Annotated in this window: 58 protein-coding genes (2 of these 58 cut by a window edge); 35 read left to right on the top strand and 23 right to left on the bottom strand. The window is 68.5% G+C overall.

Annotation, left to right across the window (positions count from 1 at the left end):
* From Pth03_RS13710 to Pth03_RS13665, 10 genes are all read left to right on the top strand, one after another.
* On the top strand, positions 1-2,879 hold the 3' portion of the coding sequence (locus tag Pth03_RS13710) for a type I polyketide synthase (RefSeq protein WP_203944613.1). It extends 2,632 nt beyond the left edge of the window; the window shows 2,879 of its 5,511 coding nt (coding positions 2,633-5,511); the start codon falls outside the window, past its left edge; the stop codon is at positions 2,877-2,879.
* A 43-nt stretch (positions 2,880-2,922) separates the two neighbouring features.
* On the top strand, positions 2,923-3,801 hold the full coding sequence (locus Pth03_RS13705) for a 3-hydroxyacyl-CoA dehydrogenase family protein (RefSeq protein ID WP_203944612.1): 879 nt from the start codon (positions 2,923-2,925) through the stop codon (positions 3,799-3,801).
* Between the two features lie 12 nt (positions 3,802-3,813).
* Positions 3,814-4,065 carry an acyl carrier protein gene (locus Pth03_RS13700; RefSeq protein WP_203944611.1) on the top strand — a complete coding sequence of 84 codons (252 nt, stop codon included), beginning with the start codon at positions 3,814-3,816 and terminating at the stop codon, positions 4,063-4,065.
* A gap of 22 nt (positions 4,066-4,087) precedes the next feature.
* Complete coding sequence (locus tag Pth03_RS13695; RefSeq protein WP_239119010.1) at positions 4,088-5,227, top strand: acyl-CoA dehydrogenase family protein; 1,140 nt, start codon at positions 4,088-4,090, stop codon at positions 5,225-5,227.
* Positions 5,224-6,273, top strand: a complete 1,050-nt coding sequence (locus Pth03_RS13690) for an HAD-IIIC family phosphatase (protein WP_203944609.1) — start codon at positions 5,224-5,226, stop codon at positions 6,271-6,273. Before Pth03_RS13695 ends, Pth03_RS13690 begins: the two co-directional genes overlap by 4 nt.
* A complete protein-coding gene (locus tag Pth03_RS13685) occupies positions 6,270-7,589 on the top strand; it encodes an aspartate aminotransferase family protein (RefSeq protein WP_203944608.1) in 1,320 nt (439 codons plus the stop codon). Before Pth03_RS13690 ends, Pth03_RS13685 begins: the two co-directional genes overlap by 4 nt.
* 20 nt (positions 7,590-7,609) lie before the next feature.
* Positions 7,610-9,481: an AMP-binding protein gene (locus Pth03_RS13680; RefSeq protein ID WP_203944607.1), complete on the top strand. Its 1,872-nt coding sequence runs from the start codon at positions 7,610-7,612 to the stop codon at positions 9,479-9,481.
* Positions 9,482-9,484: 3 nt separating this feature from the next.
* Complete coding sequence (locus Pth03_RS13675; protein WP_203944606.1) at positions 9,485-11,176, top strand: class I adenylate-forming enzyme family protein; 1,692 nt, start codon at positions 9,485-9,487, stop codon at positions 11,174-11,176.
* A 172-nt stretch (positions 11,177-11,348) separates the two neighbouring features.
* Positions 11,349-12,161: a 4'-phosphopantetheinyl transferase family protein gene (locus tag Pth03_RS13670; RefSeq protein ID WP_203944605.1), complete on the top strand. Its 813-nt coding sequence runs from the start codon at positions 11,349-11,351 to the stop codon at positions 12,159-12,161.
* Positions 12,154-13,041 (top strand): shikimate dehydrogenase, encoded by an 888-nt coding sequence (locus tag Pth03_RS13665; RefSeq protein ID WP_203944604.1) that lies wholly within the window; start codon positions 12,154-12,156, stop codon positions 13,039-13,041. The genes Pth03_RS13670 and Pth03_RS13665 overlap by 8 nt, the downstream gene beginning before the upstream one ends.
* Before the next feature lie 100 nt (positions 13,042-13,141).
* On the opposite strand, the gene Pth03_RS13660 is transcribed toward Pth03_RS13665, so the two are convergent.
* From Pth03_RS13660 to Pth03_RS13650, 3 genes are read right to left on the bottom strand one after another with little or no spacing between them, the layout of a single operon-like run.
* Positions 13,142-14,353 carry an ATP-grasp domain-containing protein gene (locus Pth03_RS13660; protein ID WP_203944603.1) on the bottom strand — a complete coding sequence of 404 codons (1,212 nt, stop codon included), beginning with the start codon at positions 14,351-14,353 and terminating at the stop codon, positions 13,142-13,144.
* A complete protein-coding gene (locus Pth03_RS13655) occupies positions 14,350-15,606 on the bottom strand; it encodes an MFS transporter (protein WP_203944602.1) in 1,257 nt (418 codons plus the stop codon). Before Pth03_RS13655 ends, Pth03_RS13660 begins: the two co-directional genes overlap by 4 nt.
* Positions 15,603-17,057, bottom strand: coding sequence for an ATP-grasp domain-containing protein (locus Pth03_RS13650; RefSeq protein ID WP_203944601.1), 1,455 nt, complete (start codon positions 17,055-17,057; stop codon positions 15,603-15,605). The genes Pth03_RS13655 and Pth03_RS13650 overlap by 4 nt, the downstream gene beginning before the upstream one ends.
* Before the next feature lie 396 nt (positions 17,058-17,453).
* Between Pth03_RS13650 and Pth03_RS13645 the strand changes: the two genes are divergently transcribed.
* From Pth03_RS13645 to Pth03_RS13620, 6 genes are all read left to right on the top strand, one after another.
* Complete coding sequence (locus tag Pth03_RS13645; protein WP_203944600.1) at positions 17,454-18,260, top strand: helix-turn-helix transcriptional regulator; 807 nt, start codon at positions 17,454-17,456, stop codon at positions 18,258-18,260.
* A 267-nt stretch (positions 18,261-18,527) separates the two neighbouring features.
* On the top strand, positions 18,528-19,505 hold the full coding sequence (locus Pth03_RS13640; protein ID WP_203944599.1) for an ABC transporter ATP-binding protein: 978 nt from the start codon (positions 18,528-18,530) through the stop codon (positions 19,503-19,505).
* Between the two features lie 8 nt (positions 19,506-19,513).
* On the top strand, positions 19,514-20,230 hold the full coding sequence (locus Pth03_RS13635; RefSeq protein ID WP_203944598.1) for an ABC transporter permease: 717 nt from the start codon (positions 19,514-19,516) through the stop codon (positions 20,228-20,230).
* Positions 20,231-20,590: 360 nt separating this feature from the next.
* Complete coding sequence (locus tag Pth03_RS13630; protein ID WP_203944597.1) at positions 20,591-20,797, top strand: nuclear transport factor 2 family protein; 207 nt, start codon at positions 20,591-20,593, stop codon at positions 20,795-20,797.
* 12 nt (positions 20,798-20,809) lie between these two features.
* Positions 20,810-21,073: a nuclear transport factor 2 family protein gene (locus tag Pth03_RS13625; protein WP_239119020.1), complete on the top strand. Its 264-nt coding sequence runs from the start codon at positions 20,810-20,812 to the stop codon at positions 21,071-21,073.
* Positions 21,074-21,367: 294 nt separating this feature from the next.
* Positions 21,368-22,768: a sensor histidine kinase gene (locus tag Pth03_RS13620; RefSeq protein WP_239119009.1), complete on the top strand. Its 1,401-nt coding sequence runs from the start codon at positions 21,368-21,370 to the stop codon at positions 22,766-22,768.
* Here the strand turns inward: Pth03_RS13620 and Pth03_RS42500 are convergent.
* On the bottom strand, positions 22,680-22,973 hold the full coding sequence (locus Pth03_RS42500) for a TetR/AcrR family transcriptional regulator (protein ID WP_373318539.1): 294 nt from the start codon (positions 22,971-22,973) through the stop codon (positions 22,680-22,682). The genes Pth03_RS13620 and Pth03_RS42500 overlap by 89 nt on opposite strands.
* A 212-nt stretch (positions 22,974-23,185) precedes the next feature.
* Here Pth03_RS42500 and Pth03_RS42070 point away from each other — a divergent pair, with 212 nt between their 5' ends.
* The 5 genes from Pth03_RS42070 to Pth03_RS13595 are packed head-to-tail and all read left to right on the top strand — an operon-like array spanning position 23,186 to position 28,723.
* A complete protein-coding gene (locus tag Pth03_RS42070; RefSeq protein WP_275413099.1) occupies positions 23,186-23,311 on the top strand; it encodes a hypothetical protein in 126 nt (41 codons plus the stop codon).
* 15 nt (positions 23,312-23,326) lie between these two features.
* A complete protein-coding gene (gene dnaK / locus Pth03_RS13610) occupies positions 23,327-25,204 on the top strand; it encodes a molecular chaperone DnaK (RefSeq protein ID WP_203944594.1) in 1,878 nt (625 codons plus the stop codon).
* 5 nt (positions 25,205-25,209) lie between these two features.
* Entirely contained in the window at positions 25,210-25,812 is a 603-nt protein-coding gene (gene grpE, locus Pth03_RS13605; RefSeq protein WP_203944593.1) for a nucleotide exchange factor GrpE, read from the top strand.
* Positions 25,813-25,858: 46 nt separating this feature from the next.
* On the top strand, positions 25,859-27,295 hold the full coding sequence (locus Pth03_RS13600; protein WP_203944592.1) for a phytoene desaturase family protein: 1,437 nt from the start codon (positions 25,859-25,861) through the stop codon (positions 27,293-27,295).
* A 3-nt stretch (positions 27,296-27,298) separates the two neighbouring features.
* Positions 27,299-28,723 (top strand): lipase maturation factor family protein, encoded by a 1,425-nt coding sequence (locus Pth03_RS13595; RefSeq protein ID WP_203944591.1) that lies wholly within the window; start codon positions 27,299-27,301, stop codon positions 28,721-28,723.
* Between the two features lie 30 nt (positions 28,724-28,753).
* Here the strand turns inward: Pth03_RS13595 and Pth03_RS13590 are convergent, their stop codons facing one another.
* A complete protein-coding gene (locus Pth03_RS13590; protein WP_203944590.1) occupies positions 28,754-29,380 on the bottom strand; it encodes an HAD family hydrolase in 627 nt (208 codons plus the stop codon).
* A gap of 11 nt (positions 29,381-29,391) precedes the next feature.
* A complete protein-coding gene (locus tag Pth03_RS13585) occupies positions 29,392-30,000 on the bottom strand; it encodes a nucleotidyltransferase domain-containing protein (RefSeq protein WP_203944589.1) in 609 nt (202 codons plus the stop codon).
* A gap of 174 nt (positions 30,001-30,174) precedes the next feature.
* Between Pth03_RS13585 and Pth03_RS13580 the strand changes: the two genes are divergently transcribed.
* Entirely contained in the window at positions 30,175-30,768 is a 594-nt protein-coding gene (locus Pth03_RS13580; protein ID WP_203944588.1) for a class I SAM-dependent methyltransferase, read from the top strand.
* A 28-nt stretch (positions 30,769-30,796) separates the two neighbouring features.
* Here the strand turns inward: Pth03_RS13580 and Pth03_RS13575 are convergent, their stop codons facing one another.
* On the bottom strand, positions 30,797-31,396 hold the full coding sequence (locus Pth03_RS13575; protein ID WP_203944587.1) for a TetR/AcrR family transcriptional regulator: 600 nt from the start codon (positions 31,394-31,396) through the stop codon (positions 30,797-30,799).
* A 76-nt stretch (positions 31,397-31,472) separates the two neighbouring features.
* Between Pth03_RS13575 and Pth03_RS13570 the strand changes: the two genes are divergently transcribed.
* Positions 31,473-32,855 (top strand): MFS transporter, encoded by a 1,383-nt coding sequence (locus Pth03_RS13570; protein WP_203944586.1) that lies wholly within the window; start codon positions 31,473-31,475, stop codon positions 32,853-32,855.
* A 35-nt stretch (positions 32,856-32,890) separates the two neighbouring features.
* Here the strand turns inward: Pth03_RS13570 and Pth03_RS13565 are convergent, their stop codons facing one another.
* On the bottom strand, positions 32,891-33,655 hold the full coding sequence (locus Pth03_RS13565) for a group II truncated hemoglobin (protein WP_203944585.1): 765 nt from the start codon (positions 33,653-33,655) through the stop codon (positions 32,891-32,893).
* 73 nt (positions 33,656-33,728) lie between these two features.
* On the opposite strand from Pth03_RS13565, the gene Pth03_RS13560 reads away from it, so the two are divergent.
* A complete protein-coding gene (locus Pth03_RS13560) occupies positions 33,729-34,112 on the top strand; it encodes a winged helix-turn-helix transcriptional regulator (RefSeq protein WP_203944584.1) in 384 nt (127 codons plus the stop codon).
* A 144-nt stretch (positions 34,113-34,256) separates the two neighbouring features.
* Here Pth03_RS13560 and Pth03_RS13555 read toward each other — a convergent pair whose 3' ends face one another.
* Together Pth03_RS13555 and Pth03_RS13550 are read right to left on the bottom strand one after the other, a co-directional pair.
* Complete coding sequence (locus tag Pth03_RS13555) at positions 34,257-34,718, bottom strand: acyl-CoA thioesterase (RefSeq protein ID WP_203944583.1); 462 nt, start codon at positions 34,716-34,718, stop codon at positions 34,257-34,259.
* A 3-nt stretch (positions 34,719-34,721) separates the two neighbouring features.
* A complete protein-coding gene (locus tag Pth03_RS13550) occupies positions 34,722-36,176 on the bottom strand; it encodes an MFS transporter (protein WP_203944582.1) in 1,455 nt (484 codons plus the stop codon).
* A 120-nt stretch (positions 36,177-36,296) separates the two neighbouring features.
* Here Pth03_RS13550 and Pth03_RS13545 point away from each other — a divergent pair, with 120 nt between their 5' ends.
* Positions 36,297-37,007 (top strand): TetR/AcrR family transcriptional regulator, encoded by a 711-nt coding sequence (locus tag Pth03_RS13545; protein ID WP_203944581.1) that lies wholly within the window; start codon positions 36,297-36,299, stop codon positions 37,005-37,007.
* An 84-nt stretch (positions 37,008-37,091) separates the two neighbouring features.
* Here Pth03_RS13545 and Pth03_RS13540 read toward each other — a convergent pair whose 3' ends face one another.
* The 3 genes from Pth03_RS13540 to Pth03_RS13535 form a co-directional block, all read right to left on the bottom strand.
* Positions 37,092-38,381 (bottom strand): dicarboxylate/amino acid:cation symporter, encoded by a 1,290-nt coding sequence (locus Pth03_RS13540; RefSeq protein ID WP_239119008.1) that lies wholly within the window; start codon positions 38,379-38,381, stop codon positions 37,092-37,094.
* An 88-nt stretch (positions 38,382-38,469) separates the two neighbouring features.
* Positions 38,470-38,541 carry a putative leader peptide gene (locus Pth03_RS42495; protein ID WP_373318538.1) on the bottom strand — a complete coding sequence of 24 codons (72 nt, stop codon included), beginning with the start codon at positions 38,539-38,541 and terminating at the stop codon, positions 38,470-38,472.
* 158 nt (positions 38,542-38,699) lie between these two features.
* Positions 38,700-39,662, bottom strand: coding sequence for a glycoside hydrolase 5 family protein (locus Pth03_RS13535; protein ID WP_203944579.1), 963 nt, complete (start codon positions 39,660-39,662; stop codon positions 38,700-38,702).
* A 772-nt stretch (positions 39,663-40,434) separates the two neighbouring features.
* On the opposite strand from Pth03_RS13535, the gene Pth03_RS13530 reads away from it, so the two are divergent.
* From Pth03_RS13530 to Pth03_RS13520, 3 genes are all read left to right on the top strand, one after another.
* Positions 40,435-40,905, top strand: coding sequence for an SMI1/KNR4 family protein (locus Pth03_RS13530; RefSeq protein WP_203944578.1), 471 nt, complete (start codon positions 40,435-40,437; stop codon positions 40,903-40,905).
* Between the two features lie 158 nt (positions 40,906-41,063).
* Positions 41,064-42,125 (top strand): hypothetical protein, encoded by a 1,062-nt coding sequence (locus Pth03_RS13525; protein WP_203944577.1) that lies wholly within the window; start codon positions 41,064-41,066, stop codon positions 42,123-42,125.
* The gene (locus Pth03_RS13520) at positions 42,122-42,604 is read left to right on the top strand and encodes a hypothetical protein (RefSeq protein ID WP_203944576.1); all 483 of its coding nucleotides are present in this window, start codon (positions 42,122-42,124) and stop codon (positions 42,602-42,604) included. Before Pth03_RS13525 ends, Pth03_RS13520 begins: the two co-directional genes overlap by 4 nt.
* Before the next feature lie 19 nt (positions 42,605-42,623).
* On the opposite strand, the gene Pth03_RS13515 is transcribed toward Pth03_RS13520, so the two are convergent.
* Positions 42,624-43,469 (bottom strand): helix-turn-helix domain-containing protein, encoded by an 846-nt coding sequence (locus tag Pth03_RS13515; protein WP_203944575.1) that lies wholly within the window; start codon positions 43,467-43,469, stop codon positions 42,624-42,626.
* Here Pth03_RS13515 and Pth03_RS13510 point away from each other — a divergent pair.
* Positions 43,407-43,721, top strand: coding sequence for an MmyB family transcriptional regulator (locus Pth03_RS13510; protein WP_239119007.1), 315 nt, complete (start codon positions 43,407-43,409; stop codon positions 43,719-43,721). The genes Pth03_RS13515 and Pth03_RS13510 overlap by 63 nt on opposite strands.
* 52 nt (positions 43,722-43,773) lie before the next feature.
* On the opposite strand, the gene Pth03_RS13505 is transcribed toward Pth03_RS13510, so the two are convergent.
* On the bottom strand, positions 43,774-44,214 hold the full coding sequence (locus Pth03_RS13505; RefSeq protein ID WP_203944573.1) for a winged helix-turn-helix transcriptional regulator: 441 nt from the start codon (positions 44,212-44,214) through the stop codon (positions 43,774-43,776).
* Positions 44,215-44,506: 292 nt separating this feature from the next.
* On the opposite strand from Pth03_RS13505, the gene Pth03_RS13500 reads away from it, so the two are divergent.
* The 4 genes from Pth03_RS13500 (at position 44,507) to Pth03_RS13485 (ending at position 46,251) form a co-directional block, all read left to right on the top strand.
* Positions 44,507-45,343: an alpha/beta fold hydrolase gene (locus tag Pth03_RS13500; RefSeq protein ID WP_203944572.1), complete on the top strand. Its 837-nt coding sequence runs from the start codon at positions 44,507-44,509 to the stop codon at positions 45,341-45,343.
* Positions 45,285-45,461: a GMC oxidoreductase gene (locus tag Pth03_RS13495; protein WP_239119006.1), complete on the top strand. Its 177-nt coding sequence runs from the start codon at positions 45,285-45,287 to the stop codon at positions 45,459-45,461. The genes Pth03_RS13500 and Pth03_RS13495 overlap by 59 nt, the downstream gene beginning before the upstream one ends.
* A gap of 83 nt (positions 45,462-45,544) precedes the next feature.
* Positions 45,545-45,838 (top strand): ribbon-helix-helix domain-containing protein, encoded by a 294-nt coding sequence (locus Pth03_RS13490; RefSeq protein WP_203944571.1) that lies wholly within the window; start codon positions 45,545-45,547, stop codon positions 45,836-45,838.
* A 23-nt stretch (positions 45,839-45,861) separates the two neighbouring features.
* The gene (locus Pth03_RS13485) at positions 45,862-46,251 is read left to right on the top strand and encodes a hypothetical protein (RefSeq protein WP_203944570.1); all 390 of its coding nucleotides are present in this window, start codon (positions 45,862-45,864) and stop codon (positions 46,249-46,251) included.
* A 90-nt stretch (positions 46,252-46,341) separates the two neighbouring features.
* On the opposite strand, the gene Pth03_RS13480 is transcribed toward Pth03_RS13485, so the two are convergent.
* From Pth03_RS13480 to Pth03_RS13460, 5 genes are all read right to left on the bottom strand, one after another.
* Entirely contained in the window at positions 46,342-47,115 is a 774-nt protein-coding gene (locus tag Pth03_RS13480) for a MerR family transcriptional regulator (protein WP_203944569.1), read from the bottom strand.
* Between the two features lie 44 nt (positions 47,116-47,159).
* Positions 47,160-47,921 (bottom strand): ABC transporter permease, encoded by a 762-nt coding sequence (locus tag Pth03_RS13475; RefSeq protein ID WP_203944568.1) that lies wholly within the window; start codon positions 47,919-47,921, stop codon positions 47,160-47,162.
* A 9-nt stretch (positions 47,922-47,930) separates the two neighbouring features.
* On the bottom strand, positions 47,931-48,770 hold the full coding sequence (locus Pth03_RS13470; protein WP_203944567.1) for an ABC transporter ATP-binding protein: 840 nt from the start codon (positions 48,768-48,770) through the stop codon (positions 47,931-47,933).
* A gap of 76 nt (positions 48,771-48,846) precedes the next feature.
* A complete protein-coding gene (locus tag Pth03_RS13465; protein ID WP_203944566.1) occupies positions 48,847-49,563 on the bottom strand; it encodes an SDR family oxidoreductase in 717 nt (238 codons plus the stop codon).
* Positions 49,564-49,648: 85 nt separating this feature from the next.
* On the bottom strand, positions 49,649-50,710 hold the full coding sequence (locus Pth03_RS13460) for a DUF427 domain-containing protein (protein WP_203944565.1): 1,062 nt from the start codon (positions 50,708-50,710) through the stop codon (positions 49,649-49,651).
* A 29-nt stretch (positions 50,711-50,739) separates the two neighbouring features.
* Between Pth03_RS13460 and Pth03_RS13455 the strand changes: the two genes are divergently transcribed.
* A complete protein-coding gene (locus tag Pth03_RS13455) occupies positions 50,740-51,249 on the top strand; it encodes a VOC family protein (protein WP_239119005.1) in 510 nt (169 codons plus the stop codon).
* A gap of 27 nt (positions 51,250-51,276) precedes the next feature.
* Here the strand turns inward: Pth03_RS13455 and Pth03_RS13450 are convergent, their stop codons facing one another.
* Both Pth03_RS13450 and Pth03_RS13445 read right to left on the bottom strand, forming a co-directional pair.
* Positions 51,277-52,251, bottom strand: a complete 975-nt coding sequence (locus tag Pth03_RS13450) for a zinc-binding alcohol dehydrogenase family protein (RefSeq protein ID WP_203944564.1) — start codon at positions 52,249-52,251, stop codon at positions 51,277-51,279.
* Positions 52,252-52,267: 16 nt separating this feature from the next.
* Positions 52,268-54,010 carry an MOSC and FAD-binding oxidoreductase domain-containing protein gene (locus Pth03_RS13445; RefSeq protein WP_203944563.1) on the bottom strand — a complete coding sequence of 581 codons (1,743 nt, stop codon included), beginning with the start codon at positions 54,008-54,010 and terminating at the stop codon, positions 52,268-52,270.
* Positions 54,011-54,153: 143 nt separating this feature from the next.
* On the opposite strand from Pth03_RS13445, the gene Pth03_RS13440 reads away from it, so the two are divergent.
* The gene (locus tag Pth03_RS13440) at positions 54,154-55,038 is read left to right on the top strand and encodes a LysR family transcriptional regulator (RefSeq protein ID WP_203944562.1); all 885 of its coding nucleotides are present in this window, start codon (positions 54,154-54,156) and stop codon (positions 55,036-55,038) included.
* Positions 55,039-55,045: 7 nt separating this feature from the next.
* Here Pth03_RS13440 and Pth03_RS13435 read toward each other — a convergent pair whose 3' ends face one another.
* Positions 55,046-55,328: the 3' portion of a CGNR zinc finger domain-containing protein gene (locus tag Pth03_RS13435; RefSeq protein WP_239119004.1), read on the bottom strand. 233 nt of this gene lie beyond the right edge of the window; only the last 283 of its 516 coding nucleotides appear in the window; its start codon lies off the right edge, out of view; it ends in the stop codon at positions 55,046-55,048.

The raw sequence follows: 55,328 nt of genomic DNA, 5'->3' as shown, positions 1-55,328 counted from the left end.
TGCAGCCCGAACGGCGCAGGGCCGCCCTGCCCGCCTACCCGTTCCAGCGCCGCCGCTACCGGCCTTCCGGCGGCGTCGCGGCCCCGGAACGGCCGCGGGAGGAGAGCGGGCAGCGTGACCTGGCGGACTGGTTCCACATCCCGCACTGGGAGTCGCTGCCGCCAACACCCGCCCAGGTCACGGAGGGGGAGACCTGGCTGCTGTTCGCCGACGAGGCGGGGGTCGCCGACAGGCTCGCCCGCCTGCTGGCCGAGCGCGGCGCCGCCCCGGTGACCGTACGGCGGGGCGACGGCTTCGCCGTCAAGCCCGACGGCACCTACACGGTGAACCCGGCCGACGCCGGCGACTACGCGGCGCTGCTCCGCGAGCTCACGGCGGCAGGCAGGTTCCCCGCCAGGATCGTGCACCTGTGGCTGGTGTCCGAACGCCCCGGCGACGCGCTGGCCGCCCAGACGGTGGCGGACGCCACCCGCGACGGCTTCGCCGGCCTGCTCGCACTCGCGCAGGCCCATGGCCGGGAGGCCGCGCCGGTGGAGGTTCCGGTGGAGGTGGCCGTGGTCTCCAGCGAGATGCACGCCATCGTCGAGGGCGACAGGTCGCAACCCGCCAAGTCGCTCGCGCTCGGCCCCGTCCGGGTCTGGCCGCTGGAGAACCCGCAGGTGATCTGCCGCAGCATCGACCTGGCCGACCCCAGCCCGGCGAGCGCCGATCGGCTCCTCGACGAACTGGGCCGCGGCGTCGAGGCGCGCACCGGCGCCGACGTCATGGCGATCAGAGGAGGGCTGCACCTGCGTCAGACCTTCCGGCCCGTGCACCTGGTGCAACCCGCAGGCACCCGGCGGTTCCGCCGCGGCGGCACCTATCTGATCACCGGCGGGCTGGGCGGCATCGGCTTGTCCGTCGCCGCCTACCTGGCCGAGCACGTCCAGGCGAACCTCGTGCTGACAGGCCGTACCGCGCTGCCGCCCCGAGCGGAGTGGGATCAGTGGGCCGGCCGCGACGGCGAGACCGCCGAGCGGATCAGGTCCGTGCTGCGGCTGGAGGAACTCGGCGCCGGTGTCATGGTCGCGGCCGCGGACGTCACCGACGCCGGGCAGGTCGGTGAGGTGGTACGGCAGGCGGTCGAGCGGTTCGGCGCGCTCCACGGCGTCGTCCACGCCGCCGGTGTGCCGGGCGGGGGGCTCATCCAGCTGAAGGACGCAGGGTCGGCGGCCGCGGTGCTCGCACCCAAGGTCGCCGGCGCGCTGGCGCTCCGCCACGCCTGCGCGGGCATGCAGCTGGACTTCGTGCTGCAATGCTCCTCCGGCATCGCGGTCACCGGCGGCATCGGCCAGGTGGACTACGCCTCGGCCAACTCCTTCCTGGACGCCCTCGCCCACCACGAGCCCGGCATGGTCTCGGTGAACTGGGACGCCTGGAAGAACGTCGGCATGGCCGCGAAGTCCATCACGCCTGCCAGGGAGCCCGTTCGGCACCCCTTCCTGGAGCGGCGGCTCGCCGAGGGCAGGTTCTCCGTCTACGTGACGCACTTCGACGCCGAGCAGTCCTGGCTGGTCGACGAGCACCGCATGCTCGGCCGGCCGGTGGTGCCCGGCGTGGGACACCTGGAGCTGGTCAGAGCGGCCTTCTGCGACGACCACGGCCGTGGCGACCAGGTTGGCGAGCAGGGCGTCGAGCTGACGGACGTGACGTTCCACACCCCGATCGTGATCCCCGACGACGGGCGCAGACAGGTCCGCGTCGTCCTGGAGAAGGACGCGGAGGGTGCGGCCTTCGCGGTCGTCAGCGCCCACCGGGACGGCTCGGGCGCCGAGCGCTGGCAACTGCACTCCACCGGCCGGATCGGCGAGCTCACGGCTGAACGGCCGGCCCCGCTGGACATCGCGGCCACGACGGCGGATCTGCGGGACATCGGCCGGCCGGACGGCGGCGGCCCGATGGGCTTCGGCGCCCGGTCGAAGTGCCTGACCCGCATGCACGTCGGAGACGACCGGTTCCTGGCCAGGCTGGACCTGGCCGAGCAGTTTCGGGGCGAGGTGAGCGGGCTGCCGCTGCACCCGGCCCTCATGGACATCGCAACCGCGTTCGTGGGCGTGCACCACGCCAAGGAGTTCCGGATCCCGATCTCGTACGGCAGGCTGCGCGTGTTCGCGCCGCTCACCGCGTCGGTCTACAGCCACCTCGAGTACGGCGACGGCGACCGGGCCGGCAAGGAGACCGTGACGTCCGACGTCACGATCACCGACCTGGACGGCCGGGTATTGGTGCGTGCGGAGCGGTTCGTCCTGAAGCGGGTCCACGACCTGGACGAGCGGCTGCGGGTGGCGCACGACGCCACGGCGGGCAAGGTCACGTTCTACGACCTGCCGGCGATGCACGACGGGGACCGGCCGGAGTCGGCGGGATTCCTGCAGACCGCGCTCGGCCACGGGATGACTCCGACCGAGGGCACCGAGGCGTTCGCCAGGATCCTGTCTTCGGGCACGGGCCCGCAGGTGCTGGTCAGCACCCGGTCCCTGGCCGCGGTGACGGAGCAGGTGGCGCAGGCTCGTGCCGTACCTGCGGCGGCCGGTGGGATCCGGGAGAGCGCACCTGCCGTGCTGCACCCGCGGCCCGGCCTGCTGACCCCGTACGAGGCGCCGCGCGACGGCGTCGAGGAGCGCCTGGCCGTGGTCTGGCAGGAGCTGCTCGGCGTGGAGAAGGTCGGCGTCCACGACAACTTCTTCGAGCTGGGCGGCCACTCCCTGCTGGGGCTGCAGCTGGTGCCGAAGCTGCGCGAGGCCTTCGGCGTGGAACTCGCCATCGGCACGATCTTCGATGCGCTGACCGTCGCCGGGCTGGCGGCCGCGGTGCGCGCCGCCGGTGTGGCCGACCTCTGACCGAACCGACCGAACCGACTGAACCGACCGAAATGGAGAGAGCATGCCTGATATCGCAATCCGTACGATCGGTGTGATCGGTGCCGGCGTGATGGGCAGCGAGGTGGCGCAGGTCTTCGCCCAGTCCGGGTTCGAGGTCGTCCTCGTGGACGTCACCGACGAGGCGCTGGAACGGGCCCGGAAGACCGTCGAGCGGAACCTGCGCTTCCAGCGGATGCTGGGCTCGCGGCGCGGTCTGGCCGAGCCCCCCACCGCCGACCGTGGCGAGGTGCTGTCGCGCATCCGCTTCACCACCGACCTGGCCGACGTCTCCGCCGCCGACTTCGTGGTGGAGAACATCACCGAGGACTGGGACCTCAAGCGCCCTGCGTACGAGGAGCTGGACCGGGTGTGCAAGCCGCACGTGGTCTTCGCGGTGAACACCTCGTGCATCCCGATCACCCGGGTGGGTGGGGTGACTCAGCGCCCGGACAAGATCGTCGGCGCCCACTTCATGAACCCCGTGTCGCTCAAGCCCATGGTGGAGGTCATCAGAGGCTTCCACACCTCTGACGAGACCGTGCAGACCATGCTCGACCTGCTCGCCGAGATCGGCAAGGAGGGCGTCGTGGTCGCCGACTCGCCGGGCTTCGTCTCCAACCGTGTGCTGATGCTCACCGTCAACGAGGCCGCCTACCTCGTGCACGAGCACGTCGCCGACGCCACCCAGGTCGACCGGATCTTCAAGGGCTGCTTCGGCCACGCGATGGGCCCGCTGGAGACCGCCGACCTGATCGGGCTGGACACCATCCTGCTGTCGATCGAAGGCCTCTACGAGGCGTTCGGCGACAGCAAGTACCGGCCGTGCCCACTGCTGAAGCAACTCGTCGATGCCGGCCTGCACGGACGCAAGAGCGGCCGTGGCTTCCACGTCTACCAGTAGGAGAGCAGATCAATGGAAACGGTCAAGGCGAAGGTCAGGGAGTTTCTCCGCGGCTACATCGCCGACCACGATTTCGCCGACGACGAGGACATCTTCGCCTCGGGCTACGCGAACTCGTTGTTCGTGATGCAGCTGATCTACATGGTGGAGCGGGAATTCGGGGTCACCGTGGCGGACGACGACCTGGAGTTCGCCAACTTCCAGTCGATCGACGCCGTCGCCGCGTTCATCACGTCCAAGACGGCCACGCCCGTCGGCGCCTGAGCGGACAGCCATGATCGCCGGCGTGCACTCACTTACCGACGTGCAGGGCAAGATCCTGCGGAACCATCGGCGCTTCAGCGAGACCGAGATCGCGCCTCACGCCAACGAGTGGGACCGTGCGGGCCGCGTGCCCCGCGAGGTCGTCACCGCGATGGCCCAGGCGGGACACATGGGCGCGCTGATCCCGGCCGAGTACGGCGGCGCCGAGCTCAACATGATCGAATTCGGCCTGCTCAACGAGGCGATCGGCTTCGGCTGCTCCTCGGTGCGCAGCGTGCTGACCGTGCACAGCATGGTCAGCCAGGCCGTCACCCGCTGGGGCAGCGTGGAGCAGCGCCACGCCTGGCTGCCCCGTCTGGCGGGCGGCGAGTGGATCGGCGCGTTCGCGCTGAGCGAGGCCGAGGCCGGCAGCGACGTCGCACAGATCACCACCACCGCCACGCCGGAAGGGGACGGCTATGTCCTCGACGGCGCCAAGCGGTGGATCACCTACGGCCAGGGAGCCGATGTCTTCCTGGTGTTCGCGGGCTACCAGGGCCGCTACAGCGCGTTCGTGATCGAGCGGGACACCCCCGGGCTGAGCGTGGTGCCGATCGACGGCATGCTGGGCACCCGCGCCTCGATGCTTGCGGAGTTGCGGTTCGACGGCTGCCGCGTGCCGCGCTCCGGGCTGCTCGGCCGGCCCGGGTTCGGGCTGGCCCCGGTGGCGAGCGCGGCACTGGACATCGGCCGGTACAGCGTGGCCTGGGGGTCGGTCGGCCTGGCCCAGGCCTGCCTGGAGTCGTCCCTCGGCTACGCACGGGAGCGCAGGGCGTTCGGCGTCCCGGTCTTCGACCACCAGCTGGTGCAGCGGCTGATCACCGACATGGCGACGACCGTCTCGGCGGCGCGCCTCCTCGGCCTCCAGGCCGGGGAGATGATGCAGGCCGGTGCCCCGGGCGCGATCGCCGCGGTGTGGATGGCCAAGTACTTCGCCTCCACCGGCGCCTTCCGTGCCGCCTCCGACACCGTGCAGATCCACGGGGCATATGGCTGCGACCCGGCCGGCGCGCCCCAGCGGTTGTTCCGGGACGCGAAGGTCATGGAGATCATCGAGGGCAGCACTCAGATCCAGCAGACCATGATCGCCCGCCTGGTGCCGTACGAGGAGAGGCGGACATGACGAAGCACAAGACCGTGAAGTGCCTGGTCTGGGACCTGGACAACACCCTGTGGGACGGCGTGCTGCTGGAGGGCGACGACGTCAAGCCGTTCCCGCACGCCCTGGCCACGCTCAAGGCCCTGGACGAGCGGGGCATCCTCCACTCCGTCGCCAGCCGCAACGATCCCGAGGCGGCGCTGGCCAAGCTGCGCGAGTTCGGGCTTGAGGACTACTTCCTCTACCCGCAGATCGGCTGGCAGGCCAAGTCGATGTCGCTGAAGGCCATCGCGTCGGACATCAACATCGGCGTCGACGCCCTGGCCTTCGTGGACGATCAGCCCTTCGAGCGCGAGGAGGTCGCCTTCGCGCTGCCGGACGTGCTCTGCATCGACGCCACCGAGGTCGCCACGATGCTCGACATGCCGGAGTTCACCCCCAGGTTCGTGACCGAGGACTCCAGGCGGCGGCGCCAGATGTACCGGGCCGACCAGCACAGGAAGGTCGTGGAGGCCGATTTCGAGGGGGCGCAGGAGGCGTTCCTGGAGAGCCTTCGGATGCGCTTCACGATCAAGGAGGCGACGCAGGAGGACCTGCAGCGGGCGGAGGAGCTCACGCTGCGCACCAACCAGCTCAACACCACCGGCTACACCTACTCCTACCGCGAGCTGGAGGCCGTGCTGGCCTCGGACCGCCATCTGCTCCTCACCGCCGCGCTGGAGGACCGATACGGCCCCTACGGCACCATCGGCCTGGCGCTGGTCGAGAAGGCCGACACCTCGTGGACCATCAAGCTCCTGCTCATGTCGTGCAGGGTGATGTCCCGCGGCGTCGGCACCATCCTGATCAGCCACATCAAACGGCTGGCCCGCGACAGGGGAGTGCGGCTGCTCGGTGAGTTCGTCCCCACCGGCAGGAACCGCCAGATGCTGATCACCTACAAGTTCAACCGGTTCTCCGAAGTGGAGCGCCGGGGCGAGTTGGCCGTCTTCGAGGCCGACCTCACCACGATCCCACCGGATCCCCGGTACGTGCACGTCGTCACCCCGTTGAGGAGTTCGAACCAATGACGCAGGCTCCCCTTGAGACGCGAATCACGAGCGAACAGCTGCTGGACGCCACCCGGGCGGTCATCGCCGGCGGCGGCAGCAGCAACATGCGCAACCTGGGCGTCACGACCCCGCTGGTGCTCGACCGGTCCGCGGGCTGCCGCCTCTGGGACGTCGAAGGCAACGAGCTGATCGACGTCAACATGGGCTACGGCCCGCATCTGTTCGGCTACGCCGACCCCGACGTGCTGGGCGTGGTGGCGCAGCAGCTCCGGCTGGGCGCCATCACCGGCATCCCGCACCGGCTCGACCATCAGGCGGGCGAGCTGATCGCCGCCACCGTGCCGACGATCGAACAGGTCAGGTTCGCCAACTCCGGCACCGAGGCGATCACCTCGGCCCTGCGCCTGGCCCGCCACCTGACCGGCCGCAGCGGGGTGGTGACGTTCGAGGGGCACTATCACGGGTGGAGCGAGACCGTGCTGCGCAAGATGGCGATCACCAGCAACGGTGAGGACCCGCAGGGCGCCGTCCCCGGCGCCCCCGGCATGATCCCCTCGGCCCTGTCCCACACGTTCCAGCTGCCCTGGAACGACGTCGCCGCGCTGGAGCGGCTCTTCACCGAGCACGGCACCGAGATCGCGGCCGTGATCCTGGAGCCGATCTGCGGCAACGCCGGCGTCGTGCAGCCGCTCCCCGGCTTCGTGAAGCAGATCGCCGAGCTCACCGCCCGTCACGGCGCGCTGCTGGTCTTCGACGAGGTCATCACCGGCTATCGCGTCGCGCTCGGCGGCGCGCAGGAGCTACTGGGTGTGCGGCCCGATCTCACGATCTTGTCGAAGGTGATGGGTGGAGGCTTCCCCGTCGCGGCGTTCGGCGGCAGCAAGGAGATCCTGGCGCCGCTGGCACGTAACGAGGCCTTCCACGCCGGTGTGTTCGCCGGCAATCATGCGGCGATGGCGGCCGTGGTGGCGATGGTGAGCAAGCTGAGCCGCGACCCCTCGGTGTACGACACGCTCAATGTGCTCTCGTCCTACCTGGAACAGCGCCTGGCCGCCGCCTTCGCCGACGCCGGCAGGCACGTGCGGATCACCCGCGCCGGTTCGGTGATGTCCATCGCGCTGCTGACCGGTCCGCAGAAGACGGAGTCCGACTACGACGCGGCCGTGCCGTTGATCGACTTCACCGCACACCGCCGGTTCCAGATCCTGTGCCAGGAGGCCGGCGTCTACTTCCACCCCAACCCGCTGGAGCCGTGGTTCCTGAGCACCGCGCACACGCCCGACGTGCTCGACGCGGTGGTCGACGCCGTCCAGAAGTCCCTGGTCCGGCTGTAACCGACCGGGGGCGAACTGACATGCGCATCGACGTCCTCAGCGACGTGCTTCTCCACCTGGGTGTGACCCCTGAGGAGGTCACACCCGACGCCAGGCTGCGGGCCGACCTCGCGCTCAGCTCGGTCGAGACGACCGAGCTGGAGCTGGAGCTGGAGCGCCGGTTCGGGATCCGGGTCGACCTGTGGGACGCCAGGGACTACGCGCTCGGCGAGCTGGCCGCGTTGATCCCGGAGCCCCAGGGACGTCCCGTGCTCGACATTCCGAGGGTTCAGGGCGCCGAGCTCTACCGCGAGCTCGGCCTCTGGAGGCCCGAGACGCTGGACGCCGTCATCCTCCGGCAGGCGGCCGCCCGCCCCGGCGCGGTGGCGCTCGTTCAGGGCGACCGCCGCATCACCTACGGCGAGCTGGCCGCCCGCGTCGACGGCTGCGCCGCCCGGCTGCGGGCGCTCGGCGTGACCGGCCCGGATCCCTTCGTCGTACAACTGCCCAACAGCATCGAATACGTCGTGCTCGTGCTCGCGCTCATGCGGCTCGGCGTGCCGCCGGTGCTGACGCTGCCGACCCTGCGCGAGTACGAGCTGGACCGGATCTTCGAGCTCACCCGGGCGACCGCGATCGCGGTGCCCGGCCGGCAGCGCCGTTCCAGCCATCTCGCCATGGTGGCCGGATTGCGCGAGCGGCACCCGGACCTCACCACGGTGCTGGTCGCCGGCGGCGACGACCCCGAATACGACCTGGTACGGCTCTGTGACCCCGACCTGGCCCCCGATATGGCGGCACCTGGTTCCGAGCCGTCCGGCCCGGCGCTGATGCTGCTGTCCAGCGGCACCACCGGCCCGCCCAAGGTGATGGCCCGCACCCATGAGGACTACGGCTACGTCGTCCGGGCCACCTCGGAGGTCGCGGGCGTCAGCGCGGACACGGTCTATCTGGCCGTGCTGCCCGCCACGCACACGTTCGTGCTCGCCTACCCCGGCGTGCTCGGCACACTCTCGGCCGGCGGCACGGTCGTCCTCGCCAGTGCGGAGGATCCGCGGTCGGCGCTGGAGCTGATCCAGCGCGAGCGGGTCACCCACACCGCCGCCGTGCCGGGGCTGGTCAGGCAGTGGCTCGGCGTGCTGCGCACCGAGCACTACGACCTGTCCGGCCTGAAGGTCCTCCAGGTCGGCGGCGCCCGGATCGACCCCGACCTGGCCGAGCAGGTCGTCGAACTGCTGCCCTGCACGCTCCAGCAGGTGTACGGCATGAGCGAGGGCCTGGCCAACTTCACCCGGCTCGACGATCCGGCTCCGGCCGTGCTCACCACGCAGGGCAGGCCGGCCTCGCCGTACGACGAGATCCGCATCGTGGACGACGACGAGCAGCCCGTGCCTCCGGGGGAGGTGGGCCAGCTCCTCACCCGCGGTCCCTCCACGATCGGCGGGTACTACCGCGACCAGGCGGCCACGGCACGGGCCTTCACGCGTGAAGGCTTCTACCGCACAGGAGACCTGGCCCGGCTGCTCCCCGACGGCAACCTCCAGATCGCCGGACGGATCAAGAACCTCGTCAACCGCGGCGGGGAGAAGGTCTGTGCGGAGGAACTGGAGGAGTTCGTCAGGCAGATGCCGCAGGTGGCGGCCGCGGGCGTGGCGCCGATGCCGCACCCGGTGTACGGCGAGACCGTCTGCCTCTTCGTGGTGGCGACAGGCGCGGAGCCGCCGGGGCTCGTCGACGTGCGCAGGCACCTGACCTCCAGCGGCCTGGCCGGTTACAAGCTGCCGGAGCGGCTGGAGGTCCTCGACGCGTTACCGGAGATCGGCGTCGGCAAGCTCGACCGGACCGCGCTGCGCGAGCGTGCCCGCTCGCTGGTGGCGGCCGGTGAATCCCCTCGTTCCAGTACAGGAAGGTGAACCATGAAGCTATCGGACAAGGCGCTGCTGACGACCGAACAGCGGCGGCAGTTCGCCGAGAAGCCCGGTGTCGGCGGCGGCAACCTGCTCACCTCGGCCATCGAGTTCAACCCGGACCCGGAAGCCAGGTTCATCCGCTCGGCCCGCCCGCTGACCACCACCGACGGCACCCAGCAGAGCGACTTCAACCTCCTGGAGCTGGACCAGCTCGCGCAGAGTTGGGCGGTCTGGTACCTCAACAAGGGCGTCAAGCCCCGTGACCGCGTCGCCGTCTACATGAAGGACTTCTTCGCCTACTCCATCCACTACTACGCGCTGGCCTCGATCGGCGCCATCGCCGTGCTCGTGAACAGCAAGGCCCCGCAGGAGATCGCCGCCTCCCTCATCGGCAAGACCACCCCGGTCGGCCTCTACACCGACCGTGAGCACCTGGCCAGGCTCGGCGACGAGATCGACAAGCTCGCCGGCATCCGCTGGATCCAGCTGGAGGAGGAGCTGCCCGCCCCGCCCGCCGCCGTGCTGCCCAAGGAGGCCCGCTGGCGGCACGCGCCCGAGGACCCGGTGTCGATCATGCACTCCTCCGGCACCACGGGACTGCCCAAACCGGTCACCCAGACCCACCAGTCCAGCGTGGCCGGGCCGCGCTTCCGGCTCACCATCGAGGACCCGACGCTGGTGCCCGGCGGCGTGATGCTGGCCGCGATGCCGCAGTCGCACCTCGGAAACGTCCACTACATGACCTACGCCATCTTCGGCGGCACCCCGATCGTCCCCGCCTTCGACCCCACGCCCGAGGAACTGGTCGCGGCCATCGCCGAGTACCAGCCGACCTCGGTCATGGCGTTCGGCCACACCTGCGTCGACCTCGCCGGTCTGGACCTCGCGCCGGGCGTGCTGGACTCGGTCGGCCACTGGGTCACCACCGCCGACGCCGTCCACTACGAGCACATCCGCAAGGTGCTCTCCCAGCGCAGCCCGCACCTGCCCTCGGCCACGTGGCTGGACCGGCTCGGCACGACGGAGCTGGGCTGGGCGGTGCTGCTCAAGCCCACGACGCTCGAGTCCGAGCGCAACGACCGCTGTGTCGGCAAGCTCGTGGGCGTGTCGGAGGTGGCGGTGCTGCGTAAGGACGGCTCGCACGCGGACGTCGGCGAGGTCGGCCTCCTCGGCGCCCGCGGCCCGGCGATCACGGCGGGCTACTGGAACGACTCCGACACCACCTACCGGAGCAGGCTCGGCGGCTACTGGTGCCCCGGCGACATGGTCTACCGCGACAAGGACGACAACTTCTACCACGTCGACCGTGCCGTGGACACCATCGAGACCGCCGGCGGTCCCGCCTACTCGGTGCTCCTGGAGGAGACCCTGCTCAGCGACGTACCTGACATCCTCGACGTCGCCGTCGTCGCCGGCCGGCTGGGCGAGGATAACGTGGTCGTGGGCGTCGTCACCTCCGAAGCCGGCGAAGTCGACGCGCAGAGGCTGCTGAAAGAGGCCAACGAGGCCCTGGCGGCCGCCGGCCACCCCGCGCTCTCCGTCGTCGAGATCGTCGACACGCTGCCCGTGGGTGTCACGGGGAAGGTCCTCAAGCGGCAGCTCAGGGAGAGGTACGTAGCGCTGGAGAAGATCGCGAAGCAGTCCGACTCCAGCGTGGTCGCGGTCACCGGCACGGTCAAGGAGACCCTCGCCGCGTGAGTCCGCTCCACGGCGCCACCCCACCGTCACGTGACACGGGGTGGCGCCGCCCCCTTTCCCGCCGACCGGCTTGCCGCCGGGTTTCGCGCCGCCCGTTCTGGCTCTCGCGCCACCCGTGCTGAGTTTCACGCCGCCCGTCCTGGGCCTTGCGCCGCACGCCACGGAGGAACCGATGACCGCATCCGCGCCCTCCACCGCGACGGCCCCGTCTCCAAGCCGACGGGGGACACGCAGACCGGCCGAGGGAGAGGTGTGGGTGTGGTGGTCGTCGGCCTCGGGGGACATCGCCTCCCTCGGAGCCCTGGCCGGCTTCATGAACGATGATGAGCGCCGGCGGTTCGAGGCGATGCGCCGCCCCCAGGCCCGTGACCAATTCGCGCTGGGGTGCGCGCTGATGCGGGTGGCCGCCGGGCACCACCTCGGCGCCGCCCCCGGCGACGTGCTCGTCGAGCGGCGCTGCGTCTCCTGCGGCGGGCCGCACGGAAAGCCGCGAATCCTCGGCGACTCGGGGCTGGAGATCTCGCTGTCGCACACCGACGGCCACGTCGTCTGCGCCGTCGCCCGTGGCACACCCGTCGGCGTCGACGTGGAGGACGGCGCCACGCTGATGAACGGCGACCTGCTCGCCGGCGACATCCTCGCCCCCCGCGAGGCCGAGGTCTACCGGCAGTTGCGTCCGGAGCACCGCCGATCGGCGCTGCTCACCTACTGGACCAGGAAAGAAGCCGTGCTCAAGGCCACCGGCCACGGCCTGCGCGTGCCCATGCGCAGACTGGAGTTGTCCGGCCCGGCCGAGGAGCCACGGCTGCTGCGCTGGTCCGGCCGGCCCGAGCCTCCGCGCGTCACCCTGCGCACTCTGTACGGCCCCGCGTCGTCGTATCTCGGCCACGCGGCCGCGGCGCTGGCCGTACTCGGCGAGCCCCCACAACTGATCGAGCTCGACGCGGAACCCGCATTCGCACCTTGGAGAGACCACGATGGCTGAGCGCACCTCCTCGTTTCTGGCCGGGCTGATCGGCGCCGGCATCGGAGCCTCTCTGAGCCCTCCTCTGCATGAGCGAGAAGGTGAGGAGAACGGGCTGAGGATCGTCTACCGGCTCATCGACATCGACGACATCAAGCTCGATGTGTCCCGGACCGCGACTCTGCTGACCGAAGCCCTGCACATGGGGTACTCGGGGCTCAACATCACGCACCCATGCAAGCAAGTCGTGTTCGACCACCTCGACGAGCTGTCACCTGAGGCCGCGACCATCGGCGCGGTCAACACGGTGGTGTTCAACGGCACCTGGTCGGTCGGCCACAACACCGACTGGATCGGGTTCTCCCGCGCCTTGGACCGCGGCGTCCCCGGCGGCCGGGTCCGCGACGTCGTGCTGGTCGGGGCGGGCGGAGCGGGTTCAGCCGTGGCGTACGCCCTGCTCCGGCGTGGCGTCCACCACCTGACCGTGGTGGACGTGGCCCGGACGCCCGCGGAAGCGCTGGTGAGCCGGATGGCCGATCACTTCGGCGGGTCCCGCGTCTCCATCGCCCATCCCGACGAGCTCGAGTCCCGGTTGGCACGGGCCGACGGAGTGATCAACGCGACGCCGATCGGCATGCTCGCCCATCCGGGGCTGCCCTTCCCCTCGCAGCTGCTCACGGCACGACATTGGGTGGCCGACCTGATCTACGCGCCGTTCGAGACCGAGCTCCTCCATCACGCCCGGGGCATCGGCTGCCGCGCGCTCGGCGGTGGCGGCATGCTCGTCTTCCAGGCGGCCGAGGCGTTCCGCCTCTTCACCGGAACCCAGCCGGACGCCGAGCGCATGCTTCGCCACTACCGGACGCTCACCGCTCCCGAATCGACTCCCATGGCCTCCTGACGCCCATCTCTCACGGCCACGCCGCTGTCAGGCGTGGCCGTTTTTCCTTTTGTGAGACGTGGGAGCTTGATGCCGGGCGCCGATCGAGCCGGGCGGCGGCCTACTGCTGGTCGGGGACCGTGGTGATTCTCAGCTGCTCGCGGACGAACTTCAGGGCGTCTTCTCGTGCGGCCGGCCATGCCGCGTCGACCAGGACGTGCCCCAGGCGCTGCGAGGACGAGGTGAGCGGCTGGACACGATCGCCCACCCCCTTGCGCAGCCGCACTCTGACCACGTCCGGGTGGGCGCCGACCTCCTCCACCCCCTCGATCCGGGAGATCGTGCCGGGCGCACAGGTGACAAAGGAGATCGCCGCGTACGAGACGGGTTCGGCCCGGAGCATGCTGTCCAGCGGCATGCCGAGCGCGAGCCTGACCAGGGCTTCGTACAGGTCGAAACCGTAGGTCAGCCTGATGGCGTCGGGGATGAAGTCCCCCGGCGTGCGGACGGCGACCTCCATCAGCACGGGTCCGTCGGGCCCGATCTTGAACTCGAGGTGGACGAGCCCGGTGCGCATGCCGATGCCGTCGAGCACCCCGCGGGTCAGCGCGGTGACCTGCCCGGCGAGCACGGGATCGGTGAATCGGTGCCCGCATCGGTGTGCGAGCTCCACGAAATAGGGCGGTGGGGTGGTGTCTTTCTGGGTGATGTTCTCGAACAGCACCTCACCCTCGCGGACCAGCGCCTCCCAGCTGAACTCAGGCCCCTCGACGGCCTCTTCGACCAGGACCTTTCCCTCGGCGGCCCGGCGTTCGACGAGTTCGTGGGCGGACGCCGCATCCGTGACGAGTTCGACGCCCTGGCTGCCGCTCAGCGTGAGCGGCTTCACCACCACAGGCAGCCGCTCCAGCATCCACTCCCGGGCTTCCCGGGTGTCCGAGGCGAGGAGGAACCCGGGCTGCGGGATTCCCCGGGCGGCGAAGCAGGCGCGCTGGAGCGCCTTGTTGCGGGAGATGACCGCCGCGTGCAGCGAGGGGCCGGGACAGCCGAGCCTGTCCTGGGCCAGCGCCGCGGCGATGACGTGCGGCTCGGCGAAGGCGATGATCCCGTCGGGGGACCGTTCCGCGACCGCCTGTGCCACGCCCTGCATCCAGACCTCTTCCATGGCGCCGCCGACCTGGTAGAAGCGGGCGTCCATGTCCTTCGGCAGGCTGTCGTAGGCGGCCGCCGACTCCACGGCGCGGATCCGGCAGCCGAGCCGTGCCGCGGCGTCCAGGTAGGGCCTGCCCATCGTGCCGACGCCGACCACCAGAAGATCCCTCGGATCGTTCATGAACTGTGCCCTTCCACGGGGACGGGGGAGCCGGGCACGGCGTGCTCCAGCAGCCGCACGACCGGTGCGGCGAGCAGTCCTGCGGTGCAGAACACCACCGCGAGAACGGCCCAGCCGGCCGGGCCCGCGGCGATCACCACACCGGTGATCAGGGCCGGGCCCGCGATCCGCTGCCCGGTGTTGCCCAGGCTGAAAACGGACAGGTACACACTCTTGCGGTCGTCGGGGGCGTAGGCGTAGCTCAGATCCCATCCGCCGACGGCCTGCCACATCTCGCCGAAGGTGAGCAGGACGCAGCCGCACAGCAGCAGGACGCCCGCGGGCAGGGCCGACGACGGTCCGTCGGCCGCGGCGAGCGCGAGGCAGCTGGCGGCCAGCGCGAAACCTGCGAGCCGCAGCGCCCGGAGCGCACCGCCCTGCCGTTCCGCCCCCTTGGAGACGGGCACCTGCAGCACGATGGACATCACGGTGTTGACGAGGATCAGCAGCGGCACGAAGCCCTCGGCGACCGGTGTGGCCTGCAGAACCCAGAGCGGGATGCCGACGGACAGGATGGTGACGTGCAGGTTGAGGACGCCGTTGAGTCCGGTCAGCAGGAGGTAGCGCCAGTCCCGGAAGCCCTTGATGGCGGTCAGCGGATCGACCTTGCGTTGCACCGTGGTCGTACCCGTCAGGCGCAACCGGGCGAGCATCGCGGCGGTCAGCACGTACGCGAGGGCAGTGGCCAGGACCAGACCGCGGTACGTCCACACGCTGTCGGTGGCGAGCAGCGGCGCCGCGAGCAGCGCGCCCGCGGAGAAGCCGATGTTGCGGACGCTACGGAGGATCGCCATCGTGCGGGTCCGGTCGGACTCCTCGGTGGTGGCCGAGGCCACGGCCTGGGTCAGCGGCTGGGTGGCGGCCTCCGCGGCGGCCAGGCACGAGGACACCAGGGTGAAGGCCACGGGGCCGTGCGCGAAGGAGAGCGCGACGAACCATGCGCCCCGCCACACTTGCAGGTAGGTCAGCGTGCGCTTCGCGCCGATATGGTCGGCCACCGCCCCGATCGGCACGATGGCGACAAAGCCGACCACGCCCGAGACCGCGAGCCCAAGGCCCACCTCGGCCGTGGTGAGCCCGACGGAGCGGACGAAGAACACCGCCGAGCCCGCAAGGTACAACCCCGTTCCCACCGAGTTGATCAGCGAGATGAGGACGAAGATGCGGCCTTCGCGGGTGGCGGGCACATAATCCCGCAGGGATATCCGAGTCACGGCCTGTCTCCTGCGCTGTCTTCCGCGGTGTCTCCGGTGGTGCTTTCTGTTGGGCCTTCTGTGGTGCTTTCTGTGGTGCGGATGTCGACCAGCGCGGCTCCACGTTCGGCGTTCCGGGCAGCAGCCGCGGCGTCGGTGCCGGTGGCGATCACCATGCCCGCGCGATCCCAGGAGCTGGTGGTGACATCGACCACCGCCCCTGGCGCGATGAGGAGCTGCACGAGCTGGACGCCGTCGGCGGCACCGGCCGCCTCCACGCCCGAGATCGCTTCGACGGTCCCTTGGGCCGCGACGAGCAGCCGTACGGCCGCCCCCTGGACGGCGGCGCGTGGCTCGACGGGCTCGCCTTGCAGCACGGTCAGCATGCCCTGGAGCAGGTCCGTCTCGTAGGCGAGGTCGATCAGCACCCTGATGCCCCCGCCGGGGAGACGGCCCTGGCACTCGATGAAATAGGGACGGTCGCCGGCCAGGATCCACTCCGAATGCAGGCAGCCGGAGCGGAAGCCGGTCGCGGTCACCAGCGACTCGGTGCCCTCGCGGAGCGCGGCCACCGTCGCCTCCGGCAGGGCGGCGGGCAGGCGGTGACCTATCGCCACCGGGTAGGCGGCATCCTGGAGGCTTTTCGCGGTGATGTTGAGGAACCCGACGACGCCCTCGTGTACCAGCGCCTCGACGCTCACCTCCGGGCCGCGCACCCGCTCTTCGACCAGGAAACGGCTGTCGGTGTGGTAGCGGGCGCGCAGCTGCGGCTCGTCCGAGGTGACGACGTGATCCCAGGCGGCTCGGACGTCGGTGTCCGGCCCGAGCATCTGGACACCGAGGCTGGCCTGCCGGTTGGCGGGCTTCAACACGCATTCACCGCCGTGCAGCTCACGGAAGTCCGCGACGTCCTGCGCGGTGTCGGCGAGTGACCACGCAGGCTGCCCGACACCCGTACTCGCCAGGGCCGTGCGCAGCAACGCCTTGTCGCGCAACTGCACGGCCGCCTTCAGCCCCGCTCCGGGTAGCCCCCACGCCTCCGCCAGGACGGCGGCCCCCACGACGCCGTACTCCACCACGGGCACGACCACCTGCACGCGGGGCGGGCGGGAAACCGCGTCGACAAGCCGGTGCGGGTTTTTCTCGTCCTGGCTGGGAGCGGGGAGCAGCGCGGCGACACACCGATGCCGATCCGAGAGATCCGCTATCACCCTGGCCTCGATGACATCCGGCTCCTCGAGAACCAGGACGGAGTCCTCAGGGAGCGAGGAATCCAGCTTGCCCAGCACCACAGGGCTATAGCCGACCAGCACATGGGTCACGCTCTCCGGCACGGACGGGACGCCGCCGGGGCCCGTGGTCACCGCCGCGCGTTCGCGGTTCTCCGGGCTGTCGAGCTGTGTTTTTTGGGCCGGACCGCTTCCGGGGGAGGCGGTGGAGGCAGGCCCCGCTGTGGTCGTTCTCGTCGGCATCGATAGTGCTCCCTGCGCCCGCGAAACCGTCACGAGTCAGTGTGCCGTTTGTATGCCGGTCAGGAAAGATCGCCGATGGTACGGGTAAGTGCATTGCGCATATCCGAGGGATGAACAGAGCACCGGTCAATTCGGTCGCCTGTGTGAGGCGTTTCATCCGGTCCGATTCACGTGGCTGTCGCGTACCGGCGGGCGGGCACCTGATCGCTCGGTGAGGCGCATCGCATGTGTGCGCAATCCCGACCGGCCTGATGCCACAGGAAGGCGATCCCGGTCAGGGAGCTCGTTTCCGGGCCGGCCCAAATCATCTTCAGGATCCGTCGTCAAAGCATTGAGAGGGGATTTGCGGTGCTCCACCAAATTGACCCGGGTCACAAAGTTTCGGCCGCAGGGAGCGTGTCCACCGGATCAAGGGGTCGTGAACCCCGTTCGGACGAGTACCGCGAAGTGCTCTACGGCATAGCGGCGGAACTGGCTGAACTGGCCCGGAGGGCCGCGGACCAGGCGGATCGCACCGACATCTCCTCGGCCGCGGTCCACAACCTGCATGTGATCAACGGAAACGGTTCATCCGATCCGGGCAACCTCAATGAGGAGGTCCGGACGGAACTGGCTCAGGCTGAGCACGAAATCCTGATGGCCCAATCGGACGGTGGGTGGTCGGGCGCGCTACTCGAGGATTCGCTCGATGTGATGCTGGAGAAAATCACCGCCGGAGTCGCGATGCACGTGCTCTTCCAGCACAGTAAGAGATTCGACCAGGTCGCAAAATCATGTGTGCACACGATCACTGCACATGGCGGCAGTGTCCGCACGCTTCCTGAGATATTCGATCAGCTCCTCATCGTCGACCGTGTTTCGGCATTCATTCCGGCGAATGCGGAGAGGAGCACGATCGTCAGGATCACCGAACCCGCCGCGGTGCGTTTCATGGCTGAAGTTTTCGACGGCGCGTGGGATCGAGCCGAACCGTTTCCCTTTGTTCCCACATGCGCGTCGCAGGCGGCGTCAGAGGTCATCCCGGAGATACGGGAATCAATCCTGAGATTGCTCAGCGAGGGCCGCACGGATCGAGAGATAGCCCGCCGCCTCGGGCTCAGCCTGCGATCGATACAGGCCCATGTGGCACGCCTCAAGGAGGACTTCGGCGCACAAAACAGGTTCCAGCTTGGCTACCACGTCGCCTCAATGAAGACCCGGTAGTGACGAAAACCGCTCTCTTTCCCTTCCGCCGTCGTCCATCACCGCCCGCATGCCGGCGAGCGACGACCAGTCCGCGCCGAACATGCCGGAGATCCGGGTGTCCAGGGAGTTGCAGGCGCGCGTCGCATTGAGCGCACGTGGTCTCACCTCCTCCGCCAGTAGGTGGGAAGAGTCCGCACGCCTGCGTGGACAAATCGATCACTAGAGGGATAGCTTAGTGATATCACTTTTTCGCGGCATGGGCCCACCGGCGGAAGGGCGGCACAGATGGACGGTAAGGACCACGGCAACGGCACCCCAGCACTGTCCGTCCATGGCCTGAGCAAGCGCTTTGGCAGCCGAGTCGCGTTCGCAAACGTCTCGTTCGAGGTCGATGGCGGCGAGGTTTTCGGTTTCCTCGGACCCAACGGCGCGGGGAAGACGACGACGGTACGGACACTCGGCACCCTCATCGCGCCGACCTCGGGTTCGGCGGTGGTCGCCGGCATCCCGCTCGCGCCGGAGAACGCAGAGCAGATTCGCCGGCGAATATCGATCATGCCCGAGTCGCCGGGCCTGTACCTGCGCCTGAGCGTGGTCGAAAACCTTGAGTGCTTCGCGGACCTCTACCAGTCGCCCCACGCACGCGAGCGCATCGAGCGCGCACTACAGGCGGTCGACCTGATGGATCGGGCGAATGATGTCTGCGGCTCCTTGTCCAAGGGCCTGCGTCAGCGGGTCGCACTCGCCAGGGCGCTGCTCGGCGACCCGCGAATCCTCTTCCTCGACGAGCCGACCGCGGGCCTCGATCCGGTCGCCACCCAAGACGTTCACGAGTTGATCGACCGGCTCCGCCGGCGCGGTGTGACCATCTTCCTCACTACGCATCGTCTGGAGGAGGCCGAGCGACTCTGCGACCGCGTCGCGATCTTGAACACCACGCTGCGGACGATAGGCCGACCTGACGAGTTGCGCGATCGACTGTTCGCCAAGACTCTCACGGTCACCACGCTTGCACCTCTACCGGACCCCGACCGCACCTTCGCCGACCTCCCGGCCGTCAACGGCTGGCACCCGGACGGCCGCCGCACCTACATACTGGCGGTCTCCGACCCCGCGGTCGCCGCGCCCGCCGCCGCCCGCGCCCTGGTGGCCGCCGGCGCCGATCTGCTATCGATCAGCCCTTCGCGCCACACTCTGCACGACGTCTACCTTCGGCTGGTCAACACCGATGACCCTGCCGCTACCGGCAAGCAGGCGGGGTGAAAATGAGCGTGAGCATCAGGCGGATCCGGGCAATCGTCCGCAAAGAGTTGCTGGAGTACCGCCGCACGCCCTCCATCGTCGTAGCCATGGCGATCATCCCTTTGATCTTCCTCATCCAGCCGCTCGTCGTGGTCTTCGGCTTGCCCGCCTCTTCCTCAGGCCAGTTGGCGCACGGGCATGTTCTGCTGTACCTGCTGGGCATCCCGGCGCTCGTACCGGTGCTGATCGCCGCATACGCGGTGGCGGGCGAGCGCCAGCAGGGCACCCTCGAGCCGGTGCTGACCACGCCGGTACGTCGCGAGGAGTTTCTGCTGGGCAAGGCGCTGGCCGCGCTCGTCCCGTCGGCGATGGTGGCGTACGCGGTCTATGCGCTCTTCATCGCCTGCGTCGAGTTCTTCGCGGATACGGCCGTGGCCTCGGCGCTGCTGCAATGGCCGCAGATCCTCGCCCAGGTGCTCCTCACGCCGCTGATCGCTGCCTGGTCGATCTGGGCCGGCATGGGCATCTCCGCGAGATCCAACGACATCAGGGTCGCCCAGCAACTCGGCATGCTCGCCGGCATCCCGACGGTCGCACTGACATCCCTCATCGCGTTCGACGTGATCCACCTGACGCTCGGCCGTGCCTTCGGCCTCGCGGCGGCTCTCTTGGTCCTCGACGCGATCGGCTGGCGGATCGTGTCGTCGGCTTTTGACCGCGAACGACTCATCACCGGCACGCGCTGACCACACCTCTGCCGACTGGCCACAGGATCGACGCTCGCCGGCTCCGTTGGTCGCATCTGCCCTCACCACTTCGACGAGACGCCGCAGCCAATTGTGAGGTCGGCCGCCCGCCTCACACTCCCAGCGGCTGTGTCGTCGGACTACTGAGACGAACGGCATCCAGCTGCTCGCTCTGACCGTCCTCGTGGCGTGGGGCCGCTCACAGTGGCACGACCCGGTGCGCGGCACCCGCAACGCGCCCCCGTTCTGGCCCTCAGTCCTTCATGGGCTGACCCGGCGCGGGTGTCTGGCTGCACCCCCGGACGGAGGACAGCAGATCCATGCAGCCGTGATCTGTTCGAGGTGACGAGGAGGAACCCGATGAGCTTTCAGGACATCGCCGATCGCTTCGAGATCGAGGCGCTGCGCGGTGAGTACACCGACGCGGGGATGACACGCGACTTCGACCGGTTCGCGTCGCTGTTCACGCAGGCCGGCGTGTGGCGGATCCCCGAGGCCGGCGTCGAGTTCGTCAGCCGGGAGGAGATCCGCGCCGGGATCGAGCGGCTGCAGGCTAACTGGGACTAATTCGTGCAAACCATGCACCCAGGCACGATCCAGCTTGAGGGCGACGCCACGTCCGGCCGCGCATACGTCTCGGAGTTCGGGCGCTTTCGCGACGGCAGATTGCACTCGAACTACGCCGTGTACCACGACCGCTACCAGCGCACCCCGGACGGCTGGAAGTTCGCCGAGCGCGTCTACGAGGTCAGATACCTCGACACCACTCCGCTGGCGGGCTCGGCGCCCCGCGCGACGGAGGCGCCGACCGAGAACGAGTCTTCGGCGAATGGAAGACGGTAAGCCTTCACGTTTCGAATCTACAACGTAAAGGGCGCCCGCTTTGATCAGGGTTTTGCGGCGGGCGCCGGGACCTGGCGGCAACGATCACGGCCCATGGCCCGAGCCACGCCGAACAGGGCGTTCGCCCAGGTGAGGGCCGGATCCTGGGAGCGCCACGGCCACCATACGGATCAAATTTCGGCATACCGTAATGCGAAGGATGCGAGTTCACCGATCCTGGCGGACCGGGCTGCCGTTTCGCCCCCAGGAAGGAGGCCTCCGTCGGGAAGAGGCGGCGATGCCGAAGGAAGATTGGTGACCCCCGTGCCGCACCTGCACTCGATACGAGCGCGCTACACGACGATCGCGACGGCGCTCTCGTTGATCGTGGCGGTGATGATAGGTCTGAGCCTCGACCTGGCGGTCCGGTACAAAGTCCAGGACGACAGTTTCTTCGAGGCCGAGCGAGCCGCGGGCCTGTGGAGCGCGGCGGTGCGCAACGGTGCCCTCCCGAACCCGATCCCCACTTCCACCAGTGCCGACCTCGTCCAACTGGTCGACATCCACGGCAGGGTCGTCGCCTCCAGCCCGCAGGCTGCGAACCAGCCGCCGGTGAGCACGCACCGTCCGCCGCCCGGCGACCGGCTGAACAAGCTGACCGAGTGCTCACGGGACCGGTGCCTCATCCTCATGGCCAACAGAGTGACTCCCGCGGCGGACTCTCCCGTGGTCTACGCCGGCATGGCGGAGCCGTCCATTTTGGCGACCCACCGCCTGGAGTACCTCATCGCTGCGGGGGCTCTCATGATCGTGATCTTGGCGGCCTGGACGACGTGGTGGGCGGTGGGCCGGACGCTGCTCCCGGTTGCGGCCATCCGGGCGCGGATCGCTGAGATCACGGTGAGTGACCTGAGCCTTCGCGTGCCGATGCCCCCAGGCGAGGACGAGATCGCGCTGCTCGCCAGCACCGCCAACCGGACTCTGGAACGGCTGGAAGAGGCAGTGGAGCAGCAACGCCAGTTCGCTTCAACCGCCTCGCATGAGCTCAGAACGCCCCTCACCGGGCTTCGCGCCCAACTGGAGGAGGCGCTGCTCTACCCGGACAGTGTCGATGTTCGCGGCAGCGTCCACAACGCGCTGTCGGCCTGTGACCGGCTAGAGGCGATCGTCAACGATCTCCTGCTCGCGGCCCGTCTGCGCGCCGCCGATCCGGAGCCGCACGAGCCGGTCGAACTGGGCGCGCTCGTGAGACAGGAGGCCGCTCAAGTACATGCTGTGCCGGTGGACGTCCGTGCGCCATTTCACGTATGGGTACACGGATCCCGGATCCAGCTGATGCGCGTGATCGACAATCTCCTGAGCAACGCGCAGCGGCACGCCGAATCCCGTGTCACCGTCTCCGTCGAACGCGCGGACGGCCAGGCCGTTGTGGCCGTGGTCGACGACGGCGCGGGCATCGCACCGGCCGACCGCCAGCGCGTCTTCGAGCGTTTCACCCGCCTGGAGGAGGGCCGTCGCCGCGACTCCGGCGGCAGCGGGCTTGGTCTCGCCATCTCCCTCGACATCACCCGCGCCCATCGCGGAACGCTGCGAATCGAGGACTCACCCCGAGGCGCCCGATTTGTTCTTAGGCTGCCGCTGCTGAACGACGACCACGTGGCAGGTGATGCTCCAGCCGCGGACATCGCCGACGGGGTCCCGAACGCCACGACATGATGCCAGATCCCGCCGTACAGCAGTGAGGTGGCCGGCTCCAGGGGGCGCTCGGGATGCAGCCGGCCTTGACGGCCTGGAACGCCCTTCGGACGATCACCGCGAGTTTCTCCTGCTCGGCCGCGTAGACCTCGCGGAAGATCTGCTCCTTGTTACTGAAGTGGTGGTAGAAGGCTCCTCGGGTCACCCCGGCCCTGTCGCAGATCATGCCGAGGGAGGGGTGGCCCAATGTTGTGCCCGGTTCTTCCATGAACTGCACTAAATGCGCCTATAACACAATCCGGACATCTTGACAAGTTTTCCGAGGAATTTTATACAAGTCGCATAGGGGGTTTCGTCCATACCTGCAGGTCGCAGCGCATCTGCTGAAGACGGTCGGCCCGCCTCACCCGGTCGGCCGCGCGGAAGCAGTTCGCCCCGGTGGTGGGCGCATACGCCACACTCCATGACGCCGAGCTCACGCGCAGGACGCCGGTGGCCGCGAGGCGCGCCTCGCTGAAGCCCGGCATGAGCGATCCCGCAGGTGACGCGGTCAGGCGGGAGTGAGGAAGGGGGCCCGGGATGACACGAGCGGTGGGTATCGATCTGGGCACGACGAACTCGGTGGTCTGCGCGTTGGAAGGCGGTGAGCCGACCGTCATCGCCAACACCGAGGGATCGCGGACGACCCCGTCGGTCGTGGCGTTCGCGAAGAGCGGCGAGGTCCTGGTCGGCGAGGTCGCCAAGCGCCAGGCCGTGACCAACGTGGAGCGAACCGTACGTTCGGTGAAGCGCCACATGGGCGAGGCGAGCTGGCGGTTCCCGGAGAGCGGGAGCGTGGACGGCAAGCAGTACACGGCGCAGGAGATCTCCGCGCGCGTGCTGCAGAAGCTGAAGCGTGACGCCGAGGCCTACCTCGGGGAGGGGGTCGCGGACGCCGTCATCACGGTGCCGGCGTACTTCGACGATGCGCAGCGCACCGCGACCAAGGAAGCCGGGGAGATCGCGGGCCTGAAGGTGCTGCGGATCATCAACGAGCCGACGGCCGCGGCGTTGGCGTACGGCCTGGACAAGGAGAACGACCAGAGAATCCTGGTCTTCGACCTGGGCGGCGGAACGTTCGACGTGTCGCTTCTGGAGATAGGCGAGGGCGTGGTCGAGGTGAAGGCCACCGCCGGCGACACCCACCTCGGTGGGGACGATTGGGATCAGCGGGTCATCGACTACCTGGTCAAGCAGTTCAAGAACGGCTACGGGGTGGACCTGTCGAAGGACAAGATGGCCGTGCAGCGGCTGCGGGAGGCGGCCGAGCGGGCCAAGATCGAGCTTTCGGCGGCCACGGAGACGACGATCAACCTCGCCTACATCACGGCCTCCGCCGAAGGCCCGCTGCACCTGGACGAGAAGCTGACCCGTGCGCAGTTCCAGCAGCTCACCCATGATCTGCTCAACCGCTGCAGAGGCCCCTTCGAGCAGGCGGTGGGAGATGCCGGGATCAAGGTCTCCGACATCGACCACGTCATCCTGGTCGGCGGATCGACCCGGATGCCGGCCGTGGCCGACCTGGTCCGGGAGTTGACCGGCGGCAAGGAGCCGCACAAGGGCGTCAACCCCGACGAAGTCGTCGCGGTGGGCGCCGCGCTTCAGGCCGGGGTGCTCAAGGGCGAGGTCAAGGACGTCCTGCTGCTGGATGTCACCCCGCTATCGCTGGGCATCGAGACCAAGGGCGGCATCATGACCCGGCTCATCGAGCGCAACACGACCATCCCGACCAGGCGCTCGGAGGTGTTCACCACGGCTGAGGACAACCAGCCGTCGGTGGCCATCCAGGTCTTTCAGGGGGAGCGCGAGATCGCGGCGTACAACAAGAAACTCGGCATGTTCGAGTTGACCGGGCTGCCTCCCGCCCCGCGGGGGATGCCGCAGATCGAGGTCGCGTTCGACATCGACGCCAACGGCATCATGCACGTCTCCGCCAAGGACCTCGGCACGGGTAGGGAGCAGTCGATAGCCATCACCGCCGGCTCGGCGCTGCCGAAGGAGGACATCGACCGGATGGTGCACGATGCCGAGCAGCACGCCGAAGAGGACCGGCGCAGGCGCGAGGCCGCCGAGACGCGCAACCAGGCCGAGACGCTCGTCTACACCACGGAGAAACTGCTGCGCGACAGCCCGGACAAGGTGCCGGGAGATGTGAAGTCCGAGGTGGAGGCCACGATCGCCGACCTCAAGGAGAAGCTGAAGGGCGACGACGTGACGGCCATCCGCCAGGCCGCCGAGAAGGCCGCCCTGGCCGCCCAGAAGATAGGTCAGGCGATATACGCGCAGGCGCAGGATGCCACCGCGGGGACGGCCGGCGCCGGCGCGCAGCACGGGGCAGGAGAACAGGGTGCCGAGGAAGAGGAGGTCGTGGACGCGGAGATCGTCGATGACGAAAAGAGGCGAGGGGGCACCGGATGAGTCGCATGTCCGATTCTCGGCGCAAAGGCCGGCGGCGCACCGACCTCCCCCGCCTCCCCCAGGGGACGGGGGAGAAGGCCGTCCTGGCCGGCGCACCGCCGCCCACCCGCGAGCCGCTCGCATCTCCGCCGCACGCCCACGCGGGCCGGCCCTCCGCACGATCGACACGGGAGCTGGAGGCGGAACTCGCCGAGCGCACCGCGGACGTCCAGCGGGTCAAAGCCGAGTACGACAACTACCGCAAGCGGGTCCAGCGCGACCGCCTGGCGGTCCGTGAGGCCGCCCTGGCCAACGTGCTCCGCGGCCTGCTTCCCGTCCTCGACGCCATCGCCCGGGCCCGCGAGCTCGGCGAGGTCCGCGGCGGCTTCCAGCTGGTCGCCGAGGCGCTCGAAGACGAGCTCTCGGCTCTCGGCCTGGAGTCCTTCGGCGAGCCCGGCGAGGGTTTCGACCCCACACTCCACGAGGCGCTGATCCACGCGCATTCCACCGAGGTCGATCGCCCGACGTGCAGCGAGATCCTGGCCGCCGGCTACCGGATCGGCGACCGGCTCCTGCGGCCCGCCTACGTCAGGGTCATCGAACCACCCACTCCCGCCGGCGGCAGGTGACAGGCGAACCCACCGGCAGGGGCGACGATCGGAGAGAGGGCCGGTTATGGCCGAGGTCGACGCGGTCGTGGTCGGCGCAGGTCCGAACGGGCTGACCGCGGCGGTCACACTCGCTCGGGCGGGCCTGGCCGTACGCGTGTATGAGGCGGCGGCGAGCGTGGGGGGCGGCGCGCGGACGGAGGAGTCGACGCTGCCCGGCTTCCGGCACGATCTCTGTTCGGCCGTGCATCCGCTCGGCGCGGGCTCTCCGGCGCTGCGGGCGCTGCCGTTGCAGCGGTACGGCCTGGCATGGGTCGAGCCGCCCATCCCGCTGGCCCACCCCTTCGCGGACGGCTCGGCCTCCGTACTGGCCCGTTCCGCCGAGGAGACCGCGGTCTCACTAGGCGAGGACGGTGCGACCTACCTTCGCATGGTGGGGCCGTTCCTCGGGCGATGGGACAGCCTGGCCGACGACGTGCTGCGCGCGCCGCTTGCCGCCTGGCCGCGCCACCCGTTGTTGCTCGCGCGGTTCGGCGCGCGGGCCGTCCTACCGGCTGCGCTGCTGGTGCGCCCGTTTCGCGGGCAACGCGCCCGTGGCCTGTTCGCCGGGCTGGCGGCGCACGCCATCGCGCCGCTCGGCTCGCCGGCCACGGGCGGGGTCGCGTTGTTGTTCGCCCTGGCGGCGCACGACGTGGGCTGGCCTTTTCCTCGCGGCGGTTCGCAGGCGCTGTCCGACGCACTGGCGGCCCATCTGCGCTGTCTCGGCGGCCAGATCGAGACGGGACATCAGGTCGACAGCCTGGACGACCTGCCCCCGGCGAGAGCCTTCCTGCTCGACGTGATGCCCGGACGGCTGGTCGCCTTGGCGGGGACCAGGCTGCCGCGCCGGTACGCGGAACGACTACGCCGCTACCGGCACGGCCCAGGCGTCTTCAAGATCGACTATGCGTTGTCCGCACCCGTACCCTGGGCGGCCGAACCCTGCACGCGCGCCGGCACCGTGCACCTCGGTCCGTCGTTCGCGGAGATCGACACGGCCCTGCGCGCCGCCTTCCACGGCGACGCGCCACGCACACCGTTCCTCATCGTCGCCCAGCCCAGCCTGTTCGATCCCTCCCGCGCAACCGGCGGCGGGCAGGTGTTGTGGGTCTACGGCCACGTGCCGAACGGCTGGCGAGGGGACCTCACCGAGGCGGTCGAGCGCCAGATCGAGCGGTTCGCCCCAGGTTTTCGCGATCTCGTCCTCGACCGCAACGCCGCAGGTCCTCCCGAGATCGAGGCCCGCAACCGCAACAACGTGGGGGGCGACATCGCCGGCGGCGGCTGCGACCGGCTGCGGCTGCTGTTCCGCCCGACGGCGGCCCCGGTGCCCTACGCCACCCCGAACCCGAGCATCTACCTGTGCTCCTCGGCCACTCCGCCGGGTCCGGGTGTGCACGGGATGTGCGGCTACCACGCGGCGCGCGTCGCGGCGCGCCGCGTGTTCCGGCTGAAGGTGGAGTAACCCGTGGAGTGGTTCGTCGCGCCCGAATACTGGCTCGGCCGGTTGGTCTTCCAGCGGGGCCTGGCCGCGATCTATCTGATCGCCTTCCTGGCCGCGGCCAACCAGTTCCGGGCCCTCATCGGAGAGACCGGTTTGACACCGGTTCCGGCGTACCTGCGCGCGGTGCCGTTTCGCCGTGCGCCGAGCGTCTTCCATCTCCACTACACCGACCGGTTCTTCGCAGCCGTGGCCTGGAGTGGAGTCGCGTTGTCGGCCGCCGTGCTGGCCGGGCTCGCCGATCTGGTCCCGCTGTGGAGTTCGATGCTGTTATGGGGTGCCCTGTGGGTTTCGTACCTGTCCATCGTCAACGTGGGCCAGGTGTGGTACGGGTTCGGCTGGGAGTCGCTGCTGTGCGAAGCCGGGTTCCTCACCATCTTCCTCGGCAACGCGCAGACCACACCGCCCGTCCTCGTCCTGTGGATGCTGCGATGGCTGCTGTTCCGGCTGGAATTCGGCGCCGGTCTCATCAAGCTGCGCGGCGACTCATGCTGGCGAAACCTGACCTGCCTGTACTACCACCACGAGACCCAGCCGATGCCCGGCCCGCTGAGCTGGTACTTCCACCGCCTCCCCAAGCCCCTGCACCGCGTCGAAGTCGCCGCCAACCACTTCGCCCAGCTCGTCGTCCCGTTCGGGCTGTTCGCGCCTCAGCCGTACGCCGGCGTGGCCGCGGTCGTGGTCATCGTCACCCAGCTATGGCTGATCTTGTCGGGAAACTTCTCCTGGCTGAACTGGCTGGCCGTCGTCCTGGCGACATCCGTGGTGGATTGGCCGGCGATGTTCGGGCCGGCGCCGCCGCGCTTCCCTTCCGCACCGCCGCTATGGTACGACGCGCTGGTGGTGGCGATCACGGCCCTGGTCATTGCGCTCAGTTACTGGCCGGTGCGCAACATGCTTTCGCGGCGTCAGCGGATGAACGCCAGCTTCAATCCGTTCCACTTGGTCAACACCTACGGCGCCTTCGGAAGCATCGGCAGGGCCCGCTATGAGGTGGTGATCCAAGGCACTGACGACCCGGAGATCAAACCAGACACCGAGTGGAAGGACTACGGCTTCAAGGGCAAACCCAGCGACCCGAGTCGCCGTCCGCCCCAAGTCGCGCCCTATCACCTCCGGCTCGATTGGCTGATGTGGTTCGCGGGCCTGTCACCGATGTACGCCGAGCCGTGGTTCATCCCGCTCGTCGTGAAGCTGCTGGAAAACGACCGGGCGACGCTACGACTATTACGCTCCAACCCGTTTCCCCACAGCCCGCCCACCTTCGTACGCGCGCGCCTCTACCGCTACTCCTTCACCGGCCGACGGGAACGACGCGAGACACACGCATGGTGGGATCGCGCTCTGATCAGGGAGTACCTGCCGCCAGTCCAGCTGAAGCCCACTCCATAAGCCTTCGGATCTTCGAATCCGGCGAGCATGTCAGTCCGTCTCGAGCCGGCCCGCCAAAGGTGCCAGCGCACGCTGCAAATCCGCCACCTCGCGGTAGAGCAGGCCCGTCATGCCGAGGGCGACCGCTGCTTCCGCGTTCTCCGCGCGGTCGTCGACGAACAGGCACCGCTGCGGGTTCGCACCTGCCCGTTCGGCTGCGATCTGGTAGATCCGCGGGTCCGGTTTGGCCGCCCCGACCCGTGCGCTGCTGACGACCTCGTCGAAGAAATAGGCCAGCCCGAGCCGGTCCAGGTCCTCCTCCAACCGAAGGGTCGCGTTGGACACCAGAACCACCGGGACCTGCGTCTGAGCGTGGCGCAACAGGTCGAGCACGTTCTGATCGGTCGAGAAGGGCGCGCTCGCGAACGCGTCGCCCAGCTTTCTGGCCTGCTCCGGCGGAATCCGCGTGGCTAGCTCGGCGACGACCGAGTCCATCCACTGTTCCACGGTGGCCTCTCCCGTCAGCGCGGGACCGTCCAGATGCGGCGCGAAGGCGGCACGTGCCGTCGTGCCCGGCTCGATACCGAAGCTGCTTTCCAGCTCGGCCAGCTCAGCACCATCGTAAAAGCGGATCACACCGTCGAAGTCACACAGAACGGCATCGAAGGGCAGGTGCACTCGTTCTCCAGTCAGCTTCGCAGTTTCCGACGCCACGGGTGATCGCCGTGCTCGACGGCAAGAGCCTCATCCAACCAGCGACGCCGTCCACCGTCGAGCACGGGAAGAACCTCGGCGAAGTCGAGTTCGTCCTTGGGGCGCCGGTCCTTGGCCTTGTACAGCAACTGCACCTCGGGCGAAATCCGCGCGACACCGTCGTCTGTGATCGTCAGCGTGGACAGCGGTCGGCGGATACGCGGATCACGCCGGTACACCCACATGTCGCCGTCGGCCTCGTCCAGCATCACCTGGAACCGCCACGGCCCGTCGGGACGCTCACGTGCCCAGATGTCATGCACGTGGCCCGGCAGTACCTCGTCGACCGGCCACGGGCGCAGTGTTCCCGGCGGGTCGGCCGCGTGCACGTCCCAATCGGCCAGCAATGCCCGGACGGCCGACTGGTCACGGCGCAGCACCGCGATGTCCACATCTCCGTGCTCCCGGTAGGAGCGGCCGACCGCGAGCTCGATCGCGTATCCACCGCCCACCCACCACGGGACAGCCAGGCCCTGGAAGAGCGCGACAACGTCGGCCAGTGGAGCCGGCTCCCACGGCCCCCACGGTGTCTCGATACGCGGCACCAGGTCATCATCACCGACGGATGCGAGGCAGGTGAAGCCCTCTGCCTGTGCGGATCGGCGTGCCACGATGAGGTGGCCAGATCAGCCGCAGGGAAGGGGACGACGTTGCCGGAGCGATCAGAAACGCTCGCTGACGATCCGTTCGACGGTCGCCACCCGACCAGTCACGAACGGATGACGGGCTTGCCCTGGGATGCGTCGTACCACGGCGGCCCCGCTCCTTGGGATATCAGCCGGCCGCAGCCCGCAATCGTGCGTTTGGCATCCGAAGGCGGATTCGCCGGAGCGGTGCTCGACGCGGGCTGCGGGACCGGCGAGAACGCTCTTCACGTCGCGTCGCTGGGCCTGCCGGTTCTGGGCGTCGACGTGGCCGAGACGGCACTGGCCATGGCCCGGGAGAAGGCCGACGATCGCGGGATCGAGGTCGAGTTCGCCACGGCGGACGCGCTCCATCTGGAGCGATTGGGGCGCAGGTTCGAGACGGTGCTGGACTGCGGACTGTTCCACAGCTTCGACGGCGACGAGCGACCCGGATACGTGGCGAGTCTGGCGTCGGTGACCGAGCACGACGGAACCCTGTATGTGTTGTGCTTCAGTGACGACGGTCCCGACACCGGCCCGCACCCCGTCAGCCGGGAAGAGCTGACAGCGGTGTTCAACCGCGGCAACGGATGGGGTGTCGCCGCCATCGAACCGGACCGGGTTCAGACGAGATTCCACGGCGACGACGGCGCACCGGCCTGGTTCGCGACGATCAAAAGGATCTAGACGGCGAACGGGCCGGACAAGCCGCGCGTCAACCGGCGGCGCGGCCGGTGGTCAGTAGCGCGATCGCCGCGTCCAGCGACTGCCGCAGCGGCGTCGCCTGCCGGTGCACGTGAGCCAGCATCGTGCCGCCCTCCAGCGCGGCCAGCAGCATCCGCCCGGCGTCGCCGGGGTCGACGTCCTGCCGCACCCGGCCGTGACCGCGGGCGCGGTCGACCATCTCGGCCAATGCGGCCTGCCAGCGGTCGAACAACTCGGCGAGCGTGGTGCTCAACTCCGGCTCGTCGTCGACCTGGCCGACGAACGCGCCGAGCGGGCACATCGCGTACCCATGCTCGAGCAGCGTGGTCAGCACCTGGTCGCGCCAGACCTCCAGGCCGTCGCACGCCGGGTCGCGCAGCGCGGGCTGCGCAGCCATCACCCTCTCGAACTGGTGGTGCAGCACGGCGACCGCCAGGTCCCGGCGGCTGTCGAAGTAGTGATACAGCTGCGACTTGCCCGCGCCGCTGGCGGCCAGCACGCCGTCCATCGACACCCCGGCGAGGCCGTGCTGGTGCATCAGCTCGGCGGCTGCGGCGACGATCGCCGCCCGGGTGCGCCGGCCGCGCTCGGTCGCCGGTAGCGGCTTCATCGACGCCTCCTTGGTGTGAGCAGGGTCATAGGTGCCACCGTACCGCTAAATTGTACTGTCCAGTACAGTCTGCGCCGTGACCGTACTCGTAGCACCCGCAACCAGGCAGAAGGCCGCCTGGCTGACCATCACCGCCTGCTGTCTCGCGCAGTTCATGGTGGTCCTGGACATCTCGATCGTGAACATCGCGCTTCCGCACATCCGGCAGGCGCTCGCCATGCCGGGCTCGTCCCAGCAGTGGATCATCAACGCGTACACCATCGTCTTCGCCGGCTTTCTGCTGCTCGGCGGACGGGTCGCCGACCTGTACGGCCGCCGCCGCTTCTTCCTCATCGGCATGACGCTGTTCACCGTCGCGAGCCTGGCGTGCGGCCTTGCCTGGAGCGGCGCCTGGATCATCGCCGCCCGGGCCGCCCAGGGTCTCGGTGCGGCGCTCCTGGCGCCCGCGACGCTGAGTTTGCTGACCAGCCGCTTCACCGACCCGCACGAGCGGCGCCGGGCGTTGGGCGCCTGGTCGACGACCGCGGCCGGTGGCGCGGCCATCGGCGTGCTGTCCGGCGGGATCATCACCGACCTGCTGGACTGGCGGTGGGTGTTCTTCGTGAACGTCCCGATCGGCGCCGCCGTCGTCCTGCTCGCCCTGACCGGGATACGGGAGGCGCCCGCGCCGGCCACCCGCCCGGCCCTCGATCTGTGGGGCGCCGCCACGGTCACCCTGGGCCTGGCGGCGATCGTCTACGGCCTGGTCTCCGACGGCCCCCGCGAGTGGGGCGCGCTGCTGCTGGGCGCCGTCCTCGTCGTCGCCTTCGTGGTGATCGAGGTCCGCGTCGTGAGGCACCCGCTGGTGCCGTTCTCCGTGTTCCGGAGCCGGCCACTGACTGCGGCCAATGGCGTGGGCATCGCGATCAATGCGGTCCTGATCGGCACGTACTTCTTCCTCACCCTGTACCTCCAGGGCCCCGGAGGCTACTCACCGCTGCAGGCCGGGTTCGCGTTCCTGCCGATCGGCCTGGCCACGTTCACCGGCTCGCTGACCAGCACCCGTCTGGTCCGCCGCATCGGCGTCCGCCCGTCCATCCTGCTCGGCACCGCGATCGGCACCGCCGGACTGCTGTGGCTCGCGGCGGCGCTGGACATGCACGTCGCATACGGCGCGCACCTGCTCGGCCCGCTGATCCTCTTCGGCCTCGGCACCGGCTCCGCCCTGGTGCCTCTGACCCTGGCCGCCACCCACGGTGTGCCGCCGCACCAGGCCGGCCTCGCCTCCGGCCTCATCAACACCTCACGCCAGATGGGCGGCGCCATCGGCCTCGCCGTGATGACCGCGGTGGCGGCCCATGCCTCCCGCCACACCGCCGTCGCCGGCTACCAGGTGGCGTTCCTGGTCGCCGCCGCCTTCCTGTTCGGCGGGCTGCTGTGCGGCGCCGCGATCGGACGAGCAGGCCCCCCGCGCGGATAGCCACTCGTGCCAGGGGCCCGGCCGAGCCGCACGCATCATCCCTGGTACGGCGGTGCCACGCCCCAACCCCACTTCGGCACCGGGGCGTCCAGCACCGGGTGCGCGTCCGGCTGGGAGTTGCGCAGGGCCAGGCGGGTGCCCCATTCGATGTAGCTCGCGAAAGCGGCCCGGAACTCCGGATCCTCGGGCAGACCCACCTCGTCGGCCGCGTCCATCATCAGGTTCACCCAGCGCCGCCGCTGCGGCTCGGTGATGCCCCGCCCCAGGTGCCGGGTGACCATGTTGTGGTACCCGCCGTGCTCCTGGCTGTACGTCGGCGGGCCGCCGAAGACCTCGATCAGCCAGATGGCCACGTACCTTGCGTGCCGGGGGTCCATGCCGGCGAACATCGGAGCGAGCAGGCCGTCGGCGACCACCAGCCGGTAGAAGGCGTCGCAGAGCTTGATGAAGGGCTCGCTCCCGCCGGCCCACTCGTACAGGCTGGGAGGCGCCGCAGCGCCCGGGCCGGCGACCGACGTGGCCTGGTAGTGCCGCATCTCCTCGATGTCCTCGGCGTAGCCGCGGATGGCCGCGAAGAAGCGGGCGAAGTCCGGGCCGGACCGGAAACCCTGCAGATGATCATCCGTAGACGTCCAGGTGATCCGCAGAATGAAACGCGACGGATCCTCTTCACAGCGGCTCAGTTCGTAGTCCAGGCACTGCGGAGCCTCCCGCAACACCCCTGCGGCCTCTCGGTATGCGGCTTCGAAACCGGCCAGCCGTTCATCGGCCACCCGATACCGTACGTACTCAATCACCATGGGCCAAAGCTCACCATCCCACCCAATCGTTGATCAAGTACGCACCATTTGGTAGGTACCCGGAGGAGGCTCCGTGCCGAAGCAGTACCACTGCCCCGTCGAACTCGCGGTCGACATCATCGGTGGCGCGTGGCGCCCGGTGATCCTGGCTCACCTCAAAGAGGGCGTGCATCGCTACGGCGAACTGCGCCGGCGGATGCCCGGGATCAGCGAGAAGATGCTGATCCAACGGCTCCGCGAACTGGAGGCCGAAGGCCTCGTCGCACGCCACGACCACAAAACGGTTCCGCCCCGGGTCGACTACCACCTCACCGACGAGGGCGCCTCCCTCGCCCCGGTGCTGCAGGCCCTGTACGACTGGGGCGTGGGCCGAGCAGAACGAACGAAGACGACGATCGACTGGCCGGTGACCGACCGGCGGACGGCCCCGAAGGAAGGAACCCCGGTCGCCGAATAAGGACCCGGCTGAGCACCGCGCACCTCTGGGAGAAAAGCTTCCCTGATCTCTCAGCGGCCGGCTCCGGGCGCGATTGGGGGATCGGTGGTCGTCACGGCCGGCCCGCGACGGCCACCGATCCGGATGTCGGCTTCGGCCCTGGCTTCACTGTTCCGGGCGGATCAGCTGCCGGCCCAGTTGGCGGGCGGCCTCGCTCCATTCCGTCGGGCGCAGCGTCTTGGGGTCGATACGGACGATCACACGGCTACCCCGGGCGTACGTCTGCTCGCCATCTGCCGAGCACACGCGGAATCCGTGCGTCAAGCTGGTGCGTCCCAGACGGTCGATCCAGAGATGCACGCCGTACTCACCGGGGCGCAGGATCGGCGCCTCAAAGGTGATGCTGATTTCCTTGACCACGATGAAGGCGTCGTCGCGCAGCGTCGCGCCCTCCTCCAGCGAGACCTCCTGCCGTTGCCAGTAGGCCGCCCAGGCTCGTTCGGCCAGCAGGCCGTAGTGGCGGTTGTGCAGCATGCCGAACGCGTCGAGGTCGTCGAAGTAGACGGTCATGGGCACGAGGGCGCCGTAGGCCACGATGGATTCGGGGTGCATGTAGTCGCTTTCCAAGGTTCATCCTTCAGCGGTTTCGGGGTTCCAAAGGGAGCGGCTGACGAGGCAGGCCACAAGGACAAGGGCGAGGTCGAGGGCGGCGACCCACGCCAGCGCGGAGGCGTAGCCGGCCGTACCGTGGCGGTCGCCGAGGGCGGCGAAGAACACGGTGCCGATGCCGGCGACACCGCCGGCGGCCGCGAACTGCTGGCTTGCCGTGAGGATGCCGGACGCGGCGCCTGCCTGGGCGGTGCGCGCCCCGGCGAGCACGACGCCGGTCAGCGCCGGGACCGCGAGGCCGTTGCCGAGCCCGATCAGCACCAGCGGTCCGATCAGCCGTGCGACGTCGGTGTGGGCGCCGGACAGGTGCAGGTCGACGTACAGGCCGATGAGGCCCGCCGCGGCGACGGCGTACCCCGTGGTGACCAGTCGCGCGCCCTGCCGTACGGCGATGCGCGGGGCGGCGATCGAGGCGGCCGCGAAGGACAGGCCCAGAGGCGTGAACGTGAGTCCCGCCGCCAGCGGCGAGAGGCTCAGCCCGGACTGCAGGACGAGGGTCAGGACGAACAGGAAGCTGAAGAAGGAGCAGAAGGCGGCGAGGCAGATGACCAGGCCGCGAGCCAGGGCCGGGCTGCGCAGCAGGGTGAGGTCCAAGACGGGCTGCCCGCCGCGGCGGGCCAGTGCCGCCTCCCACCACAGAACCAGCGCCATCGCCGGTACCGAGGCAGCGAGGCTGATCCAGGTCCACAGCGGCCAGTGCTCCGTACGGCCCAGAACGAGCGGAAGCAGGGCGAAGGCCAGCGCCGCGGAGATGCCTGCCGCGCCGACGGGGTCGAGTTCGGGGCGGACGGCCGCCTGCGGGTGCGGGAGCAGCCGCAGCGCCAGAGCCGCCGCTGCCAGGCCGATCGGTACGTTGACCAGGAAGATGACCCGCCAGCCGAGACCGAGCACGTCGACCTGGAGCAGCGCTCCGCCGATGACCTGGCCGGCGACCGCGCCGACGCCGATGGTGACACCGAACCAGGCCACGGCACGGGATCGTTCGGCGGGTGGGAACACCGCGGCGATGATGGCGAGGACCTGAGGGACCATCGCGGCGCCGGCCAGGCCCTGCAGCAGGCGGGCGGCGATCAGTTCCCCCGGACCGCCCGCCAGGCCGCACAGCAACGAGGCTACGACGAAGGCGAGCATTCCGACGAGGAACATGCGGCGGGAGCCCAGCAGGTCTCCCAGTCGCCCGCCGGTGATGAGACCGCTGGCGTACGTGAAGCCGTAGCCGGCCACGATCAGTTCGAGAGCGGCCTGGCCTGCGTGGATGTCGTGCTGCAGGGACGGCGCCGCCACGTTGACGACGTACAGGTCGAACTGAGCCATGAACAGGGCGGCGAGCAACACCGGGAGCATCGGCCAGCGCCGGGGGTACGGCGCGGCCGCGTGCATTTCACGCTTGTTGGCCATGCCGGTGATGTCTGTCATCCGTCCGCGTCACTTTCCCCTGTGGTCGGGCTGCGGCCCTTATGCGTGTTCCAGTGGTTACATCCCAGATGCTACCGACGGTAATAACCAATGGAAACGTGATCCTGTTAACATTGGTTCATGACGCAGGTGGCACCTTCGACAACACGGGACGAACTCGTCCGGGCGGCCGCTGACCTGCTCGTTTCGGGCGGACCGGACGCGGTCACCACCCGTGCGGTCAGCACGGTGGCCGGGGTGCAACGGCCGACGATCTACCGGCTCTTCGGTGACAAGGAGGGACTGCTCGACGCGGTCGCGTCCTTCGGCCTGCGCGACTATCTGAAGGACAAGGGCGGCCTGGCCGTCACCGACGACCCCGTTGAGGATCTCCGCGAGGCGTGGGACCTGCACGTCAGCTTCGGCCTGCAGAGGCCGGCGTTCTACGTCCTCGCCTTCGTCAACTCGCAGTCGGGCAGGATGTCGACGGCCAGCGCGGAGGCTTTCGCTCAGCTCCGCCGGATGATCGCACGGATCGGCGAGGCGGGCAGGTTGCGCATGAGCGTCGATCGGGCGACCGCGCTCGTGCGCGCAGGCGGCCTCGGCGTCGTATGCGGGCAGCTGGCCGTTCCGCCCGACCAACGGGATCCCGAATTTCTGAAGGTCGCCCGCGAGCGGGCGCTGTCCGCGATCCTGGCCGACGAAGACCTGCCGACGGCATCGACCATGCCGAGCCTGGCTGTCGCGCTCCGCGAGAAGCTGGCGAACAACGACTCCGTGCCCGGCTTCACACGGGCCGAGCACGTGCTGCTGATGGAATGGCTCGACCGGCTGACCGACATGACCGCCTGATCCGCTCGGTCAGGCAGCTCCTGGAACGTGAGTAGGCGAGGCGGCCCCTGCGGGCCGCCTCGCCTACTCATTCGGCGGAGAACGTCATGCGATCGCCGGTTCGCCCGAGGTGCGCGGCGGGCTCACCGGAGCCTTGTCCAGCGGCTGCGGAGGAGCGTTGAGCACCGCCTCGTCGAGACGGCCCTCGCTGCGGGCGACAAGGACCGGCACCACGATCTGTCCCGCGACGTTGGTCGCGGTGCGGATCATGTCGAGGATCGGGTCGATGGCCAGCAACAGGCCGACGCCTTCGAGCGGCAGGCCCAGCGTGCTCAGCGTCAGGGTGAGCATAACGATCGCGCCGGTCAGACCGGCCGTCGCAGCCGAGCCGACCACGGAGACGAATGCGATCAGCAGATAGTCGCCGACTCCCAGCGGGACGTTGAACACCTGCGCCACGAAGATCGCCGCCAGCGCCGGATAGATCGAGGCGCAGCCGTCCATCTTGGTGGTCGCACCGAACGGCACGGCGAAAGAGGCGTAGTCGCGGTCGACGCCCAGACGCTCGATCGTGACCTTCTGGGTCACCGGCAGCGTTCCGACCGAGGAGCGGGAGACGAAGGCCAACTCGATCGCGGGCCACGCGTTGCGGAAGAACATGATCGGGTTGACCTTGCCGACCAGCGCTAGCAGCGTCGGATAGACGGCCAGCAACACGATGAAGCAGCCGATGTAGACGCCGAGGCTGAGCTTGGCCAGCGGCGCGAGCAGGTCCCATCCGTACGTGGCGACCGACTTGCCGATCAGGCCGGCGGTCCCGATGGGAGCCAGGCGGATGACCCACCACAGCGCCTTCTGGACCAGTTCGAGGATCGAGCGGCTGAAGGTGAGGAACGGCTCGGCCTTCTCGCCGATCGCGATGGCCGCCGCGCCGAGGACGATCCCCAGGAAGACGATCTGGAGGACGTTGAGCTCGGTGAACGCGGTGACGATGTTCGTCGGGATGATGCCGGTGAGGAAGTCGATCCAGGTGCCGACGTTCTCGGGCGCCTTCGCGCCCTCCGTGCTCAAGGTGACGCCCTGGCCGGGGTTGATGATCAGCCCGAGGCCGATGCCGACGATGACGGCGATCAGCGCGGTGGCCAGGAACCAGAACAACGTCTTTCCCGCCAGCCTGGCCGCGCCGGTGACGTTGCGGAGGTTGGCGACGCTGACCACTACGGCCGTGAAGACCAGCGGCGGCACCGCCAGCTTGAGCAGTTGGACGAAGATGCTTCCGACTTCGGTGAGGGTCGTGGCCAGCCAGGCGACGTCCCAGATGCGGGCGGCGAAGCCGAGGGCCACTCCCACGGCCAAGCCCAGCAGCAACTGCAGAGAGAAAGGGAATCTCTTCACGATGAGGAAGGCTCCGAAAGATGGCATGCCTGAAACGGCATACGGAAGGGGGGTAGGGGTCGGGGATCGAGCGCTCCTCGGAGCGCGATCAGGGACAGAGGGAGCCGGGCAGACGACAGAGATCGATGTGTAGCCGCGCCACAAGCCGAACAGTCGGAATGGCAACCTCACAAACTCGGTAAACCGTAGTGAAATGGGATTGTCTTCTGACTGTAAGAGTGGCCTACCTCACAATCAAGACCTTACCGATGGGAAGTGTGGGGTTTTTGTGTTCGGGCGGCAAGCCGGCGGGCTTCGACCGGGCGCGGCGGGAAGAGGTCAGCCGAGTTCGGAGATCAGTCGGCGCAGGGTGTGGAACGCGGGTTTGGGGGAGTAATCGTCGCGCAGGATGCCGAACCGATGGAACAGGTCGTCCTTGGAGCTGTCGGCGTCGCGGAGGGTGAACAGCTCCCAGTGCGTGACATTCAGGTCGGTGCGCAGAGCATGCACGGTGCGGATGATGCTCTCCAAGACGACCGCCTGCTGCTCCTCCGGCCGATCCGGGCCGGTCGGCCAGCCGTTCTCGCAGATCCGGATCGGCACAGAGGCCGGGATGCCTGCCGTGGCCAGGTCTCGTTCTCGAAAGTCGCGAAGCAGTTGTTCCACGGTGGCCGGCAGTTCGGCCGGGCTCAGCCTCGGGCCGAAGACGTCCGGGTAGATGTCGATGCCCGCATAGTCGACCGCCGCAGCGAACTCCGCGCCTCCCGAATCCCGGATCTCAGCCCAGAAACCACTCGCCGCCGGATCGATGTCGGGGACCACCGCGAAGCCGATCGCCACCGCGGCCCCTACCTCCCGTTTGGCGGCCGCGCCGGCCAGCACCCCTTGCATCAGAGCATCGCGCGCGCCGGGGAACGCCCCGTCCGCGGCGGCTCCGGCCCAGGTCAGGTTCGGCTCACCGGTGACCTGGAGCGCGGCGAGTTCCCGCCCATGCCGCGCCACCACCTGCGACACGAACGACGCCCACGCGGCCACATCACCACTGGGATCCCGGTAGCACAGCACCAAGTCCAGCGGAACACCGATTCCGGCGAGCTCAGCCACTTGCGCGCTCACCGCCGCGGTCGACTCGGGCCCAGACCAGACCACGTACATCCGCGGCAGCAGCGGCTTGCCATCCCCCTGCAGTTCGCCGAGCGCACGCCCGATCGCTTCGAAGTCGTCCGGCGGCCCTATGGCGAGCCCATCCGGCCCACCGGCGATCCCCAGCGGGAAGACCCCGAAAACCAAGGGAGCAGTCATGTCCAGATCCTAGATCGTCACCTTCTGCGGCGAGAGCCCACGCCGTCGGGCATTCAGCCGTTGAGAAGAATGCGCTGAATACCTATGAGCGGACTCGACGTATGTGCTGGACGCAGGTCAGATAGAGCGCGGCGATTAGCAGTACCGCCCATATGCCGAGTTCGACTTCACCCATTCCGCTGCCGAGGCCTACAAGGATCAGACCGAACGCGACGAAAACGAGGAATAGCTTCCCCACGAGTTTCAGCAGGTCCGACACACGCATGATGCGGCTCCAGTGATGCTGTCACGCGCCTCGCGCCCGTGAGGATGGCAGAAGATTGCATGAGTGCGAGTTAACGCCCGGTTAGCAGTCGCCACGGGCGCACCCTTCCGTCTTCTGCACAGCCGCGCCGCAGCCCGCGTGGCTTCCGGGTCAGGCAAGATGCCGACCAGCTTCGCTGAAGCTCAGGCCACCGCGTTTCCGCGTGCCCTGGCAAGCTCGTCGAGGTGGCAGAAGGCGACACCGTTCTGTACCGCGTGGTACCCGTCTACGCCGGAAATCGGGTGGTTCCCGAGGCATTCGCCATGACTGCCACGTCCTGGGATGCCGACAGAAGTCCTCTGGATACCGGGAGCCGTTACGCGCCCGATCTCATGAGCACCGTTCCGGCCGGAAGAATCTCGGCACGGTGGTGGATGGCCGCACAGGAGAGGATGTGCCGACGTCATGAACATGCAATGGGCTGTCGAACGGCTGCGGGAGGTCATGCACCCGCCAGCGCGCGGAGACATGGCCGACTGGGACGCGGTGTACGAGCAGTGCGGCCTTCGTTTCCCACAGGATTACCGTGACTTCGTATCCGTCTATGGGGGCGGGACCATCGACGACTACCTGGGGATCTCCACTCCGCCTACCGGCGAGTCGTTTTACGGAGATCTGCTCGAAGACCTCGAGTCACCGGCAGAGGAGGACGAGAACCACCCCTACCCGTACCCTCCCTATCCGGGCACCGAGAAACTGATTCGCTGGGCGTCCGACCCGGACGGCGACGATGCTTTCTGGGTACTCGGGAGCGACGATCCCGATCAGTGGTCCGTCGCCGTGAAGAACCATCAGGGCAGGTCCTGGTCATCATTCGACGGAGGCATGGCGGAATTCCTGCTGGCGATCGTCACCGGGCGGTATTCGAGCCCGTTCGCCGCCGCGGACTTTCCCTCTCCTCGTCCTCTGTACAGGAACTGGCGTGACGAGGACGAATGACCACCGCGAACATGCTGGAATTCAGATGTCGTGCCCAATGTGATCTACAGCAAGACGCAGCATGCCTGGGTGAACATCGGCCTCACCTCGTGCACGTCCTGTACGAACTCCCTGCCGACACCCGGAGTCCGGTGACAGGGCGTAGGAAGGAAATGGACATGCATCCAGCAGTGCGGCAACTGACGCAAATCCTGCCGCCCCCATTGGCGGAGGTGGAAGTCCTGGCCTGGGACGACATCCAGGCCGAGTGGGGAACGGCGTTTCCCCGGGATTTCCGTGACTTCATGGATATCTACGGGCAGGGGAGCATCGACGACCTTGTCGCCGTTGCTCCTCCGGAGAACCGGGCCGGTGAACCCGGGGTGCGTACCGTGCGCCGCGTGGCCCCTGGCGTCGAGAGCGAATTCCACACTTTTTATGGGGAAGTGGTCTTTCCGGCCTGGCCGGCACCGGGATCACTGCTCAGGTGGGGCGTCACCCCGATCGGCTATGACCTGATGTGGCGGGTCACGGGTGGGGACCCGGACGAGTGGCCGGTGGTGGTGGCCGGCTACCGGCCTCGCTTCGCGTTTGAGTTCCCTTACGGGATGGCGGAGTTCCTTGTCCGGATGCTGGGAGATCGGCTGGAACGCCCGACCAATCTGCCGGGGATCGTCGGATATCCGCATTCCCGGTTCCTGTCCGATCAGGAGGAAGGGGCCTTGCAGGCTGCCGGGCAGGATCCCTGGGCGTATTTGGATGATTTCTGGGAGGAGCGGGAGCGAGAGCGGGCTGAGCAGGGCGAGGTCACCTGGATAGCCGGACCGGGGTATGGCGGAGGCCTTCCTCCGGTTGCCAGGTTGACGGTGGAGGGGTTCGGGCTGGACGGTGACGATCTGCGCGTGTCGGCGACGCTGGATGTGGAGCCGAGCGGCCCGGTTCGGGCGACGGTGTACATCGAGGGGCCGCCCGGGAGTGTGCTGCACTGCACTGGTTTGGTCCCGGAGGTCGACCACGTGAACGGGTTGGTCGTCCTCGACATTCGGCTGTCGGCGGCGTTGAACGACACTGGGATGTCGTGGCGCGAGATGGTGCAGGCCATGAGCCACGAGGACGATTGGCGCCTTGCCGTGACGGTGGAGGACCCGGCGATCGGCGCGGCCCGCGCCCGGCACGGCATTGTGGTCGGGCACAACATGCAGGAGAGCGCGGTCGACATCGCCTGGGGGTCGTGGCCGTGAGCCGCAGAAGGAAGATCGCACTCGTCGGCGGTGGAGGTGTCGGCGTCGTGGGTCTGGCGGTCGGCGGGTGGCTGCTGTTCGCCGGGGGCGGGTCTCCTCCAGAACCTGTTTCCCATGTCGCCGCTGCCGACCGGGCCTGCCTGCTGGGCTCGTCCGCGGGCGTCCATAGCCCCGCTTGGACGGCGTTGCAGGATATGGCCCAAAGGTCGGGCGGGAAGCTGATCGTGCAGCGTTTCGCCCTTCCACCGAAGGCGGATCCGGCGGCGTACGTCGGCACCCTGGTCGGCTTGCACTGCCGTACGGTCGTGGCGGATGGCGACGAGGCGGCAGCTGCGGTGGCGACCGCCCCCAAGACCGGCAAGGACGCCGGGGTGCGGTTCGTGGTGGTCGCCGGCCACCGCGTGGCGGGTGCGGCGTACCTACCGCCGGGAGGGGTGAGCGCGGCGGCGCTGGAAGGCGTACTGGAGCCACACGGCTGAAGCGAAGGTCTGAAGACCGTCAACATCGGGGCGCGGGTCTCGCTTCGCTGTTGCCGACGTTCATGGCCAGCGCACCGAGGGCGCTCTCCGACGGGCTGCCAGGCTCAGCCTGCGCGACGAAAAGGAGCTGACCGGGGGCGTTGCCGATGGCGAACGTCTCGTGCCAAAGGTGCAGATCACCGACGACCCGATGGTGCAGGTGCTTGCGTTCCTGCTTCTTGACGAGCACGTCGTGGCGCGCCCACAACCTGCGGAAGTCCGCGCTGTTGCTGGAAAGCTCCTCGATCAGACCGCTCAGAAGCGGGTCGTTGCGGACCCCGACCGTCATGGCGCGTAGATGGGCCACCATGGATACGGCGTCCTCCTCCCATTCCAGATAGAACTCACGCGACTCCGGATTGAGGAAGGCGAACCGCAACAGGTTGGGGGAGTGCTCGTACCCATCCCACAAGGCGGTGCCCAGCCGGTTACCGGCCAGGATGTCCAAGCGGTGGTTCACCACGAAAGCCACCGCGGCTGTCCATTGCTCCATCAGGCGGACCACGTTCGGGTCGACATGGTCGTCCCGGTCAGTGAACGTTCTCCCGCCCTCTCGGGGATGTACGAGCTCGTGGAGGTAGACGGTGGCGTCCGTGTCGAGGCAGAAGACCCGCGCCAGGGCCTCGATCACTTGATCCGATGGATTCCGTTCCCGGCCCTGTTCGAGGCGGACGTAGTAGTCGGTGCTGACGCCGGCCAGCATGGCCACTTCTTCGCGGCGGAGCCCACTGGTGCGGCGTCGTCCGCCCGCGGACAGACCGACTTGATCGACGGTTGTCGCTATTCGCCGAGCTCGGAGGAAATCCGCGAGCGGGCCTTGCGTCATAGAGCCAAATTAGGCCGCGTACGAGTAAAACAAGGTGGGTGCATCGCACCCAGGATCGACTTCCTCGTACGGACGTCAATCCTGTTCTTCCACGAGGTCGTGGGCGAGGTGGTTCTGCGCTACGAAACCCTGGCACTTCCCCGCGACGACGGCCAGGTCGTCACCATCTACACCCCCGACCGCGGTTCACCGTCGGAGGAGAAGCTCAGCATTCTCGCCAGTTGGAACGCCCCTGCCATGCCTCGCGCCTGACAGCCCCGTCATGTAGGGCGCCGCGGTCGAACCCGCTCGTGTGACGCGGCCTTCAGCGCACGGCGCCCAGTCGTTCTATCCGGGCGTTGCCGGGTTCGAGCGTTTCCCCGCAGTGGTCGCACACGGTGCGCGGATGCAGTTCGGCGCCGCAACTGTGGGTGAAGACCGTGGGGGGCGGCCCCGAAGTGGCGTACTGGTTGCCCCACTCCATGAGGCTCATCAGGATCGGTTGAAGCGCGAGGCCGGCCTCGGTGGCCACGTATTCGTACCGGGGCGGGTGCTGCTCGTACTGCTGACGCTCCAGGATTCCGGCATCGACGAGAGTGCGGAGCCGGCTGGCCAGAGTGTCCCGGTTGGCACCGGTGTTGGCCAGGATCTGGTCGTAGCGCCGCTGGCCGAGCATGACCTCGCGGAGCACGAGCATGCTCCACCGCTCACCGACAACGGCAAGCGCGTTGGCCAGCGAGCATTCGCGGCCGCGAGCCGTGTTCATGACGGAGTCCTCTCGGGGCGGTTGGTTCGAAATTCGAACTTACCACCACATCGATGGTGTGGCCTCCAGTTGAGTTCGGGGTCTCGGCAAGGCGCTGCGGTTCGGCCTGAAGGCGTGGCTGAGTCACGCGCGGTTGACAGGACACACCAGAGCTGTCAGTCTGCTCAACAGACTTAGCAGGTAAACATGGTTCTTGTGGTGTCGGTGGAGCAGTGGGGACATCGGCTGGCGGCCCGGCCGTCGAGTCGTCCGTCCGGCCTCCGGCCGACGCCCCGGTGTGGAGGGGAAGAAGATGCCGGTCGACTATCTGGCCGACGCAACCGAGACCGAGCACGTGGAAATCAACGGCACCCGATTCGCCTTCCGCCGGTTCGGTCCGCGCGGCGATGTGCCGCTCGTCTTGTTCATGCGGTTTCGTGGCACCATCGACCACTGGGATCCGGCCGTGCTCGATGTGTTGGCACGTGAACGCGACGTCATCGTGTTCGACAATCGCGGCATCGGGTTCTCTGGTGGCACCACACCTGACTCGGTCGCAGGCTTCGGCGAGGGAGCGATCGAGTTCATCGAAGCCCTGGGACTGACCCGGGTGGATCTGCTGGGATGGTCCATGGGAGGGTACGTCGCCCAGGCGGTCGCGCTTTCACGGCCCGATCTGGTCCGGCGTCTGGTGGTGGTGGGCAGTGGTCCCGGCGGCAAAGTGCCCGGTCAGCCTGCCTCGCCGGACAAGGTCTGGCAGGTCGCAGGCAAACCCGTCAACGACGACGAGGACTTCCTGTACTTGTTCTTCCCGGAAACCGATGAGGGCCGCGAACTCGGCCTGGCTTCACTGTGCCGGACGGATCAGCGCCTGCTGAAATCCCATGCCGAGGTGTCGCCTGAGGCCGTCAAGGCCCAGATGACCGCGATCGGAACCTTCACCGGCTTCTACGACCGGCTGCCGGAGATCACCACGCCCGTACTGGCGGTCAACGGCGCACACGACGTCATGATCAACGCCTTCGCCACCTTTGCCATGTCCCAGCGTCTCCCCGACGCGAAAGTGATCTTCTACACCGACGCCGGTCACGGTGTCCTGTTCCAGCACCCCGACGAGTTCGGCAAGGACGTCCTCGACTTCCTCCGGTGAAGTCGTCTCCCGATACGCCCGCCAGAACGGGGTCCAGGGCCTCCGTGTGGCAGACGCCTCCGTGATCCCCTCCATCCCCTCGGCCAACACCAACGCGACGGTCTACGCCATCGCCTGAACGAGCGGCCGAACTCATCCGGGGCTCCATCCGAAGTGTCGACGACGATTGATCATCCGGTGCTACCCGAGTAGCATCGCGGCGTGGGAACGACAGAGAAGCTCTCCGTCAGCCTCCCCAGCGAGCTCGTGGCGAAGATCCGCGAGCTGTTGGAGGCGGGCCAGGCGTCGTCGGTCTCGGCGTTCCTGGCCGAAGCGGCGGAATACAAGCTCAGCAGGACAGCGCAGGTAACCGCGCTGCTCGAGGCGAAAATCGAGGCGCTCAAGGTAGCCGACCCCGACGAGCATCAGCGCATCTACGACAACGGCGCCGACTTCCGTGCCGCTCTCGCCGCCGGAAAGGCGCTGCGTGATCGCAACACGGAGGGCGACGCCTAGTGGACGCCGTCTCTGGACTGATCATGGATACCAGCGCCTTGGAGGCATGCGCTCGGCAGGAACCCGCGGCCTTCATGCGACTCGGGGAGATCAAGGAGACGGCGACCCCCCTGTTGATCCCCTCCGTCTGCGTAGCGGAGGCGTTCTCTCAGGCCAGAACAGATGAGGAACGCTGGCTGATCACACAGATACTCGGAGCAGACTTCGTCGTACGAGCGGAGGAATCGGCGCTCACCTCGCAGCAGGCGCTTCTGGTCAGTTATCGGCTGCTGAAGGGCACGACCATCGGCGACCTGTCTCTGGCTCATGCGGTCGCCTTCTATGACCTGCGCGGCTGGCCCATCTTGACCGCCCGTCCCGAATTCCTCCAGGCGCGCTACTCCGACGTCCCCGTCATCGACATCCTCAACTAGTGCTCCAGGCGACGGCCGTCCAAGGGGGGCACTTGAGCCTCCTGCCGACATGAGTAGTCGACATCCAGGTGGTGAAACGACGTCCGGAGGTTAGTCGGGCGGCTCCGCCAGCCGGGTCCAACGGGTCCAGCCACGCTCGCGCACCATGTCCAGCAGCCGCTCCGCCCGCGGGTCGGACTCGACGGTAAGTGCGTCCAGAAGGTCGAACGCCAGATCGTCACGCACCACCTTGCCGCGGTCCATCTCGCCGGAGGTGTACGCCTGCTCGGACAGCCTCACCATGATGTCGACGGCTTCCTCCACACGCGGGTCGTCGTCGCCCGCGTCGCTTTCCAGGAGCTCCGACAGAACCCGATAGAGCCGAACCATTTGCGGGTCGTCGAGCTGCGCGAGTTTCCAGGGCATGACCTCGCGGATGTGATCGGGCCAGCGAGCCGCGACCAGGATCCACCCGTCCCGCTCACCCTCCACCATCCGCTCCGACGCCCCGATCTCCCGAAGCCGATCGAGATAGGGGATCACCTCCGGCGGGAGAGCCAGACTGTCCCCGGCAGCGAGCTGCGCGATCTGCTTGCGGCTGGTCTCAAGCCGTTCGATCTCGTCGCGCAGGTGGCTGTCGATCCTTTGGACCGCTTCGGCAAAGGTCGATGCGTCGGCTTCGAGCATCTGACCGATCTGAGACAGCGGCACGCCGGCGTTGGCGAGGGTGCGGATCTTGATGAGGGACACGACTGCCCTCGCGCCGTACCGCCGGTAACCCGAGGCATCCCGCTCCGGCTCGGGCAGCAGTCCGACCTGGTGATAGTGCCGCACTGCCCGCACCGTGACGCCGGCATACGCCGCCAGTTGACCGATCGTCAGCATGCTCTGATCCTGCCCTCAACTCGCGCTGTCCGGTCGACCCCGGCTCAAGAGATCCTGCGGCGGTAGGAGATGTTGGCGAAGATGTAGGCGACGATGAGGATGCCGGCGCACCAGGCGAGCGCGGTCCAAATGTCGGTGCCGATCGGCTGCCGGGTGAACAGGGCGCGGATCGTGTTGACGATGGAGGTCACCGGCTGGTTGTCGGCGAAGGCGCGCACTGGGCCGGGCATGGTGTCGGTGGGCACGAATGCCGAGCTGATGAACGGCAGGAAGATGAGCGGGTAGGAGAACGCGCCTGCGCCGTCCACGCTCTTCGCGGTGAGGCCGGGGATGACGGCGATCCATGTCAACGCCAGGGTGAACAGGATGAGAATGCCGGCGACCGCGAGCCACGCCGATACTCCCGCCCCCGAGCGGAAGCCCATAAGCAAGGCGACGCCGACGACGACCACCAGCGAGATCACATTGGCGACCAGCGAGGTCAGCACGTGCGCCCACAGCACGGACGACCGTGCGATCGGCATGGACTGGAACCGCTCGAAGATGCCGCCCTTCATATCCAGGAAGAGCCGGAGTGCGGTGTAGGCGATGCCCGAAGCAATCGTGATGAGCAGAATGCCGGGAAGCATGTAGTTCACATACGAGACCGACCCGGTGTCGATCGCGCCGCCGAACACGTAGACGAATAACAGCATCATGGCGATCGGCGTGATCGTGGTCGTGATGATGGTGTCCACGCTGCGCGTGATGTGGCGCAGGGATCGTCCTAACAGGACGGCGGTGTCGCCCAAGAAATGCGTGGCCATTGTCGTTCCTTACTTCTTGTTCGACCTGGTCTTGTGGTCTTGGCTGCCCTTGTAGGCGTCGCCGTTCTTGCCGCCGGCACCGACGAGCGTGAGGAAGACGTCCTCGAGGGTCGGCTGCTTCTCGACGTATTCGACCTTGGCGGGCGGGAGCAGTTGCTTGAGCTCGGCGAGGGTGCCGTTGACGATGATCCGACCCTGGTGGAGGATCGCGATCCGGTCGGCGAGTTGTTCGGCCTCGTCCAGATACTGCGTCGTGAGCAGCACCGTCGTACCCCGGTCGGCGAGTTCCTTGACGGCCTGCCACACCTCGATGCGCGCCTGGGGGTCGAGCCCGGTCGTCGGCTCATCGAGGAAGATGACCGGCGGATTCCCGATGAGGCTCATCGCGATGTCGAGACGGCGGCGCATGCCCCCCGAATACGTTGCTACTCTCCGCGCGCCCGCCTCGGTCAGCGAGAAACGCTCGAGCAGATCATCCGCGATCGCGCCCGGATCCTTGAGGTGTCGCAGTCGGGCGACCAGCACGAGGTTCTCCCGCCCGCTGAGGATCTCGTCGACCGCCGCGAACTGCCCGGTGAGGCTGATGGACTCTCGCACGTCGGCGGCCTGTGTAGCGACGTCGAAGCCGTTGACGCCGGCCGTACCCGCGTCGGCCTTGAGCAGCGTGGAAAGGATCTTCACCACCGTGGTCTTGCCCGCCCCGTTCGAGCCGAGCAGGGCGAAGATGCCGCCCCGCGCCACGTCGAAGTCCACGCCGCGCAGCACCCGCAGGTCCTTGTACGACTTCTCCAGGCCCTGCACGTGGATCGCCGGCCCCTGGGCCTGATTGGTTGTCGGGGGGATGCTCATGACAGCCAGCATGGAGGGTTGACGCAGCGTCATGGTCAAGCCCGCAGGGCAGATTCGATTCGTTCACATGCCGTCCTCAGACGAGCGGTTCGCCCCCGTCGACGGCGAGCGACACACCGGTCATGAAGGTGTTGGTCAGCGCGAAGAGCACGGCCTCCGCGATGTCGTCCGCCGTGCCGACACGGCGCACCGGGTTCGTCTGCCTGCGCTGCTCGAACAGCGCGGCCTTCTTCTCCTCGCCGAGCGCGTCGTAGGCACCGGTGTCGATCGTGCCCGGAGAGACGGCGTTGACCCGGATCGGCGCGAGTTCCACCGCCAGGGATCGGGTGACGACGTCGACGGCGCCGTTGGTGGCGGCGACGGCGAGCATGCCGATCGCGGGCTTGTGCGCCGACGACCCGGAGAAGATCACGAACGAGCCGTCCTGTGGCATGCGCGGTGCGAAGTGCTTCGCGAGCAGGATCGGGCCGAGCACCTTGGTGCTGAACGACAGCAACACCGTGTCGTGCTTGAGGTCCGCGACCTGCCCTCGGGCCCGTGCCGATGCGGTGGACACGATGTGGTCGACCTGGCCGAGCCGGTCGGCGAGCGCCTCGACGCTCGCCTCGTCGGTCAGGTCGACGGCCTCGGCCTCGATGCCGGGATCCTCGTACGCCCCAGCCAGCTTCCCGGCGTCCCTACCGGCCACGATCACCGTCGCGCCCGCGGCGCGGACAGCGAGGGTGACGGCACGGGCGATGCCGCTTCCGCGGCCCACGACGAGGACCCTGCGTCCCTGGAGGGAAGAGGACATGACTTTTCTCCTTGACGTTTCTTCGGGATCGGCGCCTGAAAGCGACGCCGGCTTTCCTGCCGTGAGGCCAGAGAACCGGGATGTCTCACGATCGCTTGAGGATCTCCGAGGGATCCAGGCCGCGGTCGATGCCGTGCGGGACGACCGTCTGGCCGGGTGCGAGCTCGAGCCGCCGTCCGTCGAGATGCACCTCGATCTTGTCCGGCTCGAAGGACACCAGCCCACGGACACGGTCCACCTCCGGCCAGGCCTCCAGATAGGACCAGGCGGCACGCGCGTGGCCGCCGATGTCGTAGTAACTGGCCAGCCCCTTGTACGGGCAGAAGGTCTGTCCCTCCACGGGCGTCAACGCCGTTTCGTCGACGTCCTCCCGCGGCACGTACCAGCGAGGCGCGAACCCCGACTCGTAAAGCACTACCGGCCTCCGCGTGTCCGCGATCACGCGCTCGCCGTCGCGGACCACGAGATGCCGCGACGTCGACCGGATGTCATTGCGGTGGTACGGGTCCGCGGCGTGGCCGACGATGCGCTCGTCTTCTTCGTAGAAGGCGTCCATCCCGCGCCACGCGAAAGCCACCCGATCCCGCAGTTCGCCGGCGTGATCGGGCAGCTCGACGTGTTGCCACGCCGCCCGCTCGGCGCTGCGGTCCGCGACCGTGACCGTGAACCACGCCGTGGTGCCGAGATCGCGATGCTGCGTGACACGATCCGTCTTTTGCAACACATCGGCCTTCACGTCCCCGACCGGGAAGTAGGCCACGGGGTAGCGGCCCGGCTCGTGCAGCAGGACGACGTCCTCGCTGTCCGCGACCCATTCACCACCGAGCTGCACGCGCATACGCCGGCGTAACGGCTCCGCGAACAGCAGCCGCTCCGGAAGCGGCTGTTCGATGAGGAACCGCCCGATCGACCTGGTCGCGAGCGGCCCTTGCTGCCATGACAACCCCATCACTGCGCTCCTTCCCGCCCCCGCAGACCACCGGCCCGCATAAGCGATTTCTTCGAGACCGAAGCCTAAAAGCGGATTTCGGTCGGACAGGCCAACGAGAGATGCGAGTTTTCTGCCGTGAGGACAAAAAATCCGAATGTCTCGCGGTTGCTTGAAAATTTCCGCCGTCGAGAACGTCATCCCGGTGACCTCGGTCACAGTGCTCATTGGGATCGGATTTTTCTGATGTGACCATCGAAAAAAAGAATGCGGATGGCCGCCCCTCCAGGTGGCGGGCAAACGCAATGCGGCAAGAAGATGAGACGGTGGACTTTAAAATCGAAGTGATCCTTCTGCCCGTGAGCGACGTCGACCGATCTCTGGCGTTCTATACGGAGCAGCTTGCATTCACGCTCGACGTCGATTACCGGCCGAACGACGACTTCCGGGTCGTGCAGTTGACCCCTCCGGGTTCGGCCTGCTCGGTGCAGATCGGCGTAGGTCTCACCGATGCCCCGCCCGGGTCGGTGCGCGGGTTGCACCTGATGGTCACCGATGTCGAGGCGGCCCGGCGTGAACTGTCGCAGCGCGGTGTCGAGGTCGGCGCGGTGCGGCACAAGGCCGCGAAGAACCATTGGCAGGGCGGGTGGGAGGACGGCATCGATCCGCAGCGCAGCGATTACGCGAGCTTCGTGGATTTCGCCGATCCCGACGGAAACACCTGGGTGATGCAGGAGCGAGGCTTTCGCCCTTCGTGAATCACGCGGCCGCCCCGAACCTGCGGATCAGCCGTGGACGATCACCATCTTGCCGCCGGCCTCCCCGGCTTCCATCACGCGATGCGCCTGTCTGATCTCGTCGAAGCCGAAGACACGCGACGGCTTCGCCCGCAGGCGGCCGGCCGCCACTTTGTCGGCGATGGCCTGGAGCGGCACGTCGGACAGCGGGAAGCCGGGCGTGCCGAAGACGAAGCTGGCGAAGAAGGTGAGGCAGACGCCGCTGGCCATCTGCGCGAGCGGGTTGAAGTCGGGGATCGGGTCGAGGCCGCCCAGCCACCCGGCCAGGCAGGCTCGCCCGCCTCGGCGGAGCATCGCCAGGGAGTCCAGGATGGTGCTGTTGCCCACCAGGTCGAGCACGGCGTCCAGCCGCTTGGCTTCGGGAATCCGCCGGGAAAGATCAGGCGCCTCCACTTCGCCGCGTTCCGCGCCGAGCTTTCGCAGCAGCGGGAAACGACCGGGGTCGCGGGTGGTGGCGATCACGCGGACGCCGGCGTCCACGGCGAGGTCGATCGCGGCCCGTCCGAAGGAGGAGGTCGCGCCCCGGATGAGGAGGATCTGGTCTCGAGTGATCTCGAGGTTGCGGAACAGGCAGGTCCACGCGGTGGCGTACGTCTCAGGGATCGCGGCCAGATCCGCCCACGGCAGGTCGGATTCGATGAGTGCCACATTCGTCGCGGGCGCCCGGGTGTACTCGGCGTAACTGCCGTTGATCGTGCGCCCGAGGCCGCCCATCAGCGCGGCCACCTTGGCTCCGACGGGAAACTCGCCGCCGGGGCAGGCGTGGACGAGGCCGACGCACTCGATGCCGCTCACCGGTGCGGCCTCGGCCCATTCGCCCCTGCGCATGTGCAGTTCGGCATGGTTGAGGCCGAACGCCTTCACCTCGATGACGACGTGGCCCACCATGGGCTCGGGTTGCGGCAGTTCCCGGTACACCAGGCACTCCGGCCCGCCGAACCTCTCGATCACGATGGCACGCATGGCGGCTCCCCAGACGTCAAAGGTCCAGCACCAGGTCGTCTCGCGGCCTGGCGCAGCAGATCAGGACGTCTCCGGCGGTGGGGGGTTCCAGCGGGTCGGGGGAGTAGTCCACGTCTCCGGCGAGGAGCGGCGTGGTGCAGGTGTGGCAGACGCCGGTACGGCAGGACCAGCGGGTCGGAACGTCGCAGGCGTCGGCGAGGTCGAGCACGGACCGGTGCCGGGGCGACCAGCGGACCGACAGGCCGCTGCGGGCGAAGGTGATCAGCGGCCCGGCGCCGGGTTCGCCCGGCGGCTGGTGCGGCGGTACGGCGGGCCGGGGCGAGATGCCCGGGGTGATGGCGGCGAGCGCGCCGAACAGTTCGGTGTGGATGTGGTCGTCGGCCAGGCCGATCGTGTCGAGCATGTCGCGCATGGCGGTCATGAAGGACGCCGGGCCGCACAGGTAGGCGGTGGCGTCGGCAGGCAGGCCGAGCGCCGCCAGGCCGTCCAAGGTGGGCCGGCCGTGGTGGATCACCGGGCCGACGTCGCCGGACTCCGTGCGGCCGGTGGCGTTGTGGGAGTCCGCTGTATAGAAGACGTGCTCGTGCGCGTGGGGGAGAGAGGTCAGCAGGGTGTGCGCCTCGTGGGCGAACGGGTGCTCGGCGGGTGTGCGTGCGGTGTGGATCCACCAGACGGGCCGCGCGGTGGGCTCGGCGGCGAACCGGTGCAGCATCGCCATGACCGGTGTCGCGCCGATGCCGGCCGACACGAGGAGCACGGGCCCGCCGCCGGGGGCGAGGACGAAGTCGCCTCGCGGCGCTGCTGCTTCCAGCACGGCGCCGGTCCGCAGGTTGGCGTGGAGGTAGCGGCTGACCAGGCCGAATTCCTCGCGTTTCACGCTCACCCGGTAGGCGGGCGCGCCGGGCGGTGAGGAGAGGGAATAGCTGCGCACGGGTGCCGGGTCGCCTGCTCCGCCGACCCGGAGCGTGAGGTACTGCCCGGCCTCCGCGACCGGCAGCACGCCCCCGTCGCAGGCTTCGAGGTGGACCGACAGCACCGACGGGGTCTCGTGCACGATCCTGGTCACTCGCATCGGGCGGAAGCCGTTCCACCCTTCGGGGCGCGGCGTCGCCGTACGACCGGTGGCCATGTCCTGGAAGGACCGCCGCCAGCCGGGGCTGAGGGCGGGAATGGCGAGCGCTCTGCGGAGTTTGTCAGGGTCCTGACCCGGGAGGTAGAGCAGGGCGTCGGTGTCGGCGACGCTGAGCGCTCCGGGGCCGGTCCTGGTCTTGACGATGGCGTCGCCCGCCTGCACCTCGCCCTCGGTGATGACGCGGAGGTAGAAGCCGGGGCGGTGGTGGGAGACGAGGAGGGCGGGGAGTTCGGGTTCGCCGAGCCGCATGCCGACCCGGTAGCAGGTGACCCGGGGTTGCGTGACCTCGAACTCCGCCTCGCCGATGCGGTAGCGGTCGCCGATGCACACGTCGTCGTCGGGCAGTCCGTCGACGGTGAAGTTCTCCCCGAACTGGCCGTACTGGAAGTCGGACCGGCCGAAGTAGTCCTGCCAGTAGGCGTAGGACTGGATCTGGTAGACGAGCACGGCCCGCTGCTCGCCACCGTGCCCTTGCAGGTCGCCCTGGCCGTCGCCGTCGATGTTGAGCCGTCTGGCCATTCGCGGGCCGGTGACCGCGTGCTTCCAGACGCCGGTGTGCACGGTCCTGCCCTGCCAGGACACGTCCTTCGGCATCCCGACGTTCACCGACAACAGCTTCGCCATCATGATCCTCGCCATGGCACCGCGCGGCCGATCACGGAAACGGTGCGGCCCTCCTCCGTCGTATGACTCCAACCCTAACCACTGCCCTCCTGACCTGGCTTCTGTCGGATTATGAAACTTTTGGGGGAATAGAATAGTTTTTGCGAATGGCCACACTTCGTGCGCTGGAGTGTCTTGTGGCCTTGGTGGACACCGGATCGGTGACCAAGGCCGCCGCCACGCTGCACATGTCCCAGCCCGCGCTCTCCCATCAGATCGCGGCCTTGGAACGAGAACTGGGGACGCAGGTCGTGGAACGCCTGGCGCGCGGAGTCCGGGTCACCGCCGCCGGTCACGCCACGGCAGCCGAGGCCCGTGTCGCGCTCCAGGCGGCGGAGCGAGCCGTACGGGTGGGCCACGAGGTCGGCGCGGGGTTCGCAGGCCGGCTGAGAATCGCCTGCGCCGAGACGATGACCGTCTGGCTGCTCGTCCCGGTGTTGCGCCACTGGTGTTCGGAGCGCCCCGGCGTACGGCTGGACCTGATGGAGTTCACCAGCGCCGATCGCATGGTGGACCACCTCATGGCGGGGGAGGCGGATCTCGTGATCGGGCCGCGCCCCACCAGCACCTCCGCCCATGTCGAGGTGCTGGGCCAGGAGGAGATGGTCGTGGTGGCACCCGAGGATCACCCCTTCGCGGCCCGGCCATCGGTCGCCGTCGCGGATCTCGCCACCGAGCCTTTCGTCCACTACGACCGGGACAACGGGATGGCGGTGTGGATCGATCAGTTCGCCGCAAGGCACCAGGTGACACTCGCTCCGGTGCTGCGCACCCGCAGTCCGCGGACGGCGGCCCAACTCGCGGGAGCCGGGATGGGCGTCACCATCGTGCCGGCCTCCGCCCTGATCGCCGCCCCGTACGGCGTGGTCCGCCCCATGGATCCGCCCGTCCGGCGCGACGTGATCGCGATCATGGCGGCACCGGCGGACAGCCTCGCCCGGCGGTTCGTGGCGGACCTGCACGCACGCGGGTTGCCGGCCACCGAGATCTGAAGCCGCCTCAGCCGGCCTGCGCCTGCTGCGTCCGCTCATAGTGCCGCCGGGCCTTCATCCGGTTGCCGCACGCGGCCATGGAGCACCAGCGGGCCTTGTTGGTCTTGCTGCGATCGATGAGGAACAGCCTGCACTCGCTGTTCGCACAGGGCCTCAGCCGTCCGGGCCTCGCCTTCTCCAGCGCGTCCCAGGCCAGAATGACCCTGACGCCCATCGCCCGCCCCGGGGGCGTGTCAAGCGACCATTCCATGCCCTGCTCCGACATGGCCGGGCGGTAGGCGACGTCGTCG

Source organism: Planotetraspora thailandica, assembly GCF_016863335.1.
GTDB lineage: Bacteria > Actinomycetota > Actinomycetes > Streptosporangiales > Streptosporangiaceae > Planotetraspora > Planotetraspora thailandica.
Note: the sequence above shows the minus strand (reverse complement) of the source record. Positions and strands in the feature narration are given on the sequence as shown.

What these genes read in the sequence shown, in the direction of transcription:
- Pth03_RS13705 (WP_203944612.1), top strand. Translation starts at nt 2,923, where the DNA reads ATGCCTGATATCGCAATCCGTACGATCGGTGTGATCGGTGCCGGCGTG.
- Pth03_RS13700 (WP_203944611.1), top strand. Translation starts at nt 3,814, where the DNA reads ATGGAAACGGTCAAGGCGAAGGTCAGGGAGTTTCTCCGCGGCTACATC.
- Pth03_RS13690 (WP_203944609.1), top strand. Translation starts at nt 5,224, where the DNA reads ATGACGAAGCACAAGACCGTGAAGTGCCTGGTCTGGGACCTGGACAAC.
- Pth03_RS13685 (WP_203944608.1), top strand. Translation starts at nt 6,270, where the DNA reads ATGACGCAGGCTCCCCTTGAGACGCGAATCACGAGCGAACAGCTGCTG.
- Pth03_RS13680 (WP_203944607.1), top strand. Translation starts at nt 7,610, where the DNA reads ATGCGCATCGACGTCCTCAGCGACGTGCTTCTCCACCTGGGTGTGACC.
- Pth03_RS13675 (WP_203944606.1), top strand. Translation starts at nt 9,485, where the DNA reads ATGAAGCTATCGGACAAGGCGCTGCTGACGACCGAACAGCGGCGGCAG.
- Pth03_RS13670 (WP_203944605.1), top strand. Translation starts at nt 11,349, where the DNA reads ATGACCGCATCCGCGCCCTCCACCGCGACGGCCCCGTCTCCAAGCCGA.
- Pth03_RS13665 (WP_203944604.1), top strand. Translation starts at nt 12,154, where the DNA reads ATGGCTGAGCGCACCTCCTCGTTTCTGGCCGGGCTGATCGGCGCCGGC.
- Pth03_RS13660 (WP_203944603.1), bottom strand. Translation starts at nt 14,353, where the DNA reads ATGAACGATCCGAGGGATCTTCTGGTGGTCGGCGTCGGCACGATGGGC.
- Pth03_RS13650 (WP_203944601.1), bottom strand. Translation starts at nt 17,057, where the DNA reads ATGCCGACGAGAACGACCACAGCGGGGCCTGCCTCCACCGCCTCCCCC.
- Pth03_RS13640 (WP_203944599.1), top strand. Translation starts at nt 18,528, where the DNA reads ATGGACGGTAAGGACCACGGCAACGGCACCCCAGCACTGTCCGTCCAT.
- Pth03_RS13630 (WP_203944597.1), top strand. Translation starts at nt 20,591, where the DNA reads ATGAGCTTTCAGGACATCGCCGATCGCTTCGAGATCGAGGCGCTGCGC.
- Pth03_RS13625 (WP_239119020.1), top strand. Translation starts at nt 20,810, where the DNA reads ATGCACCCAGGCACGATCCAGCTTGAGGGCGACGCCACGTCCGGCCGC.
- Pth03_RS42500 (WP_373318539.1), bottom strand. Translation starts at nt 22,973, where the DNA reads ATGATCTGCGACAGGGCCGGGGTGACCCGAGGAGCCTTCTACCACCAC.
- dnaK (WP_203944594.1), top strand. Translation starts at nt 23,327, where the DNA reads ATGACACGAGCGGTGGGTATCGATCTGGGCACGACGAACTCGGTGGTC.
- grpE (WP_203944593.1), top strand. Translation starts at nt 25,210, where the DNA reads ATGTCCGATTCTCGGCGCAAAGGCCGGCGGCGCACCGACCTCCCCCGC.
- Pth03_RS13600 (WP_203944592.1), top strand. Translation starts at nt 25,859, where the DNA reads ATGGCCGAGGTCGACGCGGTCGTGGTCGGCGCAGGTCCGAACGGGCTG.
- Pth03_RS13580 (WP_203944588.1), top strand. Translation starts at nt 30,175, where the DNA reads ATGACGGGCTTGCCCTGGGATGCGTCGTACCACGGCGGCCCCGCTCCT.
- Pth03_RS13575 (WP_203944587.1), bottom strand. Translation starts at nt 31,396, where the DNA reads ATGAAGCCGCTACCGGCGACCGAGCGCGGCCGGCGCACCCGGGCGGCG.
- Pth03_RS13565 (WP_203944585.1), bottom strand. Translation starts at nt 33,655, where the DNA reads ATGGTGATTGAGTACGTACGGTATCGGGTGGCCGATGAACGGCTGGCC.
- Pth03_RS13550 (WP_203944582.1), bottom strand. Translation starts at nt 36,176, where the DNA reads ATGACAGACATCACCGGCATGGCCAACAAGCGTGAAATGCACGCGGCC.
- Pth03_RS13545 (WP_203944581.1), top strand. Translation starts at nt 36,297, where the DNA reads ATGACGCAGGTGGCACCTTCGACAACACGGGACGAACTCGTCCGGGCG.
- Pth03_RS13535 (WP_203944579.1), bottom strand. Translation starts at nt 39,662, where the DNA reads ATGACTGCTCCCTTGGTTTTCGGGGTCTTCCCGCTGGGGATCGCCGGT.
- Pth03_RS13530 (WP_203944578.1), top strand. Translation starts at nt 40,435, where the DNA reads ATGGCCGACTGGGACGCGGTGTACGAGCAGTGCGGCCTTCGTTTCCCA.
- Pth03_RS13525 (WP_203944577.1), top strand. Translation starts at nt 41,064, where the DNA reads ATGCATCCAGCAGTGCGGCAACTGACGCAAATCCTGCCGCCCCCATTG.
- Pth03_RS13515 (WP_203944575.1), bottom strand. Translation starts at nt 43,469, where the DNA reads ATGACGCAAGGCCCGCTCGCGGATTTCCTCCGAGCTCGGCGAATAGCG.
- Pth03_RS13505 (WP_203944573.1), bottom strand. Translation starts at nt 44,214, where the DNA reads ATGAACACGGCTCGCGGCCGCGAATGCTCGCTGGCCAACGCGCTTGCC.
- Pth03_RS13500 (WP_203944572.1), top strand. Translation starts at nt 44,507, where the DNA reads ATGCCGGTCGACTATCTGGCCGACGCAACCGAGACCGAGCACGTGGAA.
- Pth03_RS13485 (WP_203944570.1), top strand. Translation starts at nt 45,862, where the DNA reads ATGGATACCAGCGCCTTGGAGGCATGCGCTCGGCAGGAACCCGCGGCC.
- Pth03_RS13480 (WP_203944569.1), bottom strand. Translation starts at nt 47,115, where the DNA reads ATGCTGACGATCGGTCAACTGGCGGCGTATGCCGGCGTCACGGTGCGG.
- Pth03_RS13475 (WP_203944568.1), bottom strand. Translation starts at nt 47,921, where the DNA reads ATGGCCACGCATTTCTTGGGCGACACCGCCGTCCTGTTAGGACGATCC.
- Pth03_RS13470 (WP_203944567.1), bottom strand. Translation starts at nt 48,770, where the DNA reads ATGAGCATCCCCCCGACAACCAATCAGGCCCAGGGGCCGGCGATCCAC.
- Pth03_RS13465 (WP_203944566.1), bottom strand. Translation starts at nt 49,563, where the DNA reads ATGTCCTCTTCCCTCCAGGGACGCAGGGTCCTCGTCGTGGGCCGCGGA.
- Pth03_RS13450 (WP_203944564.1), bottom strand. Translation starts at nt 52,251, where the DNA reads ATGCGTGCCATCGTGATCGAGAGGTTCGGCGGGCCGGAGTGCCTGGTG.
- Pth03_RS13445 (WP_203944563.1), bottom strand. Translation starts at nt 54,010, where the DNA reads ATGATGGCGAAGCTGTTGTCGGTGAACGTCGGGATGCCGAAGGACGTG.
- Pth03_RS13440 (WP_203944562.1), top strand. Translation starts at nt 54,154, where the DNA reads ATGGCCACACTTCGTGCGCTGGAGTGTCTTGTGGCCTTGGTGGACACC.